At 30.4% G+C, this 57,671-nt stretch carries 49 protein-coding genes, 1 riboswitch and 1 other annotated feature (1 of these 51 only partly in view); of the genes, 43 read left to right on the top strand and 6 right to left on the bottom strand.

Going from position 1 to position 57,671, the window contains the following annotated elements; translation table 11 throughout:
* From BR69_RS0101725 to BR69_RS0101700, 6 genes are all read left to right on the top strand, one after another.
* Window positions 1-1,423: the 3' portion of a peptide-binding protein gene (locus tag BR69_RS0101725; protein ID WP_034849065.1), read on the top strand. It extends 254 nt beyond the left edge of the window; 1,423 of the gene's 1,677 nt are visible here — the last part of the coding sequence; its start codon lies off the left edge, out of view; it ends in the stop codon at window positions 1,421-1,423.
* Window positions 1,424-1,526: 103 nt separating this feature from the next.
* Complete coding sequence (locus BR69_RS0101720) at window positions 1,527-2,504, top strand: ABC transporter permease subunit (RefSeq protein WP_034849062.1); 978 nt, start codon at window positions 1,527-1,529, stop codon at window positions 2,502-2,504.
* Between the two features lie 6 nt (window positions 2,505-2,510).
* A complete protein-coding gene (gene opp4C, locus BR69_RS0101715; RefSeq protein ID WP_034849060.1) occupies window positions 2,511-3,365 on the top strand; it encodes an oligopeptide ABC transporter permease in 855 nt (284 codons plus the stop codon).
* Between the two features lie 11 nt (window positions 3,366-3,376).
* Entirely contained in the window at window positions 3,377-4,351 is a 975-nt protein-coding gene (locus tag BR69_RS0101710; protein ID WP_027631629.1) for an ABC transporter ATP-binding protein, read from the top strand.
* A gap of 2 nt (window positions 4,352-4,353) precedes the next feature.
* A complete protein-coding gene (locus tag BR69_RS0101705) occupies window positions 4,354-5,343 on the top strand; it encodes an ABC transporter ATP-binding protein (protein ID WP_027631628.1) in 990 nt (329 codons plus the stop codon).
* 79 nt (window positions 5,344-5,422) lie between these two features.
* Window positions 5,423-6,460 (top strand): nucleoid-associated protein, encoded by a 1,038-nt coding sequence (locus tag BR69_RS0101700; RefSeq protein ID WP_027631627.1) that lies wholly within the window; start codon window positions 5,423-5,425, stop codon window positions 6,458-6,460.
* A 39-nt stretch (window positions 6,461-6,499) separates the two neighbouring features.
* Here the strand turns inward: BR69_RS0101700 and fba are convergent, their stop codons facing one another.
* The 3 genes from fba to BR69_RS0101685 all read right to left on the bottom strand — a co-directional run bounded on the left by fba (window position 6,500) and on the right by BR69_RS0101685 (window position 8,597).
* Window positions 6,500-7,435 (bottom strand): class II fructose-1,6-bisphosphate aldolase, encoded by a 936-nt coding sequence (gene fba / locus BR69_RS0101695; RefSeq protein ID WP_027631626.1) that lies wholly within the window; start codon window positions 7,433-7,435, stop codon window positions 6,500-6,502.
* A 137-nt stretch (window positions 7,436-7,572) separates the two neighbouring features.
* Entirely contained in the window at window positions 7,573-7,953 is a 381-nt protein-coding gene (locus BR69_RS0101690) for a DUF4363 family protein (protein WP_051623444.1), read from the bottom strand.
* On the bottom strand, window positions 7,950-8,597 hold the full coding sequence (locus BR69_RS0101685; protein ID WP_027631624.1) for a DUF421 domain-containing protein: 648 nt from the start codon (window positions 8,595-8,597) through the stop codon (window positions 7,950-7,952). The genes BR69_RS0101690 and BR69_RS0101685 overlap by 4 nt, the downstream gene beginning before the upstream one ends.
* A 490-nt stretch (window positions 8,598-9,087) precedes the next feature.
* Between BR69_RS0101685 and BR69_RS0101675 the strand changes: the two genes are divergently transcribed.
* The 6 genes from BR69_RS0101675 (at window position 9,088) to BR69_RS0101650 (ending at window position 14,158) form a co-directional block, all read left to right on the top strand.
* Window positions 9,088-10,746, top strand: a complete 1,659-nt coding sequence (locus BR69_RS0101675; RefSeq protein ID WP_027631623.1) for a nucleoside kinase — start codon at window positions 9,088-9,090, stop codon at window positions 10,744-10,746.
* Window positions 10,747-11,129: 383 nt separating this feature from the next.
* Window positions 11,130-11,810 (top strand): L-serine ammonia-lyase, iron-sulfur-dependent subunit beta, encoded by a 681-nt coding sequence (gene sdaAB / locus BR69_RS0101670; protein ID WP_027631622.1) that lies wholly within the window; start codon window positions 11,130-11,132, stop codon window positions 11,808-11,810.
* 4 nt (window positions 11,811-11,814) lie between these two features.
* Window positions 11,815-12,696 carry an L-serine ammonia-lyase, iron-sulfur-dependent, subunit alpha gene (gene sdaAA / locus BR69_RS0101665; protein WP_027631621.1) on the top strand — a complete coding sequence of 294 codons (882 nt, stop codon included), beginning with the start codon at window positions 11,815-11,817 and terminating at the stop codon, window positions 12,694-12,696.
* A 305-nt stretch (window positions 12,697-13,001) separates the two neighbouring features.
* Complete coding sequence (locus BR69_RS0101660) at window positions 13,002-13,544, top strand: rubrerythrin family protein (RefSeq protein ID WP_027631620.1); 543 nt, start codon at window positions 13,002-13,004, stop codon at window positions 13,542-13,544.
* Window positions 13,545-13,558: 14 nt separating this feature from the next.
* Window positions 13,559-13,741, top strand: coding sequence for a hypothetical protein (locus BR69_RS0101655; protein WP_027631619.1), 183 nt, complete (start codon window positions 13,559-13,561; stop codon window positions 13,739-13,741).
* 78 nt (window positions 13,742-13,819) lie between these two features.
* Window positions 13,820-14,158, top strand: a complete 339-nt coding sequence (locus tag BR69_RS0101650; RefSeq protein WP_027631618.1) for a hypothetical protein — start codon at window positions 13,820-13,822, stop codon at window positions 14,156-14,158.
* A gap of 30 nt (window positions 14,159-14,188) precedes the next feature.
* Here the strand turns inward: BR69_RS0101650 and pssA are convergent, their stop codons facing one another.
* Window positions 14,189-14,710 carry a CDP-diacylglycerol--serine O-phosphatidyltransferase gene (pssA, locus tag BR69_RS0101645; protein ID WP_027631617.1) on the bottom strand — a complete coding sequence of 174 codons (522 nt, stop codon included), beginning with the start codon at window positions 14,708-14,710 and terminating at the stop codon, window positions 14,189-14,191.
* Window positions 14,711-14,934: 224 nt separating this feature from the next.
* Here pssA and BR69_RS0101640 point away from each other — a divergent pair, with 224 nt between their 5' ends.
* Entirely contained in the window at window positions 14,935-15,816 is an 882-nt protein-coding gene (locus BR69_RS0101640) for a YegS/Rv2252/BmrU family lipid kinase (protein ID WP_027631616.1), read from the top strand.
* 45 nt (window positions 15,817-15,861) lie between these two features.
* The gene (locus BR69_RS0101635) at window positions 15,862-16,512 is read left to right on the top strand and encodes a hypothetical protein (protein WP_027631615.1); all 651 of its coding nucleotides are present in this window, start codon (window positions 15,862-15,864) and stop codon (window positions 16,510-16,512) included.
* Between the two features lie 20 nt (window positions 16,513-16,532).
* On the opposite strand, the gene BR69_RS0101630 is transcribed toward BR69_RS0101635, so the two are convergent.
* Entirely contained in the window at window positions 16,533-18,461 is a 1,929-nt protein-coding gene (locus BR69_RS0101630) for a YgiQ family radical SAM protein (RefSeq protein ID WP_027631614.1), read from the bottom strand.
* A gap of 493 nt (window positions 18,462-18,954) precedes the next feature.
* Window positions 18,955-19,189: a binding site (T-box leader), on the top strand.
* 133 nt (window positions 19,190-19,322) lie between these two features.
* Between BR69_RS0101630 and cysK the strand changes: the two genes are divergently transcribed.
* The 7 genes from cysK to BR69_RS0101595 all read left to right on the top strand — a co-directional run bounded on the left by cysK (window position 19,323) and on the right by BR69_RS0101595 (window position 28,491).
* Entirely contained in the window at window positions 19,323-20,228 is a 906-nt protein-coding gene (cysK, locus tag BR69_RS0101625; protein ID WP_027631613.1) for a cysteine synthase A, read from the top strand.
* 34 nt (window positions 20,229-20,262) lie between these two features.
* Window positions 20,263-20,841, top strand: coding sequence for a serine O-acetyltransferase EpsC (gene epsC, locus BR69_RS0101620; RefSeq protein ID WP_027631612.1), 579 nt, complete (start codon window positions 20,263-20,265; stop codon window positions 20,839-20,841).
* A 549-nt stretch (window positions 20,842-21,390) separates the two neighbouring features.
* Window positions 21,391-22,383, top strand: a complete 993-nt coding sequence (queG, locus tag BR69_RS0101615; RefSeq protein ID WP_027631611.1) for a tRNA epoxyqueuosine(34) reductase QueG — start codon at window positions 21,391-21,393, stop codon at window positions 22,381-22,383.
* A 339-nt stretch (window positions 22,384-22,722) separates the two neighbouring features.
* Window positions 22,723-23,427 (top strand): lysophospholipid acyltransferase family protein, encoded by a 705-nt coding sequence (locus BR69_RS0101610; RefSeq protein ID WP_034849054.1) that lies wholly within the window; start codon window positions 22,723-22,725, stop codon window positions 23,425-23,427.
* Window positions 23,428-23,592: 165 nt separating this feature from the next.
* Window positions 23,593-24,225: an endonuclease III gene (nth, locus tag BR69_RS0101605; RefSeq protein ID WP_027631609.1), complete on the top strand. Its 633-nt coding sequence runs from the start codon at window positions 23,593-23,595 to the stop codon at window positions 24,223-24,225.
* A gap of 257 nt (window positions 24,226-24,482) precedes the next feature.
* Complete coding sequence (locus BR69_RS20990) at window positions 24,483-27,266, top strand: sensor histidine kinase (RefSeq protein ID WP_051623443.1); 2,784 nt, start codon at window positions 24,483-24,485, stop codon at window positions 27,264-27,266.
* A gap of 325 nt (window positions 27,267-27,591) precedes the next feature.
* Window positions 27,592-28,491: a D-alanine--D-alanine ligase gene (locus BR69_RS0101595; RefSeq protein ID WP_027631608.1), complete on the top strand. Its 900-nt coding sequence runs from the start codon at window positions 27,592-27,594 to the stop codon at window positions 28,489-28,491.
* A 345-nt stretch (window positions 28,492-28,836) separates the two neighbouring features.
* Here the strand turns inward: BR69_RS0101595 and BR69_RS0101590 are convergent, their stop codons facing one another.
* The gene (locus BR69_RS0101590) at window positions 28,837-29,880 is read right to left on the bottom strand and encodes a M42 family metallopeptidase (protein WP_027631607.1); all 1,044 of its coding nucleotides are present in this window, start codon (window positions 29,878-29,880) and stop codon (window positions 28,837-28,839) included.
* A 391-nt stretch (window positions 29,881-30,271) separates the two neighbouring features.
* Here BR69_RS0101590 and BR69_RS0101585 point away from each other — a divergent pair, with 391 nt between their 5' ends.
* From BR69_RS0101585 to gap, 22 genes are all read left to right on the top strand, one after another.
* A complete protein-coding gene (locus BR69_RS0101585) occupies window positions 30,272-31,648 on the top strand; it encodes a VanW family protein (RefSeq protein WP_027631606.1) in 1,377 nt (458 codons plus the stop codon).
* 350 nt (window positions 31,649-31,998) lie between these two features.
* A complete protein-coding gene (locus BR69_RS0101580; RefSeq protein ID WP_027631605.1) occupies window positions 31,999-32,946 on the top strand; it encodes an AAA family ATPase in 948 nt (315 codons plus the stop codon).
* The gene (locus BR69_RS0101575; RefSeq protein ID WP_027631604.1) at window positions 32,939-34,111 is read left to right on the top strand and encodes a DUF58 domain-containing protein; all 1,173 of its coding nucleotides are present in this window, start codon (window positions 32,939-32,941) and stop codon (window positions 34,109-34,111) included. The genes BR69_RS0101580 and BR69_RS0101575 overlap by 8 nt, the downstream gene beginning before the upstream one ends.
* Entirely contained in the window at window positions 34,098-36,272 is a 2,175-nt protein-coding gene (locus BR69_RS0101570; RefSeq protein WP_027631603.1) for a transglutaminase-like domain-containing protein, read from the top strand. The genes BR69_RS0101575 and BR69_RS0101570 overlap by 14 nt, the downstream gene beginning before the upstream one ends.
* A 284-nt stretch (window positions 36,273-36,556) precedes the next feature.
* Window positions 36,557-37,399: a Cof-type HAD-IIB family hydrolase gene (locus BR69_RS0101560; protein ID WP_027631602.1), complete on the top strand. Its 843-nt coding sequence runs from the start codon at window positions 36,557-36,559 to the stop codon at window positions 37,397-37,399.
* 327 nt (window positions 37,400-37,726) lie between these two features.
* Window positions 37,727-38,194: a tRNA (uridine(34)/cytosine(34)/5-carboxymethylaminomethyluridine(34)-2'-O)-methyltransferase TrmL gene (gene trmL, locus BR69_RS0101555; protein WP_027631601.1), complete on the top strand. Its 468-nt coding sequence runs from the start codon at window positions 37,727-37,729 to the stop codon at window positions 38,192-38,194.
* A gap of 15 nt (window positions 38,195-38,209) precedes the next feature.
* Window positions 38,210-39,049: a DegV family protein gene (locus BR69_RS0101550; protein ID WP_027631600.1), complete on the top strand. Its 840-nt coding sequence runs from the start codon at window positions 38,210-38,212 to the stop codon at window positions 39,047-39,049.
* A gap of 172 nt (window positions 39,050-39,221) precedes the next feature.
* Window positions 39,222-39,325: riboswitch (glycine riboswitch) on the top strand.
* Between the two features lie 163 nt (window positions 39,326-39,488).
* Entirely contained in the window at window positions 39,489-39,863 is a 375-nt protein-coding gene (locus BR69_RS0101545; RefSeq protein ID WP_027631599.1) for a GrdX family protein, read from the top strand.
* A 74-nt stretch (window positions 39,864-39,937) separates the two neighbouring features.
* On the top strand, window positions 39,938-40,867 hold the full coding sequence (gene trxB / locus BR69_RS0101540) for a thioredoxin-disulfide reductase (RefSeq protein ID WP_027631598.1): 930 nt from the start codon (window positions 39,938-39,940) through the stop codon (window positions 40,865-40,867).
* A 115-nt stretch (window positions 40,868-40,982) separates the two neighbouring features.
* Window positions 40,983-41,312 carry a thioredoxin TrxA gene (gene trxA, locus BR69_RS0101535; protein WP_027631597.1) on the top strand — a complete coding sequence of 110 codons (330 nt, stop codon included), beginning with the start codon at window positions 40,983-40,985 and terminating at the stop codon, window positions 41,310-41,312.
* A gap of 187 nt (window positions 41,313-41,499) precedes the next feature.
* Window positions 41,500-42,786 carry a glycine/sarcosine/betaine reductase component B subunit gene (locus BR69_RS0101530; RefSeq protein ID WP_027631596.1) on the top strand — a complete coding sequence of 429 codons (1,287 nt, stop codon included), beginning with the start codon at window positions 41,500-41,502 and terminating at the stop codon, window positions 42,784-42,786.
* 98 nt (window positions 42,787-42,884) lie between these two features.
* On the top strand, window positions 42,885-43,343 hold the full coding sequence (gene grdA, locus BR69_RS0101520) for a glycine/sarcosine/betaine reductase complex selenoprotein A (protein ID WP_084315175.1): 459 nt from the start codon (window positions 42,885-42,887) through the stop codon (window positions 43,341-43,343).
* A gap of 37 nt (window positions 43,344-43,380) precedes the next feature.
* A complete protein-coding gene (gene grdB, locus BR69_RS0101515; protein ID WP_084315173.1) occupies window positions 43,381-44,682 on the top strand; it encodes a glycine reductase complex selenoprotein B in 1,302 nt (433 codons plus the stop codon).
* 488 nt (window positions 44,683-45,170) lie between these two features.
* Window positions 45,171-46,706 (top strand): glycine/sarcosine/betaine reductase complex component C subunit beta, encoded by a 1,536-nt coding sequence (gene grdC, locus BR69_RS0101505; protein ID WP_027631591.1) that lies wholly within the window; start codon window positions 45,171-45,173, stop codon window positions 46,704-46,706.
* Window positions 46,707-46,720: 14 nt separating this feature from the next.
* Window positions 46,721-47,872 carry a glycine/sarcosine/betaine reductase complex component C subunit alpha gene (grdD, locus tag BR69_RS0101500; protein WP_027631590.1) on the top strand — a complete coding sequence of 384 codons (1,152 nt, stop codon included), beginning with the start codon at window positions 46,721-46,723 and terminating at the stop codon, window positions 47,870-47,872.
* Between the two features lie 898 nt (window positions 47,873-48,770).
* A complete protein-coding gene (locus BR69_RS0101495; RefSeq protein ID WP_027631589.1) occupies window positions 48,771-49,865 on the top strand; it encodes a BMP family lipoprotein in 1,095 nt (364 codons plus the stop codon).
* Between the two features lie 66 nt (window positions 49,866-49,931).
* Complete coding sequence (locus BR69_RS0101490; RefSeq protein WP_027631588.1) at window positions 49,932-51,476, top strand: ABC transporter ATP-binding protein; 1,545 nt, start codon at window positions 49,932-49,934, stop codon at window positions 51,474-51,476.
* Window positions 51,466-52,536, top strand: a complete 1,071-nt coding sequence (locus tag BR69_RS0101485; protein WP_034849048.1) for an ABC transporter permease — start codon at window positions 51,466-51,468, stop codon at window positions 52,534-52,536. Before BR69_RS0101490 ends, BR69_RS0101485 begins: the two co-directional genes overlap by 11 nt.
* Window positions 52,529-53,467, top strand: a complete 939-nt coding sequence (locus BR69_RS0101480; protein WP_027631586.1) for an ABC transporter permease — start codon at window positions 52,529-52,531, stop codon at window positions 53,465-53,467. Before BR69_RS0101485 ends, BR69_RS0101480 begins: the two co-directional genes overlap by 8 nt.
* A 146-nt stretch (window positions 53,468-53,613) precedes the next feature.
* The gene (gene rpoN, locus BR69_RS0101475) at window positions 53,614-54,969 is read left to right on the top strand and encodes an RNA polymerase factor sigma-54 (RefSeq protein ID WP_207640750.1); all 1,356 of its coding nucleotides are present in this window, start codon (window positions 53,614-53,616) and stop codon (window positions 54,967-54,969) included.
* A gap of 428 nt (window positions 54,970-55,397) precedes the next feature.
* On the top strand, window positions 55,398-56,420 hold the full coding sequence (locus tag BR69_RS0101470; RefSeq protein ID WP_027631584.1) for a sugar-binding transcriptional regulator: 1,023 nt from the start codon (window positions 55,398-55,400) through the stop codon (window positions 56,418-56,420).
* A 136-nt stretch (window positions 56,421-56,556) separates the two neighbouring features.
* A complete protein-coding gene (gap, locus tag BR69_RS0101465; protein ID WP_027631583.1) occupies window positions 56,557-57,561 on the top strand; it encodes a type I glyceraldehyde-3-phosphate dehydrogenase in 1,005 nt (334 codons plus the stop codon).
* Window positions 57,562-57,671 lie beyond the last annotated feature (110 nt).

Raw genomic sequence — 57,671 nt, 5'->3', positions numbered from 1 at the left:
AAATGAACTTGCAGAGGAATATAAGGTATCTGATGATGAACTTACATATACATTTAAGTTGAAGAAGGATTTAAAATGGCAAGATGGAAAACCATTAACTACTAAAGATGTGGAATATACATTTAAAACTTTAGCAGATAAAAAATATGATGGTCCAAATAAAAATATTGTAGAAGGTATAAAAGGTGTAAAGGAATACACAGAAGGGAAAGCAGATAAAATCGAAGGAATAAAAGTTATAGATGATAGAACAATAGAATTTAGCTTTAATGAAGTTTATTCTGTTGCATTAGGCAATATAGGAACCTTAGGAATTATACCAGAACATGTATGGGGTAGTGTAAGCCCAGAAAAATGGAAGGAAAGTAGTGACTTATTAACAAAGCCTGTGGGTTCAGGTCCTTATAAATTAGTAAAGTTTGAAAATGGTCAAAGTGTTGAGTTTGAAAAAAATAATGACTTCTATGGAGATAAGGCCAAAACTAATAAGTTTATATTTAAAGTTACAAATCCAGATACAGTGCAAGGAGAGATTGCTAATGGTACTATAGATGTAGCGGATGTATCTGACTTAAAAGCTAAAGATAGAGATGGATTAAAGAATCAAGGGTTTAATTTAGTTTCATATCCTAAAAATAGTATACTTTACATGGGAATGAATTTAAGAGAAGATAAATTTAAAGATGTTAAAGTTAGACAGGCAATAATGTATGGTATTAATAGACAGGAGGCCTTAGATAAACTTGCAGAAGGAAATGGAACCATAGTAAATGTTCCAATGCTACCATCTAGCTGGGCTTACCCTAAAAATGCTAATCTAGAAGAATACAAATACAATGTAGAAAAGTCTAAAGAATTATTAAAGGAAGCAGGTTGGGAAGATAGGGACAATGATGGAATAGTTGAAAATAATAAAAATGAAAAGTTTGAAGTTAAGCTTCATACTCCATCAAATCAAAAACCTCAAGAGCAAAGAGCTCTATTAATACAATCTAACCTAAAAGAAATAGGAATAAAAGTGGATATTTTAACTATGGAATTTACAGCCTTAATGGATGAAGTAGTTGGAAATCATAAATTTGATATGTATATGATGAATAATATGCTACCAATAGAACCAGATCCAAAACCTTATTGGCATTCAACAGCAGCTTCAGATAAGCCAAAAACTTTTGCTTGGAATATTTCTAGCTACAAAAATCCAGAAGCAGATAAACTTATGGATGAAGCTTTAAAAGTAGTAGACATGGAAAAGAGAAAAGAAATATATAAAGGTTATGGAGAGATAATGAATAGAGATGTACCTTGGGTATATTTATTCTCCCCAAATATAGTTAAAGCTACAAATTCTAAACTTAAAAACTTTACTCCAAATACTAATTTAGATTTCTTAAATGTTGAAAATTGGTATATAGAAGAGTAGATATTGATTTAATTATGATCACATAGATGCAGAGGGGTGAGAAAGATTTTTTCTTTTTACACCCCTCTTTTAAAATCTTTAAGTAACAATTATTTAAAAGTAGGTGAGAATTTTGCAAAGACGTATAATTAAAAGATTTATAATTTCTCTTATAGTACTCTTTGGGATATCTATAATAGTTTTTATTTTTGTACATAGTCAACCAGGAAACCCCTATATTAATATGATAAATCCTAATGTGGCTCCAGAACAAACTGAAGCTATGCTTAAGGATCTTGGCTATTATGATCCTATGCCAGTGAAATATATAAAGTGGGTTTCAAGAGCTATTAAAGGTGATTTTGGATATTCAATACAATATAAAGAATCAGTGATATCAGTGATAAATAAAAGAATAGGAAATACCCTTATTCTTTCTATTGTTGCTACGTTTATAAGTATACTTATAGCTATACCTTTAGGGGTTTTATCTGCTATAAAAAGGAATTCAGTTTATGACTATATAATAACAATTTTATCATTTATAGGCATATCTATACCTTCATTTTTCTTTGGTATGCTTCTTATAAAGTGGCTAGCTTTCGATCTTAGAATACTTCCTATATCAGGTATGAAAACCCCAGGAGAAAATTATGAGGGAGTACAGGCTTTTTTAGATACCATGAAGCATATGATAATGCCAACTATAGTCTTAGCGTTAATGAATACTGCATCATTAATGAGATATACAAGATCGTCTATGATAGATAACATAAGCAAGGATTTTATACAAACTGCTAGGGCAAAAGGTCTTGTTGAGAGAAAAGCTATGATAAAACATGGTTTTAAAAATTCCTTAATACCAATAATTACAATCCTTTGTATGCAGATACCTACTATATTTTCAGGGGCTCTTATAACTGAGACTATATTTGTATGGCCAGGAATAGGAAGATTAAATTATGAAGCAGTTTTAAATAGAGATTATCCTCTTATAATGGGGATACTTATGATAATGGCAGTTATTATATTATTATCTAATATATTAGCTGATATATTATATTCTTTGGTAGATCCAAGGGTAAGATACGGAAAGGAATAGTTAATAATGGATATTAAAATAAAAAGTAACATTGCATTTAAGAAGTTTAAAAATAATAAGCTTGCATCTATTGGAGTAATAATATTAGTTACATTACTTTTTCTATCTATTTTAGCTCCTTTAATAACTAGCATAGATATGAATAAAGTGGATTTATCAAATATTTCATCAAGTCCTTCTAAGGAACATATACTTGGCACCGATGAAATGGGAAGAGATATATTTTCAAGGCTTATATATGGAGGAAGAGTATCTCTTTTAGTTGGAGTAGTAGGAACTATTATGCAAATGCTTATAGGTGTAACTTTAGGAGCCTTAGCTGGATATTTTGGTGGAGCTATTGATTTTATAATAATGAGAATAGTTGATATTTTCATGTGTTTCCCATTCTTTGTAATAGCTATAACCATGGCAGCAATTTTAGGACCTAGTGTTTTAAATGTAATTATAATAATAGGAGTTCTTTCATGGACATCCATAGCTAGAATAGTAAGGGCAGAAGTTTTAACTCTTAAGAATATGGAGTATATAGAAGCATCTAAAGCTATGGGTTTAAATTCTATAGAAATAATATTAAGCCACATACTTCCTAATATTTTACCGTCAATATTAGTTGCAGCTACCCTTTCTATAGCTAATGGAATATTAACAGAGGCAGCCTTAAGCTTCTTAGGTATGGGAGTAAAATTACCACAGCCAAGCTGGGGAAATATGTTAGCTGCTGCTCAAAATATGTCCATCCTTCAAAATGAATGGTGGCAATGGCTACCACCAGGATTATGTGTTCTTTTAACAGTTTTATCAATAAACTTTTTAGGCGATGGATTAAGGGATGCACTAGATCCTAAAACAAAGAATTAGGAGAGCAGATTATGGAGAATTATATATTAGAGGTTAATAATTTAAATGTTAAAGCAAATACATTAAATGGAATAGTTGAGATTTTGGATAATGTAAGTTTTAAAGTAGAAAAATCTAAGATATTTGGAATAGTAGGAGAATCAGGAAGTGGAAAAAGTATAACAGCTTTATCCATAATGAATTTATTAAATAAAGATACATTTAATATAAGTGGAGATATTATTTTTAACAATAATAATATCTTAAGCTTTAATGATAAGGAAATGAGCCATATAAGAGGAAAGGATATTGCTATTATCTTTCAAGAACCAATGACAGCCTTAAATCCTATAATGACAGTTAGGGAGCAAATAGAAGAAATTTTAATTATACATAATAGCTGCAAAAGAGATGAGCTTAAAAATAGGGTAGAAGAAGTCTTAAAAAAGGTTAGAGTACCTAATCCTAAGGAGATTATGGAGAGATATCCATTTCAATTAAGTGGGGGGCTTAGACAAAGAGTGATGATAGCTATGGCTATAGTTTTAAAACCAAAGCTTATAATAGCAGATGAGCCTACTACAGCTCTAGATGTTACAATACAAATGGAGATACTTAATCTTTTAAAGGATCTAAGCAATGAACTTCAGTGTACAGTTATTATAATAACCCATGATCTTTCGGTGGTGGCAGAAATTTGTGATGAAGTTATGGTTATGTATTTAGGAAGGGTATTAGAACAATGTAGTGTAATAGAGTTTTTTGATAATAAACTTCATCCTTATTCCATAGGTCTTATAGATTCAACTCCAGATAATATGAAGGACAATAGATTTTTTAATATAGAGGGATATATACCTAAAGTCTATGAAAAACCAATAGGGTGTAAGTTTAATACAAGGTGTAATAAAGTAATGGAAAGATGTATAAAGCTAGAGCCAGAACTTATAACCTTAAAAGAAAATCATAGGGTAAGATGTTTTCTATACTCTAAAGAGGAGGCGTAGAATTGGATAATATATTGGAGGTTAAGAATTTAAAGAAAAATTTTATTCAAAATCAGGGGTTTTTCACCTCTAATAAAAAAGTATTTAAGGCAGTGGATAATGTTAGCTTTAATATAAAAAGAGGAACTATAATGGGACTTGTAGGAGAGTCAGGATGCGGAAAATCAACTACGGGAAAACTTATTTTAAATTTAATAAATCCTAGTGGTGGAGAAGTTATATTTAATAATAAAACCCTTTATAATGTGGAGAATAAAATTCAATTAAGCGGTAAAAATTTAAGAGATTTAAGAAAAGATATGCAAATAATATTTCAAGATCCTTATTCAAGCTTAGATCCAAGAAAGAGTGTAGAGAGTATAGTTGGGGAAGGGGTAAAGAAGCATAATCTTTTAAAAAAATCAGAATTAAGAGAGTATATAATTAGTTATTTGAATCAATGTGGGTTAGATGAAGATGCTCTTAAAAAATATCCTCATGAGTTTAGTGGAGGACAAAGACAAAGAATAGGTATAGCTAGGGCATTAGCCTTAAAACCTAAGTTTATAGTTTGTGATGAACCAACAGCAGCCTTAGATGTATCAATACAATCTCAAATACTTAATCTTATGTTAGATTTAAAGGAGAAACATGGATTAACTTATTTATTTATATCTCATAATTTAAATGTAGTTAAGAACTTTTGTGATGAAATAGGGGTTATGTATTTAGGAACTATTGTTGAAAAAGGGGAGGCAAAAGAAATTTTTAGAGAGCCTCTACATCCTTATACTAAGGCACTAATAGCATCTGTACCTAAATCTCATCCCTTAGAAAAAAGAGAAAGAATACTTTTAAAGGGAGAGATTGAAAGTGCAAGTAATATACCAGAAGGATGTAGATTTAATACTAGATGTCCTTTTGCTAAGGAAAGGTGTTATAAAGAAGAACCAAAACTTCTAGAGGTAAAGAAGGACCATTTTGTCTCTTGTCATTTGTATAATGAACTTTAAAACATAAACTACAATAATTATGGTATAATAGAAATGTTTTTGTGTTATTACACTAAAAAAGAAAGTAGAGGTGTAGTACTTGGAATACATAAAGGATATAACCATAATAGACGCAGTACTTCATATATTAGATAGTAACGGAATAGACCCTATACTTAATGAATCATATTTAGAATTAGATGAGGATACTTATACCTTTTTATTTAAGCATGTGGAAAGATGCTTAAAGGATGAAGAGTTAAAGTATGCCTTATTTAATGAAGAGAGAAGTATTGTAAAGGAAGTAAGCCAAGAATATCTAAATGGAGAAAATAATCTTTTAGAGGTGTCAAAGGAGCTTGCAAGACAGCTTTTTGTTCAAATGAAGGCAAATGTTAATATACCTTCTTGTGATATTTTAGTTATAGGAATTACCACAGAATATGGTCCCATGCTTTGTATGCTTAAAATGGATTATGTAAAGAATTTTACCCATAAAATTGATTTTATAGAAGATAGAATGAATATAAACATAGTTCCTCATACTGCAGGACTTCCAAGTAGTAGCCAAAGAATTCAAAAGGGAGCCTTTATAAAACCTGTAAGGGAAGGGCAAGAATTTAATTTAATGGTTATAGATAAACAAAAGAAGTCAAAGGATAATGAGGAATATGGATCTAACTACTTCCTTAATAATTACCTAGGATGTAGTATAGTTACCAATGAAAGAGATATGACAAAGACCTTTTTAAAAGCTGCAGAGACTTTTACAAGGAATCACATAAAGGAAGATGCAGATAAGGCTGAGATTATAAGAACAGAGGTAAAAAGAAACCTAAAGGAAGAAGAAATAATAGATGTACATGAGCTAAGTGAAAATTTATTTAAGGAAGAACCTGATAAAAAAGCTAAGTTTGTGGAATTTGTAGCAGCTCAAGGCCTTGAAAAGGAAGTTAAGGTAGATAAGGAATGGGTAGAAAAGAAGTTAAAGAGAGTGAGGCTTAAAATAGATAAGGATATAGATCTTTATATAGACGAAGAAGCCTATCATGATAATAGTAAGTTTGAAATACAAAGAAATGGAGACGGAAGCATTAATATAGTTATAAAGCATGTTATGAATTATATGGAGAAATAAGAAAACCCACCTAATTTTAGGTGGGTTTTAGTAATAGAATTACTTGCTTATAGAATCCTTAGATCCTAGAACATTGTCTATTTTTCCTTCAACAGTATTCTGTACAGCAGCTCTTCCAGCTCCTAAGTATTTTCTTGGGTCGAATTCCTTTGGATCATCTCCAAAAGTCTTTCTTATAGCAGCTGTCATAGCAAGTCTTAAGTCTGTATCCATGTTTATCTTACATACAGCCATAGAAGATGCCTTTCTTAGCATATCTACAGGGATTCCTTTAGCTCCTGCTATGTTTCCACCATACTCATTACAAGTTGCAACAGCTTCAGGATCAACGGCAGATGCTCCGTGAAGAACTATTGGGAAACCAGGTAACATTTCTTGAATTTTTTCTAATATATCAAATCTAAGTTCTGGTTTGAAGTCTAGAGGAAACTTAAATGCTCCGTGGCTTGTTCCTATAGCTATTGCTAAAGAGTCACATCCAGTTCTCTTAACGAAATCAACTGCTTGATTAGGATCAGTGTATATATGCTCAGCAGCAACTACATCATCCTCAACTCCTGCTAAAACTCCAAGCTCAGCTTCAACAACAACGCCTCTAGCGTGAGCATATTCAACAACTTCTTTAGTTAATCTTACATTCTCTTCATAGTCATAATGAGAACCATCAAACATTACAGAAGTGAATCCTGCATCTATAACTGATTTAACAGTTTCTAAGTTTGGACCGTGATCAAGATGTAGAGCAACATCTACTCCAGTATCAGCTATTGCAGCATCAACCATTGCCTTTAAGTATTTAGGACCAGCGTATTTTATTGCTCCTGTTGAACATTGAAGTATTACAGCAGAATTTCTAGATTTTGCTGCGTTTATAACTCCTTGAATTATTTCCATATTATTAATATTGAATGCTCCTATAGCGTACTTACCTTCGTAAGCTTTTTTGAACATTTCTTTAGTTGTAACTAATGCCATTAGATAAACCACCTTTCATAAATTTTCTATGGCCTATAGGGACTAAAATAGTCCCAGTGGGACTTTTTCTAATTGTTTTCTATCTTTATTATAAAGGAAAAGAAAAAGATTTTCTACCTTTATATAAATATTTTTTATTAAAAAATATTTTTTATGTTTACTTTTTGAAGTTTTTTTACACTATCTACAGAAAACTTTATAAAATGTAAGGAGGATAATGTCTCATCTAAGTTCTTATTTTTAACAAATTGAGTTAATCTATAAATTTCACTTTCAATTAAGTCCATTTCTTGATGATTTATAAATATAGACATTTTAGTAGAATTTTCATTTATAAAATCTAAAAGGGATAGAACCTCTTCATAGCTTTCTTCCCATTTGTTTTCATTAACTAAATCTTCAATTACATCATTTTTCTGTTCTATTTCTAAAGTAATCTTATTTAAATAATTTAAAGACCAGGTCATAAATATTAATAATGATATAAATATGCAAAAAGAAGTTACAATATTTTTCATTTTTTACTCCCTGCCTTTCTTTGAAAAGAAAATTTACCCTTGCAATTTATAATTGCAAAATCAATTTCTTCTCTAGTAACTTTATTTTTTATTAGTTCATTATTAAACCAATCCTCGTCCTTATTTATAGCTTGTAAGATATCTCCATAGAGCTTACCATTATTAAATAAGATTCTTGGTATGTACACTGGGGTTTGGTCAATATTTTTTTCAATTATAGATAGTTGACCATTAGTTTCCCAGATGGCAAAAGCTATTTTAGTAAGATCAGTATAACCTTTAATCCTAAGTTCCTCCATTAGTTCAGGAAGGCTTAGTCTTTGATTCCTTAGTTGATTAGTATCTATTATTCCATTTTTAATTAGTACACAAGGGGTTCCATCCAATATATTTTTAAATTTTTTACTTCTTATTTGAACCTCTGATAATACTACTTGAATAATAAGCAATGTTACTATAGGAATAACTCCGTTAATAAGAGGAAGCCTATTATCCTGCATAGGAAGGGAGGCTAAGTCCGAAATCATTATGGTTACAACTAGTTCAAAGGGTTCAAGCTCTCCAATTTGTCTTTTTCCCATAAGTCTAATTATTAGAACTACAAGTGCATATAATATTGCGGTTCTAATTAAAAAAATAAACATAAAAATACCTCCTCTAAGATATATTATGTAATAAATGAAGGGTTTTTATTACTGAAAATAATTACATTCTAAATTTACTAAAGTATAATATAGATAAGGGATTAGTTTATAAAAAATGTAAAGAGAAGTTTAAGTTATATGTGTGAAACTTATTATATTTATAGATATCCTCAACCTAAAATCAAATTATTCCTTAAATTTTTATTTAGTAACTTTAGAAATGGTGGTAAAAAATTTTGGATAAGTTTAGATGTCCCTTTGGATATCTATATGAAAACTAAAGTTTAGTTATTAATTAATTTAATAAAATTATTTTAAAATCTTAATGATTAATTATACGTAGAAATTTTGAAAGTTTTGTGTAATAGATTCTCTTAAATTAAATGGGTTTAGTTTAAAATTCATAAAATATGGTAGTAAATAACCAATAATAAGTACATTAGTTATTTAGTTATTCTTAAATTCTAATAAATATAGAAGGGGGATTTATATGGCTAAAATACATTTATATACACCAAATGAAAAAAACTTAAGGGTGGAGGAAGGGATCACCTTTGAAGAAGTGGTAAAGGAACATTTTTCCAATAGAGATATTCCTATCACCTTAGGAAAAATAGATGGACGTTATTATGAGCTTAGGGATAAGGTGCCCCATGGGGGAGAATTTTATCCAGTAACCATAGAAGAAACCATAGGGTTAAAAACCTATGCAAGAACACTTCATTTTATTTTAATAAAAGCAGTATATGATTTATTTAAGGGATCTAAAATAACCATAGAACATTCTATAAGTAAGGGAATCTATGGAGAAATTCATAAGGAGCATTCCTTAGATGAAAAGGATATAGAGGATATAAGAAATAGAATGAAAGAAATTATAACGGCTGATGAAAGAATAAATAAAATATCTGTAACTAGGGAAGAGGCCATTAATATATTTCAAGACTATGGGTTTGAAGATAAGGTAAGGCTCTTAAAACATGTAAAAAATAATAAATTAAAGCTTTATGAACTCCAAGGAAGATATGACTACTTTTATGGTCCTTTAGCCCCAAGCACAGGAGTTATGGAAACCTTTGATCTAATATTTCATGATCCAGGGTTTATTTTAAGGTATCCAGAAGAAAATGATCCTAAGGGATTACCTAAATTTATAAATTATGAAAAGTTAGATAATATATTTAAGGAAACAGAGGAATGGCTTAATATTTTAGAAGTAGCAGATGTAGGGGCTATAAATAATAAAATAGAAAATAAAGAAATTCAAGAGCTTATTATGGTGGCAGAAGCCCTTCATGAAAAGAAAATAGCTTATATTGCAGACACTATAAGTGAGAAAAAGGATGTAAAAGTAATACTTATATCTGGTCCATCTTCATCAGGGAAGACTACTTTTGCAAGAAGGCTTGGGATTCAATTAAGAGTTAATGGAATAACTCCGATACCAATATCCTTGGATGATTATTTTGTAAATAGAGAGGATACACCTTTAGATGAAAATGGAAAATATGATTTTGAGTCCATAGATGCCTTAGATTTACCTTTATTTAATGAGGATTTAAAAAAAATACTAAAGGGGGATACTGTTGAAATTCCAAGTTATAATTTTAAGCTTGGAGCTAGAGAGTGGAATGGACATAAAATAAGGCTACCAGACAATGGGGTTTTAATAGTTGAGGGAATTCATGGATTAAATGATAAGTTAACTAGGGCAATAGATAGTAAAAATAAGTTTAAGATATATATAAGTGCTTTAACTCAGCTTAATATAGATAGCCACAATAGAATAACAACAACAGATGTTAGGAAGGTAAGAAGAATAGTAAGAGATTTTTTATCTAGAGGTTATATGGGGGAAGATACTCTTAAAATGTGGCCTTCTATTAAAAGAGGGGAAGAAAAAAATATATTTATATTCCAAGAAGAAGCTGATGTTATGTTTAATTCAACCCTTGTATATGAGTTATGTGTACTAAAAAAATATGCATTGGAGGAACTAGAAAAGATAGGAGAAGAAAGCGAAGTTTATTATGAAGTTTTACGTCTTAAAAACTTTCTAAGGCTATTTAAAGATGTGGATATAGATACTATTCCAACAAATTCTATTCTAAGAGAATTTATAGGAGGAAGTGTTTTCTATAAATATTAATATATAATATGGATAAAGTTTTACAGCTATAATTAAAAGATTAAATAAAGTTCATTTAAGGGGTAACTATTTTAGACAGGTAATTTTTACCCTTAGGATGAACTTTATTCAATTTAGGGGAATTAAGGAGATATAACTACAATATTACATAAGATAATGTGGAAAACATTTTTATAATTATCTTATATAAGGGGTTTATTTTCACATATAAATTAATTTTTAAAACAAAAATTATTAAACTCTTATTTTAATATATACATATAAATTTTCATGGAACTAATAAGAAAAAATACTTATAATTAAATAGGATAAATTATATATAACTAAAGTTTAATAATAGAAAACCAAAAGAAATATAAGCTTAGAAAAAGGGGATTTTTATAATGAAAAGATATGGAGTTTTTGATATTATAGGTCCTATAATGATAGGACCATCTAGTTCTCATACAGCTGGGGCAGCCAGACTCTCAAAGATTGCTGGAATTATTGCAGGAGAAAATATAAAAAAGGTTACATTTCTTCTTCATGGATCCTTTGCAAAAACTTATAAAGGTCATGGAACAGATAGGGCCTTAGTAGCTGGTATTCTTGGAATGAATCCATGGGATGAAGGCCTTAGAGACTCTCTAGTGATAGCTAAGGACAAGGGAATAGAAATAGTTTTTAAAGAGGCTGATTTAGGAGAAGTACACCCTAATACAGTAAAATTTGTCATTGAAAAAGAAGATGGATATGAGGCAGAAGTAATGGGATCCTCTATTGGGGGAGGAAGCATAATAATAACAGAAGTAGATGGCCAAAAGGTTGAATTTACAGGAGAATATCCAACTCTTATTATAGATCATAGGGATGCTCCAGGAGTTGTATCAAAGGTAACTGCAATTCTTTATGATAATGATATTAATATAGCCTTTATGAAGGTATTTAGAAGCAGTAGAGGACGTGGTGCTGCTATGATTTTTGAAACAGATCATAATATAACTAAAGAAATAAAAGAGGAAATTTTATCTATAAAAGAAATAAATCACATAAAAATAATAAATCCTATGAAGGAAGGAGAATAATAAGGTGTATATAAAAAGCGGAAGAGAACTAATAGAAATATGTACTAAAGAAAACATATCCCTTGGAGAGTTTGCTTTAAGAAATGAAATGGAAGAAAGCGGACAGTCAAGAGAAGTTATTATAGAAAAAATGAGAAAAAATTTAAATGCAATGAAAGAAGCTGCATCGAGAGCCTTAGATGAGAAGGTTATTTCAGTAAGTGGACTTATTGGAGGAGATGCATATAGAATAAATCAATATGTTAAAGGTGGAAATACTTTAAGTGGAGATTATATAGTAAAGGCAATGGCAAGGGCTATCTCTTGTTCAGAGGTTAATGCTTCTATGGGGAGAATAGTTGCATGTCCTACGGCTGGATCTTGTGGAATACTCCCAGCAGTTATAACCACAGCAGGAGAAAGGCTTAATAAAAGTGATGATGAACTTATAATGGCACTTTTTGCATCTTCTATTGTAGGGGTTGTTATTGCACAGAATGCATCCATATCTGGAGCAGAAGGTGGATGCCAGGCAGAATGTGGTTCAGCAGCTGCTATGGGATGTGCTGCTATTGTAGATCTTATGGGAGGAACACCAGCTATGTGCCTTCATGGTGCGGCAATAGTTATAAAAAATATATTAGGTCTTGTTTGTGATCCAATAGCAGGACTTGTAGAAGTACCATGTGCTAAAAGAAATGCAGCAGGAGCGGTTAGTGCGCTTACCACAGTGGATTTAGTTATGGCAGGAGTTGAGAGTAAGATACCTTTTGATGAGGTTGTTATGGCCATGAATAAAATTGGTCGTAGTCTGCCAAGTGAACTTAGAGAAACTGCCATGGGAGGCCTTGCAGTAACACCTACAGGACTTATGCTTAAAAAACAAATCTTAGGAGGAGATAAGTAAAACTTATATTCTTTAGAAATAGTTTATTTTAAGTGTTAAAACTTATAATTATCATAAGACAATAATAAATTAAAAAATCCACCTAGAAATTAAATTCTAGGTGGATTCTTTAAGTTTTATTTAAATTGATAACTTATTCATTAAAAATATTTCTGATTTATTTTGCTTTAGGCAGATGTGTAAATTGCCTTTTGAATTTAGAACTCTAGGAGGCATTATAAAGAGATAATTAGAAATTAGTAACATTTTGGAGAATATAGAATATTTTATATATAAGAGCAATAATAGAGTAAGGAGCTATAAAAATGAAAAATGTAAAAGGCTCAAAAACAGAAAGGAATCTTTTGATGACCTTTGCTGGGGAGTCTAGAGCTAGGAATAAATACGATTTATACGCAGAAAAAGCAATAGGTGAAGGACAACACTGGATAGCTAATGTTTTTATGGAGACTGCTAAAAATGAATTTGCTCATGGCAGGGAGGTTTTTAATAAGTACTTAGGAAAGATGGAAACTACGGAAAAGAACTTAATGAAGGCTGCAATGGGAGAAGCAGAAGAGGCTGATAAGATATATAAAGAATTTGAGGAAATCGCTAGATGTGAAGGATACTTAGAAATAGCAGATTTTTTTAAGGAATTAAGAGAAGTTGAAGAAAATCACGAAAAAAGGTTTATGGAGTTATACGAAAGACTAAAGAATGGAACCTTATATAAAAGAGATAAAGAAGAAAAATGGGAATGTTTAAATTGTGGATATATACATTTAGGAAAAGAAGCACCTATGGTGTGCCCATTATGTAAATATCCAAGAGGTTATTTTAAAATTCACTGTGAAAATTATAAATAAGGAGGAGTGGGGATATGATAATAGCTTATCCTAAATATTTTGTAATGCCAGTTATAATGGAAGAGGATTTTGAATTTAATCATAAGGAGTCCTTATTTAGAGGAAATTTAGCTGAAGAAGAAGTTCCAAGTGGGAATAATGAGGATGAGTTTAAACATATTGATGGAGAATATGTTGAGGAAGAATTAAAAAATTAATATAAAAAAACTAAGTAATATTTTAAGTACTCTATTAATATATTAGTTTTGAAGTATGTATCATAGGTGGAATAGAATATGAGTCATAGAGATTTAATGGAGTGCCAGCAAAGAGAAATAATAGCAATGCAAGAAATGCTTACAAGACTTATTAACTCATATAGACTCTTAATTGGAGGGGCTAATGAGCTTAATGGAATAGCTCTAGCTAAAAAAAGTCAAGTTAAAGATGCACTTAAAAGAGCAGAAGCTCTTGGAAGTTTAATAGATGATGTAGCGGATGCCTTAAAAAGATGTCAATGTAGGTATCTTGATTATTGTGTTATGTATTCCGAGGAGATTAAGGGATGTATAAGTCCAGAATTTGTATATGAAGATATTCAATGTGAGTTATCTAAGACAACAGATAAGAAATAAAAAAAAGTCTCTGGTGTTAAACCAGGGACTTTATACCTTTTTAAGTTTAAATTTACTTACCATTAAATAGGATAGTACAATTAAAAATATTATAGGTAATATTGGATTTAAGGTTTTTTCAAAAATTATTACTTGAAGTAAACAAAATAATGCCATAAATGTTCCAGCTATTGTTATAGGAACTCCTGTAAATGTTCCATCAAAACTTGATATATTATACCTAGCTAGTCTATAAGCTCCACATATAGGGAATATTAAAACTAGAAAATATCCTAGAATTCCAAAGCTCATAAAGCCGTATAGTTTATAAACAAGAATTGAAGGAGCAACTCCAAAAGAAACTAAATCAGCTAATGAGTCTAATTCCTTACCTATTTCACTATCAACATTTAATAATCTAGCAACCCTTCCATCATATCTATCAGCAATAGCTGCACATATGATAAATATAGCTGCTAACTTGTAATCCGCATGAAAAGTTGCAAGTATTGCTAAAACTCCAAAGGCTAAGTTACCAAGGGTAAATGCATTTGGTATTGCACTTTTTTTCATTGTTACATCACTCCCATTATAATTAGTGCTATTGCCATTATACCTTATATTATAAATTTATATAAGAGGGTATGGGGGTATTTAAGAAGTATTTAAGAAAAAGATTAAGGATAGAGGGTTTAATTGGAAGGATATTGCATATATGTTTCTGAGGTAACTCGACACCTTTAATATAAAATGATATAATCACTCTGTACTTTTAATGAAATTGGGAGGAGTTAACAATGAAGAAGGTCAAGTTCATATATAATCCTTTTTCAGGGGAGAATGCCATTTTAAATGACATTGATACTGTTATAAGACTTCATCAAAAAAAGGGATATATAGTTGTTCCTCATAGAATAAGCTTTGATATAGAGATTGAAAAAGCTTTTGCAGACATTGATAATACTTATGAATATGTAATTGTGGCTGGAGGCGATGGTACCGTTGATACTATTGTAAACCTTATGAAGTCTATGGGGATAGATTTACCACTAGCTATATTACCAGTTGGAACCGCTAATGATTTTGCTAAGTTTATAGGAATGTCTCCTAATGTAGAGAAGGCTTGTGAACAGATATTAAATTCTACACCAGTACCTGTAGATATTGGTAGAATAAATGAAAAATACTTTATAAATGTTGCAAGTGCAGGTCTTTTTACTGATGTTTCTCAAAAGACAGATGTTAATCTTAAAAACACTATAGGAAAGCTTGCTTATTACATAAAAGGTTTAGAGCAACTTCCGAACTTTAGAAAGTTAAAGGTTGAAGTTGAAAGTGATGAGTTTAATTTTGACGGAGATATGTACTTAATATTAGTGTTTAATGGGCAAACTGCAGGGAATTTTAAACTTGCCTATAAGGCTAATGCCGAAGATGGTCAATTAGATATCTTAATAATAAAGGCATGTTCAATAAGAGAATTAATACCTTTATTTATAAGAATATTTAAGGGCGAGCATTTAGAGGATCCTAATGTTATTTATTTTAAAACAAATAAACTAAGAGTAGAGTGTAATGAGGACATAGTAACAGATATTGATGGAGAGAAGGGACCAGATTTTCCACTAAACATAGAATGTATTAAGGGTGGACTTAAAATATTAGGAATAAATAACTAATATTTTTAATAATATTAAGTAGCAATAAAGTAGAGGAATGATGAAATGAATTTAGTTTATGTTTATCTAACCTTATTGTTACTTAATATTTTTTTTGTAATAAACATTATTTTTTCAAGCTATAATAATGGACCTAAAAAGATAAAAACTTTTTGCACTATTGTATCCCTAGGGTTGATACTTAGATATTTAGGACTATTATTTACATTTATAATGCAGAACATAGAGCATATATATAATATAAGATACTTAATATCCTTAAATATTATAGGGATTCCAGGAGTTTTATTATTAAGTTACTATATTTTTTTAAGGAAAGATGGGCTGAAAATAAATTTTATTTTTATAATTCTAGGTTTTTTAATTATTATATATATAGGAATTATAAAATTTGTTCAGGTATCCTTTGAAATACACCCTATATATGGATATGCTATGAAATATATAGAGCAAGGGTGGATTAATATAGGATATATATTTATTTTAAGTCTTATATTATTTATGTGCATAATAAGCTATGGAGTTAAGAATAGCATAGAGAGTGGAATCATAATGGTAATGGTTTCTGTTATGATAATAATAGGAGAAAACATACTTATTCTTTTAGGTTTTAATTTGGATTATAACACTTTAATAGGGGAATTAGTTTCTCTTATAACCTTGTATTATGGAATAAAAAGCTTGAAAAAGAGATAGGCCTGGAGTAAAATCCAAGCCTAATTTTTTTTACCTTTATTATTCTTATGTTTTCTATTAAAACTTTTTTTATCCATAGAAGACTTTGAAGTCTTAGATTTTTCTGTAGTTTTATGTGAAGGTTTATTCTTTTTCACAGGTTTTCTTATTGGATTATAGGAGATTAAACAATTTTTATCATTTCCTATTAAATCTTCTCTTCCAGCTTTAGTTAGTGCTTCTTTAACTAAGCTGTGATTTTCAGGAACTGTAAACTGCATAAGAGCTCTTTGCATATTTTTTTCTTTAGAGGTTTTAGGAACATAAACCTTCTCAGAAGTTAAGGGATTAATTCCTGTATAGTATATAGTAGTGGATAAACTTCCAGGAGTTGGGTAAAAATCTTGAACCTGCTCTGGAGTATATCCCATATCCTTTATGTATAAAGAAAGTTCTATAGAAGATTTTAAATCACTTCCAGGATGACTGGACATTAAATAAGGTACAAGAAACTGATTTTTGTCTATTTTTTTATTTATTTCAAAATACTTTTTAACAAATCTATTATAAACTTCTTTTGTAGGTTTTCCCATTTGATGAAGCACCTTATCAGACACATGTTCAGGTGCAACCTTTAATTGGCCACTAATATGATGTTTACATAAATCATTAAAGAATTCAGTGTCTTTATCATGGATTAAATAATCGTATCTAATACCAGAACGTATAAATACTTTTTTTATTCCAGGTAATTTACGTACTTTTCTTAAAAGGCTTAAATATTCTTTATGATCAATTTTAAGATTTTTACATGGAGTAGGATGCATACATTGTCTATGCCTACAAGCACCATGAGTCTCTTGCTTTTTACAAGCCTTATGTCTAAAGTTAGCTGTAGGGCCTCCTATATCATGAATATATCCCTTAAAGTCATCTAAGGTAGTTAGAAGCTTAGCTTCATCTATAATGCTTTCTTGGCTTCTATTTTGTATTATTCTCCCTTGGTGGAAGGTTAAAGCGCAGAAAGAACAGGAACCAAAACATCCTCTATGACTTGTAATAGAAAATTTAACTTCGTTTATAGCAGGTATTCCACCCTTGGCTTCATATATAGGATGATAAGTTCTCATATAAGGAAGATTATAGGATATATCCATATCTTCCACAGTTAAAGGTTCTTGAGGAGGATTTTGTACTAGATATCTATCTCCATGTTTTTGTATTATAGTATTTCCGTTTATAGGATCCTGCTCATAGAATTCTAACTTATAACTTTCATTATAGGCATTTTTATCTGTGCTTGCCTCTTCATAGCTTGGAACAATAACAGCATCTTTAATATTCTCCATGTCCTTTGATAAGTAACAGGTACCTCTAAGACTTGTTATGTTATTTATATTCATACCATAATTTAAAAGGTTAGCAAGCTGAACTATAGTTTTTTCACCCATACCATAGATTAAAAGATCTGCCTTAGAATCAACTAGTATACTTCGTCTAACTTTATCATCCCAGTAGTCATAGTGAGTAAAACGTCTTAGAGAGGCTTCAATACCACCAATTATTATTGGAACATCTTTAAAGGCCTCTCTTATCCTATTACAATAGACTATAACTGCTCTATCAGGTCTATGGCCGCCTTCTCCGCCTGGAGAATAAAGATCATCTCTTCTTTTCTTTTTTGAAGAAGTATAGTGGTTAACCATAGAATCTATATTTCCAGAGTTAACTAAGAATCCTAATCTAGGTTTTCCTAGCTTTTTAAAGTCATCAGTGTTTTTCCAGTCAGGTTGAGGAATTATACCTACAGTAAATCCATTGTATTCTAAAGTTCTTCCAATTATACTAGAACCAAAGGAAGGGTGGTCCACATAGGCATCCCCTGTAACTATTATAAAATCAAGTTCTTCTATACCCATAGAGCTCATATCAGCTTTACTTATAGGTAAAAAGTTCTTTCCAATTTTCATATGATTTTTATCTCCAATCTTATTATACTTAAGGTATTTCAATAATCTATTTAGCTGTGATATAAAAAGTAGATTAATTCTTTCATGTTATTTTTTTAACTAAACTAAAATATTAATCATTATATATTAACATAAAGCCTTATAAATATAAAGTTAATATTAATTTAAAGCATAGGGGGCTAAAAAATTAATTATTTACTTAGAGAGAAGTTTTTAACTATAATTAGATAATATAATTATCTATATAGAAATAGGATTTTATATTTATAAGATTATTTTGTAGTTTAGATTATTGTTTAGTAAGTTATAATGTATAATCAGAAGTTATAGCATATAATTAAATAGAATAGAAAATAAAAAATTGTATATAAATATAACTATTGATATAATTAATATTACCTATAGAAAATATTTAAAAAATAAATACAAAATTCTATTAACATATTAAGAAAAACAGTATATAATGTATAATATAAATCGTATCATATTACTCGGAAATACATTGAAGAAGGAAAGTACCTTAATGAAAGGTTTCAGCGAGAGGATGGTGGTGAAAGATCCTCACTGGAAGTTAAGAGAAGTGCCCTTTGGAGTATGCGCCTGAAAATTAGTAGGGTTGTACGGTATCCCCCGTTACAGGGATAAGGCATAGTTTTGTGCCAGAATTTTGAGTTGGGGTACATATACCCAATTAGAGTGGAACCGCGAAGTCAAGCTTCGTCTCTAAAGTTTTAGAGACGGGGCTTTTTTATATACTTACAAAACTGTTGGCCACGGTTTAGATTTAGAAATATGATTTATTAAATGTGATAATATAATCTATTAATTTTAGAAAGATAATTTATTAAGGAGGAAAAGTTTATGATTTTTAATTCAGCTATAGATATGATAGGAAATACACCTATAATTAAACTAAATACTAAAGAAGGTAAGGCAAGGGTATATGTAAAACTTGAAAGATATAACCCAGGTGGAAGCGTAAAAGATAGGGCAGCTCTTGGAATGATTGAAGAAGCAGAGAGAATAGGCTATTTAAAAGAAGGAAATACAATAGTTGAACCAACTAGTGGTAATACTGGTATAGCCCTTGCTATGATAGGAAGACTTAAGGGGTATAGAGTTATTATAGTAATGCCAGAAACTATGAGTATAGAAAGAAGAAATATAATAAAGGCTTATGGAGCAGAACTTATATTAACAGAAGGAGCAAAGGGAATGAAGGGAGCTATATCAAAGGCTAAAGAGCTCTCAGAAGAAAATGAAGGTTATTTTGTTCCTCAACAGTTTGTAAATATAGCTAATCCAAACAAACATTATAAAACAACAGCAGAAGAAATCTTAAAAGATGTTCCTAATATAGATGTATTTATGACAGGTGTTGGAACAGGAGGAACTATATCAGGAGTAGGAAAACTTTTAAAAGAAAGCAAAAGTAATGTGGAAGTTATAGCTATAGAGCCAGAGAAATCACCTGTAATAAGTGGAGGAGAACCAGGACCACACAAGATTCAAGGTATAGGTGCAGGTTTTATTCCAGATATATATAATAAGGATGTAGTAGATAAAGTACTAACAATAAGTGATGAAGATGCTTTTGAAGGGGCAAGAATTATGGCAAGGGATTATGGTATACTTGTTGGAATATCCTCAGGAGCTAATATTATAGCTGCTTTAAGAAAGGCTGAAACTTTAGGAGAAGATAAGACTATTGTAACAGTGGCTCCAGATGGAGGAGAAAAATATTTATCCATGGGATTATATGAGTAAATTTTAAAATAGAAAGGATGAAGGGGGTTATACTATGATAAAATTTCTAAAAGATGAAGTAAGAAATATAATGAGCAAAGATCCAGCAGCAAGAAGTATATATGAAGTATTACTATATCCATCCCTTCATGCCATAATAAACCATAGAATATCTAGATTCTTTTATAAAAAAAGACTTTATTTTCTAGCAAGATTAATATCTCAAATAGGAAGATTTATAACAGGGATAGAAATACATCCGGGTGCTACTATAGGAAGACGATTATTTATAGATCATGGTATGGGAGTTGTTATTGGAGAAACTGCAGAAATAGGGGATGATGTTACCATATATCATGGAGTTACCCTGGGGGGGACTGGAAAAGATAAAGGTAAAAGACATCCCACTGTTGAAAGTGGTGCAATAATAGGAGCAGGGGCAAAGGTACTGGGACCTATAGTTATAGGAGAAAATTCTAAAATAGGATCAAATTCAGTTGTACTAAGAGATGTACCAAGTTATACAACAGCTGTAGGAATACCTGCAAAAATAATATATAAATCAAGAAAAATTATAGATATTATGAATCATAAAGGAGAAGATAAATATATATATAATGATATGGTAATATAAATAGGGATAGTTAAAAATCTTAGCTTTAGAAATGAGAAAGTGATTTTCATTTCTAAAGCTTTTTTACTTTAAAGTATATGGAATAAAAAAGAAGTGAGTCTAGAGGACAATATAATTGATGGTAATTATAGATATATGATATTATTAAATATAAAATATTATTTTATATTTAATAATGAATAGATACTGCTTTATTTAAAGGCTATATACTTTTTATTGGAATTAAAGAAGTATTACTTAAGATACGGTAGGGTTAGTTATTTCCTAGGAAATATATAGGGGTTTTAACTTAACTTATATATAGCCATAAATGCTGATTGATCAAAAGGAAAGTTCATGGATAAGTTAAGAATTAAGGTAAGAACCATATATAGGGATTTAAGAATAAAAATTAACTTATTCATTAAAGTTTTATTGATTTATATTGATTCATCAAGATGTATAAATTAAAAGTCTTCTAATTAGCAAATTAAGAGTGTATATTAAAGTCTTATAGAAAGCTTAGAATAGCTTGGTTTATTATTTTTAACCAAAGGTAAGGGAGAGAAAATGAAGGATAAGATAGTTAATTTTTGTAATGGAATAGGTATTGATACCATAGGGTTTACTAAATGTAGAGTGTTTCATGAACTTCATGATTTTTATATATACAGAAAAGAAAATAGTTTAGAAAATGAATTTGAGGAAAAGGATATAGAAAAGAGGATAAATCCATTTATATATATGGAAGATGGAAAAACCATAATCTCTGTAGCATTTCCATATGTTCATAACTTTAATAATCATAAAGATGTTTATTTTTCTAAATATACCCAAGGCAAGGATTATCATAGAGTAGTTAAGGATTATCTAGGACAAATATGTGAATTTATAGAGAGCATAGGAGGAAAAGCAGTTCCATTAGTTGATAGTAATGCACTTCCAGAAAGATATATTGCAGCTCTTTCAGGTGTAGGATTTATAGGGAAAAATAATATGGTCATAACTAAAAAATATGGCTCCTATGTATTTTTAGGAGAAATAATAACAAATTTGGACTTAGAGGCAAGTAGCAATGAAAACCTAGTAAATGAAATAAAGAATTTTACACAGTGTGGAGAGTGTGAGCTTTGTTATAAGGAGTGTCCAACTAAATCCATAAATAAGGTTAAGAAAAACTCTAATATATGTATGTCATATATTACTCAAAAGAAAGACTTGGAGAAAAAGTGGATAAAGCTAATGAATGGAAGACTTTTTGGGTGCGATACATGTCAAAGCTGTTGCCCCTATAATAATCATATAGAATTATCTCCAATTAAAGATTTTCAGGTTATAGATTTTATGGAGAATGTGGATTTAGAGGAAATGATTTATATGGAAAAAAAGACCTTTAAGGAGAAGTATTTAAATACATCCTGTGGATGGAGAGGAAAGCCTGTTCTTCAGAGAAATGCTTTAATAGCTTTTATGGTTAAAATGGAAAATGGAGAGATAAGTGAAAAGGATATAAAAAGTCCCTATGTAAGGGAGTATTATAATATTATTAAAAATATAGTATAATAAATATAGGGATTATAGAAATAATATAGGGTTTCTAAGTGGTGATTTATTTTATAAAATGTTTGAAGTCTATGATTTGAGGAAGTTAATACATGTATAAGATAAGTTTCAATATGAGAAACCTATATAGATTTTAAGTTTAAAGATTACTAAATACATTTACTTAAAGTCCTATAAGTCAAAGATATTTTAATGAATAAGTTAAGTGTTTATGTAAAAACCCTATAATTAATTTTAACTGAAAAAATTATTATACCTAGGAAAAATATAATTTTATTATAGAAGCTAATTTTAATTTATATAGGATTTACTTATTAAGTTATGGAAGGTTGATAGATTATGAGGAAAGCTAGGGTGTTATCTGGTATATTAAATGTGTTACCTAAAAGGCTAGGAGATTATATATGTAATAAATTACTTTATGGATATATAAATAAGTATGCAAAGGTGGAAGTTATAAATAAAGATAATCTATCGTCAGTAAAATCACCTTGTATATTTCTTTGTAATCATCTAAGTAATGCAGACGGAATGATATTAAATGATCTTTTAAAGGACTATGATCCAAGCTTTGTGGCAGGAGTGAAGTTATCCAATGATCCAGTTACAAACATTGGAATTAGAATTGTAAAGACCATACCTATAAATCCAGGAAGTGCAGATAAGGAAGCCCTAACAAGGGTTATAAAAACGCTAAAGGATGGAGAAAATATAATGATATTTCCAGAAGGAACCCGTAGTAGAGAAGGGTCAATGATAGAAGCTAAGAAAGGTATTTTGCTTATTGCAAGATTAAGCAAGGCACAAATTGTACCCTTAGGTATGTGGGGAACAGAGAAGCTTTTACCTATAAATAAGAGTGGAGATATGAGTCATGAGAATTTTAACCATGCAGAAGTTAAGGTTAATATAGGAAAGCCTATAGAGCTTCCTAAAAAGGGAAAAGATGAAGATAGGCATGAATATGATGATAGGGCGTTAAAATTTATTATGGGGAATATAGCAAAGCTTATCCCAGAGGAATATAGGGGTGTATATAAGTAAATTATTTTAATAAAGTATAAGTTGTAGAATTTTAGATTAAATATAAATTAAATAGGTATTTTTATACTTTTATATTATAAATGTTAGAGCGGTTAAAATAAATATAGAAAGACATATTTTAAATTTATAGAATTTATTATGTAATCTTACTGAGGTGATAAACTTATGGAAGAAAAGGTAGAGAAGGTAATAGAGTTATTAAAAAAAGAATATCCTGATGCTCATTGTGAGCTTAATCATGAGAGCCCTTTCCAGCTTCTTGTGGCGACTATTCTTTCAGCTCAAACTACAGATGTTAAGGTAAATCAGGTTACAGAAACTTTATTTAAGGATTATGGGACAGTAGATGAGTTTTTAACTCTTAGCCAAGAGGAGTTAGAAACTAGAATAAAAACCATAGGATTATATAGAAATAAAGCAAAGAACATACTCCTTATGTGTAGACAGTTAAAAGAAAATTTTAATGGAGAAGTACCAAATACAATGGAAGGCATAACATCCCTAGCAGGAGCTGGGAGAAAGACCGCTAATGTGGTTTTATCTAATGCCTTTGGAGTACCAGCTATTGCAGTAGATACTCATGTTTTTAGGGTTTCAAATAGAATAGGTATTGCTAAAGGAAAAGATGTACTAATTGTAGAAAAGCAGCTTCAAAGAAATATACCAATGGATCAATGGTCAGATGCACACCACCTTATTATATTTCATGGAAGAAGATGTTGCACTGCAAGAAAACCACATTGTGAAGACTGTGTAATAGCACCATATTGTGACTATTATAGTTCCTTAGTAAAATAAAGGGATACTTAATTCAAATAGGATTTTATTCTAGGTGAATTTTAGTTAAGCAGAGTCTAGTGACTGTGTAAGACTTATCTCTAGATAGGGATTAGAATTATATAGTCTCTAGATAAAAAATACTATAGAACTCCCTGAAAATAATGTAATATTTTGGGGTGTTTTATTTTTTTATAGAATAATTTTTGGATTTTTTAAAAAAGGAAATATGGGAAAAAAGAAGAAATATATTCTTAGGAAAGGAATGATGTTACTATATGAATGAAAATATTAATAAGCTTACAGGAGATAGGCATTTTCATGGAGGAATTAAACCTTCCAAGGTTCTTAATATTATAGGAATTATATTTATATTCATAAGTATAATTATTTCTTCTTGTCTTGATGATATATCTATCCCCATAGAAATATTTCATTGGATTAAATCTATAACTGTTTTTATGTTATTTAATGTAGGCATTGCTTATATATATTTAGTGAAAAAAAAGTATGGGGAAATACCTAGGTGGATAGGAATAGTAACTTTCTTCCTTTTAGGTCAAGAAATCCTTGGGATTATATATTCTATGAACGTACATATAAAAAGTATAAGTTTTTATAATTTAAGAATAGGATATATGTGGGTGAAAATTTTTACTTTTATATATATGGCTATTATATATAAAGTTATAGGAATAAATAGAAAAGTTAAATTAGGACAAGAGGTTGGAGAGAGCTTATTTAATCTATTATTAGGCGCTTTTCTTATGGTTTCAGTGAGAAGGGTATTAAGGTATGCAAGCTATGGCAATGAATTAGATTTCATATACATTATATATATAATGGTTTTATTTTTATGTTTATATTTAGGAATAATAAGGTTTTTAAAAGATAAAAATATCTTCCATCATATGGTTAGTATAGTATTATTTCTTCAGATAATAAATTTTAATGATTTTATGGTTAGTAATGAAAGTTTAAAAAATATACTCTTTACAAGTACTATGATTAATTTTTTCTCTTATATAATTTGTTTTTATTGTTTTATTATAGAGATTTATATACTTAAAGGAAAAGAGTCTTTATTTGAGGAAAAGGACTACATAAGGGTAGAAAACATAAAAATCTTTAAAAACTTAATAGACAGAGTACCAAGAGGGGTGCTTATAAGTAATAATAATGGAGATATACTTTATAATAATAATAGTTTACTTAGAATATTAAGATGTAAAAAGGAAGATGTTCTAGGGAATAATCTATTTTCTTTAATGAAAAACTATAATAGTGACTTGGATATGGAGAAACTCAGTGAAAACTTTAAAAGTCACTCCATATGGGAAGGGGAAGTAAATTATATAGTAAATCTTCAAAATAAAATTTTTAGGTGTGAAATACTTAAGCTAGAGTATTATAACGATGAAAGTGCTGTTGTTACCATATTTGATGATGTGACTTATAAGAAAAAAATGAATGAGAAAATTGTAAAAAATGAAAAGAAACTTAGAGATCTTACAGATAATATGCTTGACTTTATGATAAATGCTGATAATAATGGGAAAATTCAATATGTAAGTACGTCACTTTGTAATGTATATGGGGTGAACTACAAAGAAATTAGAGGAAGAAATATATATGATTTAATTTATTATAAAGATAGGGATGAGGTTAAAAGTTTTATAAAAAAGAGATTAAATGGAGAATCAAAAGAAAAACAATTGGAATATAGATTAAAAACCAATGGGGATAAGCATATCTGGGTTGAATCTATTATGAATCCATTAATGAATAATAAGGGAAATGTAGAAGGGATTCTTATAATCTCAAGGGACATAGATAGAAAGAAGTATTTTCAAAGGGCTCTAATTGAAAGTGAGAAAAAATATAGGGACTTTTTTAATTTAGTTAGAAATTATATATATGTAATAGATATAACTAAAAATATAATTGTTGATATGAATGAATACATGAGGCAGGATTTCTTTATAGAAAATGATGAAGTAAGTATAAGTGAAATTTTCGGAAAAGATGTATCTAAATTACACTTTAGATATTTTTATCAAATACTTAAAGGAAATAAAAATCTAGACTTTGAATTTACAACTAAAAATTATATGGGAGAAGATATTGACTTAGAGGTTTCCCTAACCCCTATATATGATAATGAAGAAATAACAAGGGTAGTATGTATGGCAAAGGATATAACCCATAAGGAGAAAATGAAGCAGCTTCAAGAGCTTCATGAGGAGGATAGAAGAAAACTTTCAGAGGCTATAGAGTATGATAGAATAAAAACAGAATTTTTAGCTAATATATCTCATGAGCTTAGGACTCCTATAAATGTAATATTCTCTGCTCTTCAATTAGAGGAGCTTAGAAGTAAAAGTAATTATGGAGAAAATGGAAGATATTTAAGACTTATGAAGCAAAATTGTTATAGACTATTAAGACTTATAAATAATCTTATAGATGTTACAAAAATTGAAGCTGGCTATTTACCTATAGAGTATGTGAATACTGATATAGTAAATGTGGTAGAGAATATAACTATGTCCATTGTTGATTATGCAGAAAACAAAGATATAGAGGTAATATTTGATACTGATATGGAAGAAAGGGTAATATCCATAGATTTAGATAAAACAGAAAGAGTTGTTATGAATATTTTATCTAATGCCATAAAGTTTACATCTAAGAAGGGAATTATTAATGTAAATCTTTCAGAGGAAGAGGAATATGTAAAATTATCCATAAAAGATACGGGACGTGGAATACCAAAGGAAAAACTTAAAACAGTATTTGAAAGGTTCACTCAAGTAGACAAGTCCCTCACAAGAGACCATGAAGGAAGTGGAATAGGCTTATATTTAGTAAAATCTTTAATGGAAATGCAGGGGGGAACCATAGAGGTTAATAGTGATATTGGAGTTGGAAGTGAGTTTATAGTTAAATTTCCTATAGTAAAGATGGATAGTTATAAAGAGGTTGCGGCTACATCAGACCTTGGAAATTCTTATGTGGAGAGAATAAGTATAGAATTTTCAGATATATATGACATAAATTAATTAATAATTAATTAATTTTTATAATATACTTCTAAATTTAATATTAAAGTGCTATAATATTATAGAAACTATACTTTAGTAAAATGATTGCAAAGAGAAAATACATTGAATGAAGGCTTGTGTATCACAAGTCTTCATTTATTTTATCTAAGGACCTTAGGGAAAAACTTTAATAAATTAAAGTTATCTTCTGTCAATTAGATTTTAGATAAAATAAACCACTATAAGATAAAATTACCCTTATGGTGGTTCTTTTATTTTAGTCCTAGTTTTTTATATAATAATAATATAAATAAAATAATATTGTGTCTTGGAGGATAAACAAATGAGAGTTGGAGTATTGATGGGAGGAATTTCCTCAGAAAGAGAAATATCCCTTAGAAGTGGAAAAGAAATAGTAGAAAATTTAGATAAAAGTAAATATGAGGTTGTAGAAATAGTTTTAAATAGTAAGGAAGAATTAATAAGTAAAGTGAAAGATATTGATTTTGCTTTACTTGCATTACATGGACAGTTTGGGGAAGATGGTAAGGTTCAAGCTGTACTTGAGAATCTTAACATACCTTATTCAGGTTGTGATACCTTAAGTAGTTCCATATGTATGGATAAGGATATAACAAAAAAGGTTTTAAAAGCATCTAATATAAGAACAGCAAGATGGCTCTGTGTAAGGAATATAGATGAGATAGACTATAATGCTATAGAGGAGTTTGGATATCCTGTATTTGTAAAGCCTAACAGTGGAGGGTCTTCAGTTGCTACCACAAGAATAGACAAAAAAGAAGGAATAGAAGAGGCTGTAAAAGAAGCATTAAAATATGATAGAGAAGTAATGATTGAAGAATATATAAAAGGGGATGAAATAACTTGTCCTGTCCTAAATGGAGTGATGCTTCCTGTTCTTGTAATAAAACCAAAATCAGAGTTTTTTGACTATACCTCAAAATATGAAGATGGTGGTGCTGATGAATTTATAATAGAGCTTGAAGAAAATCTTCATAAAGAGGTTGAAGAAATGGCTCTAAAAAGTTACAGGGAAACTAAATGTAGTGTATATGCTAGGGTTGATATGATAATTAGAGAAGGGGTCCCTTATGTCCTTGAACTTAATACCCTTCCAGGAATGACTAAAAATAGTTTATTTCCAAAGAGTGCTAAAGGTGTAGATATAAGCTTTTCTAAACTTTTAGATTTAATAATAGAGCATTCATTAAGAGAAAGATAAAAATAAGGAGTTGTATCAAGTGATTTTTAATTATTTGATACAGCTCCTTTATTTTAATTAAATTATCTTTTTTATTAATAAATTTTAACTATATTAAAGTACATCCTTTTAATATTTCTGATATAAGATTTTAAGGAGTTAAGCTTCTTAACTTATTCATTAAAAATATCTTTGATTTATAGTGCTTTATCAGATGTGTAAATTAAAACTTAAGTTTAAAAACCTATAATAAGTATTAAGAATATCTCTTAATTTAGGTACAACCTATCTACAATAAAAATGTATTTGCATTAATATTTAAGAGAAATTTAAGGAACAATATAGATAACAGTTGTATCTAATATATTAGGCCATAGAAATATATTTTATTATTAGATCTAATGTGTTTACCATAGAATCCATATGAGTTCTTTCATAACCATGGGAAGCAAATATTCCAGGACCTATTAAAGCACATTTTATATCATAACCAGCCCTCATAGCAGCAGAGGCATCAGAACCATAATAAGGATAAATATCTACCTTATAATCTATATTGTGACTAGTGCAAAGTTCTATAAGTTTTTTTCTAAGGTCATAATCATAAGGTCCAGAAGAGTCTTTAGCACATATGCAAACAGCGTATTCAGAAGAATTTTGACTAAGCCCCGGAGCTCCCATATCCACAGCTATAAATTCCTTTGTTTTTTCTGGAATAGAAGAGGATGCACCATGGCCTACTTCTTCATAGTTACTTATAAATATATTAGTTGTATAAGGTAAGGTTATATTGTTATCTAAGATATATTTTACAGTATATAAAAGTATAGCAGCGCTAGCTTTATCATCTAAGTATCTGCTTTTTATAAAACCAGTTTCAGTAATGGTAGTTCTAGTATCTATAAGGATAAAGTCTCCTACGGAAATAGATAGTTTTTCAGTATCTTCCTTAGAAAATACCTTTTCATCTAAAACAACTTCCATATTTTCAGGAGTTCTTTTAAGTTCACGAGCCTCATCACCACTTATATGAACTGAAGGTTTTATGGTTTGGATTGTTCCAGTATATCTTTTTCCATTAAGGGTTTCTACTATACAGTTTTCCCCTTCTATACTAGACATCATATAACCACCTACAGTTGTAAGACCTAAAGTACCATTAGATTTTATATTTTTTACCATGGCACCTAGGGTATCTACGTGAGCAGAAAGGGTTCTTTCGTATTCTTCATTTTCTCCTTTAAGGGTTATAATCAAAGCACCCTTATTGGTTCTTTTATATACAGCCCCTAATTCATCTAATTCCTTTTCTAAATAAGTAATTACATCATTAGTGTAACCAGATGGGCTATGGATAGATAGAATATTTGTTAAGTAATTTTTTAAATTTTCTAAATTATAATTTGACAATTATAACTCCCCCTTTTTAAATTCTTAAATTTATTATAAATTTAATCTTTATGTAACACAATAGATTATACAACAACTATAATAAGTTTAGGATGGTATAATTTTTCAGAGATCTTATAATTAATCAATTATTTCTTTATGTTTTTAATACTAATTAAGATAATATTTATAAAATCCCTAGTTTTCTTTAATTAGTATTTAAATATGATAGAAGTTATATGTGAATTAAGTTATACTTTAATGTAGTAATTCTTATTATTTAAAAGTAAATCTTAGATAAATGAAAAGATATATCAAAAAATGTAAAAATATAGCCTATATAGGATTTATAAAAAACTTATATTTTATATTATAATATTATTAAGACTTAAAGAAAGGGGATTTTTTTCATATGACAAAACACAATAAAACTTTTAAATTTAATACTAAAACAGCAATTATTTCAATTCTTTTATTAATCATAATAGCTGGTTCTAGTGTGTTTGCATACTATAAGCATATGGAATCCGAAGTTAACAAGTGGAATGATAGGATTTATCCAGGAGTTTCTGTACAAGGAGTTAACTTAGATGGTAAAACAAAAGAAGAAGCTATAACAAAGCTAAAAGAAGAGTTTGGAGATGCCATAATCAATAAGAAAATAAAGGTTAAGGCTAAGGATAAGGAATATACAATGGATTATTCAAAGCTTAATGCTAAATATGACATTGAAGAAGTGGTAGATGAGGCTTTTAACTTTGGAAAAGATGATACTTTAAGAAACAAATATAAGAAAGTTAATAGCTCTAGTAATAAGGAACTTGGACTTAAATTTGACTATGATCCTAAATATGTAAAAGAATTTGTAGGGAACATAGGAAAAGAAGTAGATAAGGCACCTAAGAATGCTAAACTTAACTTTAATGGAGGCTTTTCAGTAACTAACGAAGTTATAGGATATAAGACTAATCAAGAAGATCTAGAAAAACAAATACTAGATAGCATAAATGGAAATGTTAATGAAGAGACTAATCTACAAGCTAAAATAGAGGAAGACAAGCCATCTGTAACAGGGGATGCATTAAGAAGGATAAATGGTAAAATATCAACACATTCTACAAATTATAGTTCATCCTCAGCGGAAAGATCCTTTAATATAGAATTATCAACTAAGGCAATAAATGGGGTTGTATTAATGCCAGGAGAGGTTTTTAGTTATAATGATGTAGTAGGAGAAAGAAGTGCAGCAAGAGGATATAAGGATGCACCAGTGATTATAGGAAATAAGGTGGAGTCGGGTGTTGGAGGAGGAATATGTCAGGTATCCTCTACATTATACCAATCAATTATAAGATCAGGGTTAAGCTCAGTGGAAAGATTGAATCATTCCATTCCTGTAGGATATATGACTAAAGGATTTGATGCTACAGTAGCTTGGGGAAGTATAGATTATAAGTTTAAAAATACTTTTGATTTTCCAATTTATATACAAGGGGATAACTCAGGTAAGAATGTAACCTTTAATATATATGGAGATACATCCTCAATGAAGAGAAGATATGAGATATATAGTGAAGTGGTAGAAACCCTTAATCCAACTACAAAAACTGTTCAGGATTCAACACTTCCAGAAGGTCAAACTGTAATGGAGAGAAATCCAGCACCAGGATATAGAGTTAAAACCTATAGGAAAGTATTTGAAAATGAAAAACTTATAAATACAGAACTATTATCTACAGACACTTATGCTGTGGTTAATGGAGTACAAAAGGTAGGAACTAAAAAGTAGTTATAATTTTAAATTATATAATTAAGATAATAATAGAAAAGAACTATCTCATTTTTATTTTGAGGTAGTTCTTTTCTTGTTTTAAGTATAAGTAGTATGAGGATTAAGGAAAATGTATCTAATGAAAAATAAATTTTGGCTAGATTATATTAGGGGCTTAGAGTTAAATTTTTTTAGAGATAGTTTTATAGTGCTTATTGTAATTTTTGGGTATTTCAAATAAAATAGAGTTACATGTAAATATTGACATAAATATTACAAAATTATCCTATTAATTAATTGTAAGAGTTATTGAATAAGGATATATTAAAAATAGAGAGGGGGAGCTACAATTTAGTAGCTATAATGGTTTGAAGGAGAAAGAATTAATAAATAAGGTTATTTTAAATATTAGTAGTATAATTATTGGAAAGGATAGGGAGGTAAAGAATCTTTTAAAGGCAATAATATCTAATGGACATGTTCTTATAGAGGATGTTCCAGGAGTGGGAAAGACTACTCTAGTTAAGTCATTAGCAAAATCCTTAGATTTAACTTTTGGAAGAATACAATTTACTCCAGATGTACTTCCATCAGATGTAACAGGAGTATCTATATATAATCAAAGAGAAATGGACTTTGAATTTAAAAAGGGACCAGTTTTTTCTAATATTCTTTTAGGAGATGAAATAAATAGAACCTCACCTAAAACTCAATCCTCCCTTTTAGAGGTTATGGAGGAGTACCAGGTAACAGAGGGGAATACAACCTATAAGTTAGAAAGGCCATTCTTTGTTTTAGCAACCCAAAACCCTATAGAATATCATGGAACCTATGAGCTTCCAGAGGCTCAGTTAGACAGATTTATGATAAAAATAAATCTTGGATATCCATCCATAGAGGATGAGATAAGTATATTGGAGATTTATAAGGATAAAAACCCCTTAGAAAATGCTACTAGTGTTTTAAGTAAAGAAGAGCTGATATGGGTACAAGAAAGCTGTAGAAAAGTTAATGTGCATAAATCTATAAGAGAATATATTGCAAGCATAGCTTATGAAACTAGGAATAATGAGTATCTGTCTATTGGAATAAGTACTAGAGCTTCATTAAGTTTATTGAAAATATCCCAGGCTACTGCACTTATGGAGGGAAGAGACTATGTTATTCCAGATGATGTGAAAAACAATTTAAACCTTGTTTTAGAACATAGATTAGTATTGAGTCCTTTAGCTAAGGCTGGAAAGTATTCTAAGGATAAAGTGCTAAGACATATTTTAGAAAAGGTTAAAATACCAGTGGTGAGTGACCATGGCTAAAATAAATATAAGCAAAAGGTTTTTAGTACTTTTCGTAATAGTCACCTGTTTTTCTTATCTTCAAGGAGACCATATAGCAAATAGTATATTCTATGGTATTTTAATATTGTTTATAATGGCTATTTTATACAATTGTCTGTTATATAAGAGCATAGAGATAAATATAACCTCTTATAAAAAAGTTATATGCGCAGGGGAGAGTATGAGAATAAAATTTTTTATATTTGGCAGTAACTTTTTTGCTATGAATTATATATTTCTACATAATAAGGGGATAGCTTCTTTAAAAAAAGATTTTAAAGGACAATTTGTAAGTCTTAATATAGGTGATAGTAAAATATTAGAACATGATGTGAATTTCATCCAAAGAGGAGTATACCCTATAGGTGACTTTAATATAACCTTGAAGGATATATTTTCTATTGTAGATATAACATTCTCTATAAAAAAAGAAGAGCAGATTTTGGTGTATCCTAAGTTATATGATATAGGAAGAGAAATAAATTTAGGAAATACATTAGTAGAAGGAGTAGTAAACAAATACAGCCTTAAAGAAGACTTATATTCTATAAAAGATTTAAGGGAATATGTTGGTGGAGATAGGTTAAAAGATATAAATTGGAAGGTTAGTGCTAAAAAGGGGGACCTTTATGTAAAAACCTTTGATAATATTTTGGGAGAAGATGTAGCCTTATTTGTAAATATGCATAAGGAAAATTACTTCTTAGATTCTAATGGGGGGTTAGAGGAAAAGCTTATAGATTTTTCTCTTTCTTTAATTAAAACAATTGTAGAAAAAGATTTAGAAGTTATTGTGAATTTAAATAACAGGGAATGTCATAAGGAAATAATAAATAAGGATAATTTTAAGAACTTTTATAATAATATGATATTTAAACCTAGTGATGGAGAAGAAAATTTTAAGGATTTTATTAACTTATCTATAGGAAGAGATCTTAAAGAAAGAATTCTGATTTTCATCATATTAAACGTAGAGGAAACTTTTTTAGAGGTGTTAGGAAGACTTAATGAAGATAAACATAAGATTATAATTTTTTATAATAAGTGTGAGGAGAAAACTAAAAGATATATAGATAATCTAAGTATAAGAGCCATAAACTTTAATGAAATTTTAGTAGGAGGGAATGAGAGTGACATGGATTAAGGAGAAAATCATAGACTTACTCCTATGTTTTTTTTCATTAGGTTTTATATTTTTAATATTTAAGAAAAGTTACATGATAGAAAATATTGATTATATAAATTTAATGATAATCTTTTTTCTAGGGGCAGTTATTTTTTATTTTTACAGTAGTTTAAATAAAAATCATAAGCTGAATTTCTTAATAGTATTAGTAGTGCTTTTAATTATAATAATATTATTATTTAGAGTAGTGTTAGATGATTTTTTACTAGAGAGGATAATACTTAAGGTAAGGAAAATAAATGAAAGTGTAGGTAGGGGAGAGCGGACCTATTATGAGGATTATAAATATATCCTAACCTTTATAGGACCAATACTAGTAATTTTTATTCTTGCCTTAATTAGATATTCATTAATCTATATTATTATATATATAAATTTATTTCTTATGATGTTTTTATATTATATAGGGTATTCAGAGGTATTAAGGAGTGTAATAATACAGTTTATTATTATAAACCTATGCGCTCTTGGAGTAGATGGATTTAGAACCAATATAAGAGTATTAAAGGAAAAAAACATTAAAACAAGTGTAAATAGAATAGGGATAACATTAAATATAACGATTTTTTCTTTAATAATTGCTCTTATAGTAAATCTTATGCCTCTACAAAAAAAAGGGAAGTATCAAAATGAAATTACAAAAAGCATGAATAAAGTTTTAAGAGGTATAGAGGTAGATGATGAAGGAGTTAATGAGGAGATTTATGGTCTTTCTTATTCAGGATACTCTAATGGATTAAAAAAATTAGGAGGACCTATTAAGATATCAGATGAAGAGGTTTTAGACATAGAAAGTGAAGTTGGGGGATTATACTTAAGGGGAAGCGTTAAGGATGTATATTTAGGGGATAAGTGGGGGATTAGTTTTAAAACCTTAAGAAGTATAGATGGAAGTAAGTTTAGTTCCCAGAATAATTATTTTAATTACAATGAGGGTTTAAATAAAAGATCTTTAAAAATATATCCTAAGAATAATGAAAATAACACTTTATTTTCTCCACTATATTATTTAGGAGGAGATTTACCTAAGAATACTTACCATATTAGTAGATATGATATTTTTTATAATAAAAATATAAAAGAGTACTCTTTTGACTATTATGAAGAGGAAAAGATAAAGTCTAATATTAAAAATGCTGCTAATAATATGTCATTAAGTGATCTGAATATGGCGTATTTGGATATAGCGAATCTTCCAAGTTCTGTTATTGACCTCACTAAGGAGATAACAAAAGAAAGTAGCAATAACTATGAGAAGGTTGAGAAGATAAAAAATTATTTGGAGAAGAATTATCCTTATTCCTTAGAAGTTTCAAATATACCAGAGGGAGTAGATTTTACCGAATATTTCTTATTTCAAGAGAAAAAGGGGTATTGTGTGTATTTCGCTACAGCCTTAACTATGATGAGTAGAGCAGCCGGAGTTCCAGCTAGATATGTGGAAGGATTTAAAATGCCCTATACCTCTTTAGGCGGAAATAAGTTTAAGGTTACAAACGAGGATGCCCATGGATGGGTTGAGGTACTCCTAGATCCTAGGGGAGAGTTATGGACAACCATGGATGCAAGTCCAACACTTAGAGAGGTTAGGGAAAAGGAAGGGGTAAAAAAACCAGAACAAATAAATAAGGATAATAAAGAAAATATTGAAAATAAAGAGGGGAAAAATTTAGGTAGTGAAGAAAAACAAGAGAAGAATAAGGAAGAGGAAATAGAGAAGGTAGAAAAAAAGAGAAATATAAATTATAAACTTATTTCTATAGTATTATTAATAGTAATTTTATTTTATGTATCTCTTAAATCATTTATAACTTTATATAAAATAAGACTTCTAAAAATAAAAGGGAGTGGGAAAAACTTATATAAATATGCAGAAAAGAGGATGAAGACCATAGGGGTAGTCAGAAAATCTTATGAAACAGATATTGAATTTGTAAATAGCATTAATGATAAGGTTCTTAGAGAAGAGCTTATGAAAATGCTTATAATATGTCATAAGGAAATCTATGGTGGAGTTACTTCTAATATAAAAGGAGAAGATTTTATAAAATTTATAGAAAGTTATATTAGGAGTAATATGAAGTTTTTAAGATATATAGTATATAAGTATTTGATTTAGATCCTATAACTAATTTATAAAATATTATTAACTATTAGCTAGGGACATCTTATCTAGGAAACTTATTAATAAGTTTCCTGGATAGATGTTTATATTTTTATATAGCCTCAATATAGTAGAGGTATTTATCTCATGGCTACCCATTGTAACACCACCTAAAAGAAGAGTCGTTCAATGCCATAAGTATAAAGGAAAGATAAATACTACATAGGTTTATATATTTGTTATAATAATAAGGATATGAATTTTAATAACATGAGATAAAGAGAGGAGAATTTACAATTATGATATATAAGTTATTATGCACAGATATGGATGGAACTCTTTTAAGTAAACATCATGAAATATCTAAGGAAAACATTGAGGCTGTTAAGAAAGCTAGTGCTAAGGGAGTAAAAATTGCAGTTTGTACAGGAAGATTACATAGTTCAGCTTTTTACTATGCTAGTCTTTTAGAAGTTAAAACTCCAGTTATTTCTTCTAATGGAGCTTTTATAAGAGAGAAGGATGAAGATAAAATCATATATAAATCTATACTTAAAAAGGAACATTGCAGTAAAATATTAGAGGTATGTAGAAACCATGGTTTAAATGTAAGTTTCCATACTCCTAATACAGTATTTGCAGAAACAGAACTTTTTTCTGCTAAAAATTATAAGGATTTTAATAAGAAACTACCTAAAGAAGGAAGAATAAAGATTGAAATACTTCCAAAGGGAACATTAAAAGAAATCTTTGATAAATATGAGGATGATATTGTAAAGGCAATAGTAATAGAGGATGAAAAATTAATAGAGCTTAAAAAGGCTAAGGAAGAGCTTAAGAACCTTGGAGGATTAGAGGTAGTTAGTTCTTTCCCAAATAATTTTGAAATTATGTCTGAAGGGGTATCAAAGGGAAGGGCAGTAGAAATTCTTGCAAAGGTGTATGGTATAAAAAGGGAAGAGATAATTTGTATTGGAGACAATGAAAATGATATATCAATGCTCCAATATGCAGGCCTTGGAATAGCCATGGGAAATGCATCAGAAGAAGCAAAGAAGGCTGCAGATTATGTAACAGATACTAATCTTAATAATGGAGTAGCAAAGGCCATAGAAAAATTTATTTTAAATGAAGAGAAATAATTGTAGAATAAATAAAAAAGTAACTATAAAAAGGATTTAATTTAAAATTAAACATAAATACTATAGGTTTACTAAACTTAAGAAAGATAATATACTATCTATATATCTAAAATATCCACTACTAATTAGATTATTTTTAGGAATTATATTTACACATTTTAAATATATTAAGTAAAGCTTAATTCAGAAGGAGTTTTTGTTCTAGATGAATTATGATTAAGTTAGGATAAGGTTTTATATACTTACTTAAGAGGATATTTATTTATAAAGTTTTAGGTAAAAACTTTTTGAAGAAACATTATTTATATAATGGGTTGGAGGAGAAATATGAATTTAAACATAGTATTATTTGAGCCAGAGATACCTCAAAATACAGGTAACATAGCAAGGACTTGTGTCCTTACAAATTCAAAGTTACACTTAATTAAGCCTTTAGGATTTAGTTTAGATGAAAAACATTTAAAAAGAGCAGGCCTTGATTATTGGCAGTACTTGGATTTAGAAATACATGAAAGTTTTGAGGATTTTAAGAATAAGTATAAAGAAGGAACATTTTACTTTGCAACTACTAAGGGAGAAAAGTTTTATAGTGAGGTTTCTTTTAACAAAGGAGATTTTATTATATTTGGAAGAGAGTCCAGTGGGCTACCAGACTATATAAGAAATAGTAGAAGAGAAGGATGCATAAGGATACCTATGCTTGAAAGTAGCACAAGATCTTTAAATCTATCTAATACGGTAGCTATCTTTGCCTATGAGGCCATAAGACAGTTTGGATTTCCAAATATGAAATAATTAAGGGGGATAGGCATGGGGAAAATAAAAATAATAACGGACAGCACATGTGATTTAAACCTAGAAATTATAAGAAAATATGACATAGAGGTTATTCCTTTGATTGTTAACTTTGGAGAGGAAAGTTACTTAGATGGAGTAGATATGAATTTTCACTCCTTACTACATAAGATAAATAAAGATGGAAGCTTTCCGACTACATCTCAAATTAATCCTCAAAGATTTTTTGAATGCTACAAAAAGTACTTAGAAGAAGGATATAAGATAATATCACTACATCTTTCTTCTAAAATGAGTGGTACTTATCAATCAGCATGTATAGCTAAAGAAATGCTTGAGAGCGAAGATATAGAAATAATTGATACACAAAATGTAACATCTGGTCTTGGCATTTTAGTAATCCTTGCTTCATTATTAAAAGAGCAAGGCAAGAATCTTGATGAAATAGTAGATACAGTTAAGTCAGGGAAGGAACATGTTAAGAGTATGTTATCCTTTAACTCTCTAGACCATTTAGTTAAGGGCGGAAGACTTTCAAAGACTGCAGGATTTCTTGGCAATATGCTTGGTATAAAGCTTATGCTTTGTGTTAAAGATGGAGAAATGGCGGTAGTGGAAAAGATTAGAGGGAATAAGAAGGCATTAAAATATACAATGGATTACTTAGAAGAGATAAATGTAAAACCAGGAACTCCAGTTATACTTTTAAATGCTTCTAGTGAGGATATGTATGATGCCCTAAAGGAAAGATTAAATGAGAAAAACATAGAGTTCGTCGAATGTGAGGTTGGATGTGTAGTTGGTACACATTCAGGTCCTAATGCAGCAGGGATTTTCTTTATAGAGAATTATTAATCTTAATAAGGAATATCTATAATAGCTATTTGAAAAACTAATAGGGTTGCTAAGTACTATTAAGTATGGTAATATTAGATAAATTTAAATAATACTAAATGTTCTGAAAAATGTAGAATTTACGTCAATATTAGTATATAATAAAATTAAAGAAAGAACTTAATATATGTGGATGAGATTCTCGGGAGATGATTACTTAAGAGTAATAGCCGAAGGAACAAGTAATATGTGCCGACATATTATGAAATTTTCAGGCAAAGGTATCGGGAATTGACACAACTCTGAAAAGCGTTAAGCACCGAAGGAGTAAAGCTCTCAGGTTATATGACAGAGTCTAAGGCTAAGGCTTTAGACTCTGTTTTTTTGTAGTAATATATTGTGTATTATTTAACAATGTTATGGTGTAATTTTTAAAACTATCTTTAGAAAGGACAAAGCTATGAGAGAATCTTGCATAATTATAACCAATAATCCTTTAAGTAAAGAAAAATTTAATTCATTTTATAAGGTTGAATATATAGATGAAGATGTGGTTACATTATTAAATAAAGTAAGGGATTATATTCACTTAGGGCATAAACTCTTAACTCATCCTTTAATGAGTAGTATAAAGCCTAATGAAACACCTTATAGAACTGTAGTTATTTCTAAGGAAAATAAAGACATGGACGTGGATTCATTAATGATAATTGAAAATTCTATTGCTACTACATTAAAGTTTATTAAGGATTTCAATATTCCTAGCTGGCCACAGAACATTCTAGATGATTTTCAATTAATTGATTATGATTTGATTCAAAATGCTATTAACTAATAATGATTTTCTGTTATAATATATATATATCTATATAGAATATAACAGAATAAAACATAGATAGGAGGAATATAATGTCAAAGGTATATGATACTATTATAATTGGGGGAGGTCCAGCGGGTTTATCTGCAGGATTATATGCATCAAGAGGAAAAATGTCTACATTATTACTAGAAAAAGGAAAGTTTGGTGGACAAACTGCTACAACTGATGAGCTTGAGAACTATCCAGGATCGATGGAAGACTGCACAGGTCCAGCGCTTGTAGAAAGAATGAGAAAGCAAGCAGAGGATTTTGGAGTTGAATTTGTAAAGGATGAAGTTCTTGAAGTAGAGATTGAAGGAAAGATAAAGAAGATCAAATGTAAAAATAAAGAATTTGAAGCTAAAACTATAATAATAGCTACAGGTGCATACCCAAGACTTGCAGGATTTAAGAATGAATTAGAACTTAGAGGAAAAGGAGTTTCTTACTGTGCAACTTGTGATGCAGACTTCTTTACTGATTTAGAAGTTGCTGTTGTAGGTGGAGGAGATTCAGCCTTAACAGAAGCTTTATATTTAACAAAGTTTGCAGAGAAGATAACAATAATCCATAGAAGAGATGAGTTTAGAGGAGCTAAATACTTGGTTGAAAAGGTAGAAAAGCATCCTAAAATAAACATAATATTTGATACAGTAGTAGAAGAAGCTAAGGGCGATGGTATAGTAGAAGGATTAGTTATTAAAAATGTAAAAACAGGTGAGCTATCAGACCTTACAGTAGATGGATGTTTTGTATTTGCAGGATATCTTCCAATATCTGATTTATTTAAAGGTAAGATAAAGATGAATGATAGGGGAGACATCATAACAGATGAAGATATGAGATGTGATGTTCCAGGAATATTTGCTGCTGGAGATGTGAGAGAAAAGACTTTAAGACAAGTAGTTACAGCTACTGCTGATGGAGCTATAGCAGCTACAATAGCTGAAAAGTATATTGAAGAAGCTTTTGAAGAATAAAAAAATATTATTACCCGCATTTTATTGTGGGTAATAGCAAGGAAAAAGTTCGCAATATTTTTAAATAAATATTTACTATAAAAATTCAAAATATTATGAATCGGGGGTTTTGCAAATGTTAGAATTAAATAAAGACAATTTTGAGGCAGAGGTGCTTCAAAGTGAAAAGCCTGTATTTGTTGATTTCTGGGGAGATAAATGTGAAATATGTAAAGATTTAATGCCTGGAGTTCATGATCTTGAGGAAAAGTATGCAGATAAAATAAAGTTTGCTTCTTTAAATATAGGAGGATCAAGAAGACTTGCTATATCTCAAAAGGTTTTAGGATTACCAACAATGATTATCTATAAAAATGGAGAAAAAGCTGAAACTATAACTCCAGATAAAATAAATACAATAGATGATGTTGAAAATTTTATAAAGGGATTTTATGACACTCTTTAATTAAGATTTAAATCTAGAAAGGTACTATTCCTTTCTAGATTAAATATAGCTCTTAGGCATCTTAAAATAATTACTCAAGATGTAAGATCTTTTGTGTAATTATGATTTTATAAAACCCACAAAATATTTTTCATAATTGATTAATTATTTGATTTTAGTTGCCTTATTATTATAGGAGGTGAACGCTTTGCGTCTAGAAATTGGTAATATATTCATAAAAGATATCCAATTTGGAGAAGATACTAAGGTTTTAAATGGTGTTCTTTATGTAAATAAGGAAGAACTATTAAAAGAAGTTGGAGGCGATGAAAGAATTCAAAGCATAGACTTTGACATCGCAAGACCAGGAGAAGAGGTTAGAATAATACCTGTAAAAGATGTAATAGAGCCAAGAGTTAAGGTAGAAGGAAATGGGGGTATATTCCCAGGATTCATAAGTAAGGTAGATACTGTTGGATCAGGAAGAACTCATGTTTTAAAAGGAGCTGCTGTTGTTACTACAGGTAAGATAGTTGGTTTCCAAGAAGGTATTGTGGACATGTCTGGAGAGGGAGCTAAATATACACCTTTCTCAAAGACTAACAATTTAGTTATTATAGCAGAGCCTAAGGAAGGTATACTTCAACATGACCATGAAGAGGCTGTTAGAATTATAGGATTTAAGGCTGCTGTATATCTTGGAAAAGCTGGACAAAATGTAGAGCCAGATGAAGTTAAGACTTTTGAAACTCTTCCATTACTTCAGCAAGTAAATCAGTATCCAGAGCTTCCAAAGGTAGTATATGTTTATATGTTACAAACTCAAGGATTACTTCATGATACCTATGTATATGGAGTGGATGCTAAGAAGATAATACCAACATTTATATATCCAACAGAAGTGTTTGATGGAGCTGTAGTTTCAGGAAACTGTGTTTCAGCTTGTGATAAGAATCCAAGCTATGTTCATATGAATCATCCTATAATAGAAGATTTATATGAAAGACACGGTAAAGACTATAATTTCCTAGGATGTATAATAACTAATGAAAACGTATACCTAGCAGATAAGGAAAGAAGTTCTAATATGACAGCTAAGCTTGTAGAATTCCTAGGAGCAGATGCAGTTATAATATCTGAGGAAGGCTTCGGAAATCCTGATGCAGACCTTGTAATGAACTGTAATAAAATATCTGCAAAGGGAATAAAAACTGTTCTTGTAACAGATGAATATGCTGGACAAGATGGTGCTTCCCAATCCTTAGCAGACTCAACACCAAAGGGTGATGCAGTTGTTACAGGAGGTAATGCAAATGAGGTTATTACATTACCACCAATGAAAAAGGTTATAGGACATCCAGAAGTAGCTAATGTAATAGCTGGAGGATACCTTGGTTCTTTAAGAGAAGATGGCTCAATAAATGCAGAGATACAAGTTATAACTGGAGCTACTTCAGAGGTTGGATTTAACTATTTAACTGCAAAAGGATATTAAAAATTACTAATAAATACAAACTTTCCCCATGATTTATTCAAAAGATATTAATCAAAACTTTAAGAAAAATTAGCTTTTTAGAAAGGAAGGTAGAGTTTATGTTACAAGGAAAAAAAGTTATTGCAATTGGAGATAGAGATGGAATACCAGGACCAGCTATAGAAGCTTGTGTAAAAAGTGCAGGAGCAGAGGTTATATTTGCCTCAACAGAATGCTTTGTTTGAACAGCCGCAGGTGCTATGGATCTGGAGATCCAACAAAGAGTAAAAGATCTTGCTGAGAAACATGGAGCTGAAAATGTAGTTGTTGTTTTAGGTGGAGCAGAGGCAGAGGCTTCTGGCTTATCAGCAGAGACTGTAGTTTTAGGAGACCCAACCTATGCAGGCCCATTAGCTGGTGTTGCATTAAACTTAGCTGTTTATCATGTGGTAGAGCCAGAAATAAAAGATGAGTGTGATGCAACTATCTATGATGAGCAATGTGGAATGATGGAAATGGTTTTAGAAGTTGATAGCATAATCGAAGAGGTTAAAGCTATAAGAGATCAAAAAGAGTAATTTAGAGTTATTACTCCAAAATAGGGGGGGACATTAAGTGATAAAAATAGTTCATTATATAAATCAGTTCTTTGCTAACATTGGTGGAGAAGAAATGGCCCATGTTAAGCCAGAAGTAAGAGAAGGTTTTGTAGGACCAGGAATGGGACTTGAAAAGCTTTTTAAAGGTGAAGCGCAAATTGTTGCTACTATTATATGTGGAGACTCATATTTTAATGAAAACTTAGAGGAAGCTAAGGCTGAAGTCCTTGAGATGGTAAAAAAGTATGAGCCAGACCTATTTATAGCAGGACCAGCATTTAATGCAGGAAGATATGGAGTTGCTTGTGGAACCATAGCTAAGGAAGTTGAGGATAAGCTTAATATACCAGTACTTACAGCTATGTATCAAGAGAATCCAGGAGCAGATATGTATAAAAAGCACTTATATATTGTAGAGACAAGAAATAGTGCAGCGGGTATGAGAACTGCTCTTCCAGCTATCGCAAATCTTGCATTAAAGCTTGCAAAAGGAGAAACCATAGGATTACCATCTGAAGAAGGATATATAGAAAGAGGAATAAGAAAGAATTACTTTGCAGAGCAAAGAGGATCTAAGAGAGCAGTAGATATGCTTGTTAAAAAGCTTAAGGGAGAGGAATTCATAACTGAATTTAAAATGCCTGTTTTTGATAGAGTTGATCCTCATCCAGCAGTAAAGGATATAACAAAGTGTAAGGTTGCCATAGTTACATCAGGAGGTACTGTTCCAAAAGGAAATCCTGACCATATAGAATCATCTTCAGCATCTAAATATGGTGAATATGATATAGAAGGTGTTATGGATTTAACAGCAGAAACCTATGAGACTGCACATGGTGGTTATGACCCAACTTATGCAAATACTGACTCAGATAGAGTAATACCAGTTGACGTTTTAAGACAAATGGAAAAGGAAGGCAAGATAGGATCTCTTCATAGATATTTCTATTCTACAGTAGGTAATGGAACAGCAGTTGCATCATCTAAAAAGTTTGGAGAAGAAATAGCTAATAAGCTTGTGGCTGATGGAGTAGATGCAGTTATCTTAACTTCTACATGAGGAACTTGTACGCGTTGCGGTGCAACGCTTGTTAAAGAAATAGAAAGAGTACTTCCAGTTGTACACATGTGTACAGTAGTACCAATATCTTTGACTGTTGGAGCAAATAGAATAATTCCAACAGTAGCAATTCCTCACCCACTTGGAAATCCAGCTCTAGACGCTAAGGACGAATATGAATTAAGATATAACTTAACTTTAAAAGCATTAAAAGCTTTAGAGACAGAAGTTGAAGGACAAACTGTATTTGATAAGTAATAAATAAATTAACTAGGCTCCTGTAAAGGGAGCCTAGTTAAAAAACAAAGTCTTAAATTGAATATTTGTTTTATTTACTTTACATTACTTTAATTATTAGTTTTTGGAAGTGTGATTTTTGTAATTAAGAATTTAAAGTATCTGTTATTATTCTCTTAAATTTATATATAGGGTTTTAAGTTTTAAAGTTAATTTATGAATATACTTAAAGCAGTGTAAATTAAATATCTTTTCAATGAATAAGTTAATAAATTATATTGAAATCCTATAGAAGGTTAAGTTGAAAAATTAATGAGTTTATTTAACATATAAGAATACTCAAGGAATAAAAAAATATAATTTAAGATAAAAGAAGTTTTTTTATCTTATTAAAGTAACTTATAAAAGAGCAGGGAGAAAGATAAAAGTTAAAAAATACGAGGTAGAGGTATTATGCTTTTAGTTTTTAGCTTTTAGTTAAGAATTTTATAAAAATGGGGGTTAGAACAATGGATTTTCCAGTAATAAAAAAATCATCCTATATTTTAGTTAATACTCCAGACATGATAATACATGATGGAACAACTCAAACTGTAGAAAGAGAAAGCCATCCAGAATCAGAGTATTTAAAGAAACTTCCTGAGTATATAAGAGGTTTTGAAGAGGTAGTTGCTTATGCACCTAATCAAACATATATAGGAAACATGACTCCAGATGAATTAGGGGAAAGAAAGAGACCTTGGCATAATGAAAAGGTAGAGAGTGCAAATAGATTTGGTAAGTTTGGAGAAATAATGCCTCAAGATGAGTTCTATGGTATTATGAAGCTATCAGATGCCTTTGACTTAGTACTTCTTGAAGAAAGTTTTACAGAGATGGTTAGAGAAAAGATAAGTAATCATCCACTTCTAAAGGGTAAGGCAGAAGAGATAAAAAAAGGAGTAGCTTTAGATGAAATAGAAAAGCTAATAAATTCTCATATAGCTGTACCATTATATGACATGGGTAAATTAGTGGGCTGTGTTAAAAGAGCTCATGAATATGATAAGAACCTCTCAGCTCATGTACTTCTTGAAAACTTAGCAGTTAAAGCTTCAGGGGTTGTAGCTACATTAAATTTATTAAAAGATAATGATATAAACATTGAAGATATAGAGTATATAGTTGAATGTTCAGAAGAAGCTGTTGGAGATATGAATCAAAGAGGCGGAGGAAATATAGCTAAGTCTATAGGAGAGATTGCAGGACTTAAGAATGCTACTGGAGCTGATATAAGAGGCTTCTGTGCAGCACCTACTCACGCTTTAATAACTGCAGCATCCTTAGTTAAATCAGGTATATATAAGAATGTACTAGTTGTTGCTGGAGGAGCTACTGCAAAACTTGGAATGAATGGTAAGAGCCATGTAGAAAAGAATATACCAGTTCTTGAAGACTGTTTAGGAGGCTTTGCTTTATTAATAAGTGAGAATGATGGAGTAAATCCAGTTCTTAGAACTGATATAATCGGAAGACATACAATAGGTCATGGAGCTTCTCCACAGGCTGTTCTTGAGGCTTTAGTTTTAGATCCTTTAGATAAAGCAGGACTTAAGATAACAGATATAAATAAATTTGCACCAGAGATGCAAACTCCAGATATCACAGAGCCAGCTGGAGCTGGAGATGTTCCAACTCAAAACTATAAGATGATAGGAGCATTAGCAGTTAAGAAGGGACAACTTGACAGAAAAGAACTTCCAAACTTTGTTAAGGAACATGGATATCCAGGATATGCACCAACTCAAGGTCATATACCATCAGGAGTTCCAATAGTTGGACATGGAAGAGAAAGTATTTTAAATGGGGATCTTGAAAACTTTATGATAGTTGGTAAGGGAAGCTTATTCCTTGGAAGAATGACTAATCTATTTGATGGAGTATCCATAGTTGTTGAAAAGAATAGAGGCTTAAATAATGAAGAGACTGGAGTTTCTAAAGAAGAAGTTAAGTCTATGGTTGCAGATGCAATGAAGGATTTTGCAGCTTACTTAATGAAAAATTAAGGAGGTGCGTTGATATGAAAGAAAACAATGTAAAGGATATTATTGCAGAGGTCTTTAATGACATAGCAAAGGGAATTGAATCTGGAAGCTTTAAAAAGGCAGTGAGAATAGGATTAACTACCTTAGGTTCTGAGCATGGACAAGAGGAAATGATAAGAGCAGCAGAACTTTGCAAAAATAAATATGGAGATTTTCATATAGTTCTTATAGGGGAAGATAATGATAGTGACTTTGAAAAGGTAGTGGTTTCTACTCCAGAAGAGGGTCATAAAAAGATGGTAGAAATGATAGAGAGTGGAGAATTAGATGGTTGTGTAACTCAGCATTTTGATTTTCCAATAGGAGTTTCTACTGTAGGTAAGGTAACCACACCAGGAAAAGGAAAAGATATGATTCTTGCAACTACCACAGGAACTACTTCTACTAATAGGGTAGAGGGTATGGTTATAAATACTATTTCAGGAATAGCAACAGCAAAGGCTATGGGGATAAAAAACCCTAAGGTTGGTATTTTGAATATAGAGGGAGCAAGAAAGGTAGAGAATATACTAAAAGAATTAAAAGAAAATGGTTATGATATATCATTTACTGAATCCTTAAGAGCTGATGGGGGCTTTGTTATGAGGGGAAATGACCTTTTAGCAGGTACTCCAGATGTAATGGTTTGTGACTCTTTAACAGGAAACCTTATTGTTAAGATAATGTCTTCCTTTACTACAGGAGGAAGTTATGAAACCTTAGGTGCTGGTTATGGCCCAGGGGTTGGAGAAAATTATGATAAACTTATAAATATAGTATCTAGAGCATCAGGGGCGCCTTTAATATGTGAAGCCCTAAGATTCTGTGCAACCTGTGCAGAAAATAAGGTTTTAGAAATAGCTAATAAAGAATTTAAGAAGGCTAATAAGGCAGGAATTAAGGATATTATAGGAAAGAGTGTTAAGGAAAAAGTAGTTGAAGATGTAAAGGTTCCTCCTAAGAAGGTAGTAACTTATTCCATTGGGGGAATAGATATATTAGAGTTAGAGGATGCTTGTAGAAGTCTTTGGAAAGAAGGCATATATTCAGAAAGTGGAATGGGATGTACAGGACCTATAATTCTAGTTGGGGAAGATGATGCTAAAAAATCAGAAGAAGTCCTTATAAAGTGTGGATATAAATCTTAGATTAATATAATTTTAGAGTAAGCCATTGCTGGAAGGTAATGGCTTACTTGTTTTTTACACTTTAAATATAAATGTTAGGTAATTTATACATTTGCTAAAGAAATATAAATCAAGGATATTTTTAAGGAATAAGTTAAATATTTATGTGAAAATCTATAGCTTTGTTTAAGGATAAAAATTTAAACTTAGTGTTAAAGGTAATAGATATGCTTATTTTAAATTTTATCTACAAATATATAGATAACTATCCTCTAAATAAGAAAAACTTCCAATAAAGAAATATTTTTTTTATATAAAAAGTTAAAAACCTATTCACATTTTTCGACTTTATGATATAATTTATATGAGAAAATCACTATGAAAATGTTTAGTAACAGGAGGAAATAGGGATAAATACAAACTATTAAGCTTAATAAAGGTAAAATGTTCGTATTTTCTATTTCCAATTTTGATTTTATTAAAATTTTTATTCATTTTAAAATAAGATTAAAATGAATAAAAGGATGTAAATATATGTGAAAGCACTAGAAATAGGGTGTGTAAAGAAAACACATATATTTCTTCAAATAAGGCTTTTGTAAAAGTTTACATAGAGACGAAAGATAGACTTATTTATGGATAAGCTATTAAATTAAATTTATTAACAATTATTTAAGAATATAGTTATATACCATAAACAGAGAGTATATAATGTGATATAAGTTCTATGTAAAGAATTACATAAGATGAAAAAGGTTACATAAAAGCAAGGGGAATAGTATGTTAGCTAAGTTTTTATAAATAACTTAGCTAAGAGGAAATTAAAACCTAGTTACTACGTAACCTGAATTTCAAAACCTTAAACTATGTTTATTCATTAAAACTTTAAAATATATAAATTACTATGGGAGGTATCTTTATGAATAGAAAAAGGTTAATAGCGGCTTTATCAGCAGTTGCAGTTGTTGCTACAATTTTTGCAGGCTGTGGAAGCAAGGACAAGGATAAGGGAGGGGCTACTACTACTGGAGCAAAAGTAAAATCAGGCCTTGTAACTGACCAAGGAGGAGTAAATGATGGATCCTTCAACGAATCAGCAAACAGAGGAATAGAAAAGGCAGCAAAAGATTTAGGCATAGAAAAATTAAATGCTATTGAATCTAAGACTGTTGATGCTTATGAGCCAAACCTAAAGACAATGTCAGGAACTGCAGACCTAACTGTTGGAGCAGGTTTCATGATGATTCAGGCTATGGAAAATGTATCAAAGCAACTTCCAGATAAGAAGTTCTTATTAATAGATGCAGAAGTTAAAAATCCAAACGTTCTATCAATATTATTCCAGGAGCATGAAGGTTCTTTCCTAGCTGGAGTTATGGCTGGTAAACTTACAAAGACTAATAAAGTAGGATTTATCGGTGGAAAAGAAGGAGAAGTAATAAATAAGTTTGAAGTTGGATTTATAGCTGGAGTTATGTCAGTAAACCCAGAGGCTGGTAAAGCTTTAATGCCAAAGGATGAGAAGACACCAGGACAATTCGTAAAATATGTTGACTCTTTTGATGACCAACAAAAGGGAGTAGAAGCAGCTAAGATGCTTTATAACCAAGGAGCAGATATAGTTTACCATGCAGCAGGTGGAGTTGGTCTTGGAGTATTCAAGGCAGCTAAGGAAATGGGTAAATTTGCTATAGGAGTTGACTCAGACCAAGCAGTTACACCAAGTGCAAAGTCTTATAGTGATATAATATTATTCTCTATGGAAAAGAAAGTAGATGTTAGTGTATTTAACACTTTAAAAGAATTAAAAGATGGAAAATTTGATGGTGGTAAGCTTCATAAGTTAGGAGTAAAAGAAGGAGCAGTAGGAATAGCTCCAACTCTTCATAAGGAAGTAACTAAGGAAGCTCAAGATTTAGCTAAGAAGGCTGAAGAAATGATAAAGAGTGATAAGGTTGTTGTTCCAGCTACAAGAGCTGAATTATTAAAGTTTAAGGCAGTAGAAATAAAATAGTATTTTAGTTTATAGGCTAGATGGGTCTCATCTAGCCTATATTTAAAATTTGGAAGGAGAAAATCTATGGAAAAAGTTATTGAAATGAAGGGTGTTACTAAGGTTTTTCCAGGAATTATAGCAAATGATAACGTAGATTTTGACCTTAATAAAGGGGAGATCCATGTTCTCCTTGGAGAAAATGGAGCTGGAAAGACAACCCTTATGAATATATTATATGGGTTATATCAACAAGAATCTGGGGATATTTTTGTAAACGGGAAAAAAGCCAATATGAAAAATCCTAAAGAAGCCATAGCACTAGGTATAGGAATGGTTCACCAACACTTTATGCTTGTGCATAATTTTACCGTAGCACAAAATATGATTCTTGGATATGAGCCTAAGGTAGGCATTAAGGTAGACATAAAAAAGGCTATAAAGGATACTGAGGAATTATCAAAGAGATATGGATTTAATATAGATCCTAAAGCTGTTATAGAGGACATGACTGTTGGACAACAGCAAAAGGTTGAAATATTAAAGGCTCTTTATAGAGGGGCAGATATACTTATACTAGATGAGCCAACAGCAGTTTTAACTCCTCAAGAAATTGAAGAGCTTAGAAAAATACTAAGAAACTTAGTTAAAGAAGGTAAATCTATTATACTAATAACTCATAAACTTAAAGAGGTTATGAGTATGAGTGATAGGGTTACCATAATTAGAAGAGGTAAAAAAATAGATGTAGTTAATACAAAGGATACTACTATAGATAGCCTAGCAGAAATGATGGTAGGTAGAAAAGTAAACTTAGTGGTAGATAAAAAGGAAAGTAAAGCAGGGGAAACTGTTTTAAAAATAGAAAATCTAAAAGTCTTAGATAATAGAGGACTTCCAGCAGTAAAAGGAGTGGACCTAGAGATAAAAAGAGGGGAAATCATTGCCTTAGCTGGAGTTGATGGAAATGGACAAACAGAGTTTATAGAGGCAGTTACGGGACTTCGTAAATCTCAAGAAGGAAAGATAACTTTAAATGGAAAAGATGTTACAGGAAAGACTCCAAGAGAAATAACAGAAGGTGGACTTTCTCATGTTGCTGAGGATAGACACAGAAGAGGCTTAGTACTTAAGTATTCTTTATTAGAGAATTCAGTGCTGGGTAATCATTATAAGAGTCCTTTTGCTAAAGGTATAATAATGAATTATAACAAAATAAGAGAATATGCAAAGAAGCTTATAAAAGATTATGATGTTAGAACTCCTAATGAAGATGTAATGGCGTCAGCTCTATCTGGAGGAAATCAACAAAAGATGATTATAGCAAGAGAGATAGAGAAAAATCCAGAAGTGATTTTAGCTGCTCAACCAACTAGAGGAATAGATGTTGGAGCTATTGAGTATATTCATAAAAGATTAGTAGAAGAAAGAGATAAAGGACGTGGAATTCTTTTAGTATCTTTAGAGCTGGATGAGGTTTTAGCCTTAGCAGATAAAATAGCAGTAATATATGATGGAAAAATAGTTGATGTCTTAGATAGAAAGGATGCCACAGAGCAAAAGCTTGGAATACTTATGGCTGGTGGAAATCTAAAGAAAGAAGATAAAGGAGGAGCACAGAATGAAGAATAAGAAAGCTTTAAATATATTAAAAGAGTTTTCAATGTCTATTGGTGCAGTTATTATGGGACTGTTAGTTTCAGTTATCTTTGTAACTATATCCAGTGGAAATGGCATTGGAGACTCCATATCTCTTTTATTTTCTTCTATTTGGAAAGGAAGCTTTGGAGATCCAGCCCAGCGTATTGAGACCTTTGTTTTTGCCACACCTTTAATATTTACAGGGCTTGCTCACGCAGTTGCTTTTAGAACAGGTCTTTTTAATATAGGGGTTGAGGGTCAATTTATAATAGGTATGCTTATGGCTGCCTTAGTGGGAATGATACCAGGAATTCCTTCATTTATACACATACCTTTAATAATCTTAGGAGGAGCCCTAGGTGGAGCAGTATGGGCTGGAATACCAGGATATTTAAAAGCTAAGTTTGGAACCAATGAAGTTGTTAATACCATAATGATGAATTTTATAGCAATGCATTTCTCTAACTATTTTGTATATCAAAAGTTTAAGGTAGAAGGAACTGTTGCTACCCCTATAATAGAAAAAAGCGGACAACTTACTAGATTTTTAGGAGAAGAATATAGATTAAGTACTGGAATATTTATAGCTATTATATTAGTTATATTAATTTACATACTTTTATGGAAAACAACCATAGGGTATGAGCTTAGAGCAGTAGGGTTAAGTCCAGATGCAGCAGAATATGGTGGAGTAAATATAAAGAAAAATATAATCCTTGCCATGGCTATATCAGGAACTATTGCTGGTATTGGTGGAGCTATACATGTAGCTGGAGTTCAACATCAAGCTATGCAGTTATTTGGCTTCCCGAATTTTGGAATGGACGGAATAGCAGTAGCCTTAGTTGCTAAGAGTAATCCAATAGGAGTTATATTCTCAGCAATATTATTTGGTGCTTTAAATTTAAGTGCAGGTACATTAATGCTATTTGGAATACCAAAGACCATATCCTACCTAATACAAGGGGTTGTTATACTATTTATAGCAGCAGGATATATATTTAAATGGATTGCAGAGAAGAAGAAAAAGGAGGCTACCATAAATGAATGATACAGCTGTAACAAGTTCAGTAATTTTAATAATCGCAGCAACCTTAAGACTTGCTACTCCTTTAATATTTGCTAGCCTTGGAGGTATTTTTTCAGAGAGATCAGGAGTTGTAAATATAGCCTTAGAAGGTATTATGACTGCAGGAGCTTTCTTTGCAGTTCTTGGATCATATATAACAGGGAATCCATGGATAGCAGTTTTATTTGCTATAGCTGGTGGAGTAGCCTTTGCAGCACTACATGCTTATTTAAGTATACATCTACAGGCTGATCAAGTAATATCAGGGGTGGGAATTAACGTGTTCTCAGCGGCTTTAGTTGGATTCTTTGTATTTAAAGTATTCGGAACTCCATCTCAAAGTGCTTCTGTAGCATCTATGTCTTACCCTAAAGAGTTCTTTAGCAAGATACCTTTAATAGGATCTTTACTTGCAGAACTAAACTGGTTTGTATGGATGGCTATAATCTTAGTATTTGTTACTAATTATATATTATTTAAAACACCTTTTGGTATGAGATTAAGAGCTGTGGGAGAACATCCAAAGGCAGCTGATACCTTAGGAGTAAGTGTATATAAAATAAGATATGCAGCAGTTATTTTATCTGGAGTTCTAGGAGGACTTGGAGGAGCAACTTTATCCATAGGTATAATGGACCTTTTTAGAGAAGGTATGGTAAGTGGACGTGGATTTATTGCCTTAGCCGCTGTGATATTTGGTAACTGGAAACCTAAGAATGCCATGTTTGCGTGTTTACTATTTGGTTTTGCAGAAACTCTTCAACTTTATGCTAAAGGATGGGGGCTTGGAATTCCTCAAGAATTCTTTGCAGCATTTCCTTATATATTAACTATGCTTGTAATGGCAGGGTTTGTTGGGAAAACTAAAGGACCAGCAGCAAATGGAGTTCCTTATAAAAAAGGACAAAGATAGTAGAACTAATAACCCTAGGATAATCCTAGGGTTTATTTTATAATTATAGTATTGGATTTATAATTGAGTTTTTTAGGGTTATAATATAAACTATTAATTAAAGATAATGAAAAATTCATTTGCAAAGAGGGGTGACAGTTATGAACATGGATTTTATGCTTAATTTGACCCAAGAACAAAAGCTAATAATGACTCAGCAGATGCAACTTTCTGTAAAATTATTACAAATGTCAGGTATGGAACTTCAAGAATTTATAGATAAAGAAGTTCAAGAAAATCCAGTGTTAGAGGCTAAATATGAAGAAAAAGACCTTAATGATAAAATAGACTATAAAGACCTTATAAAATACTTAGAATTTGATAACTATGGTTCTCAGAGCTTAGGTAGTTACGATAATGATGAAGTATCACCCTTCACTTTTATAGGAAATAAAACCTCTCTTAAAGAGTATTTAGAGGAACAAATAATAGAAACTAATGAAAATGATTACTTTAAAACCTTATGTAAATACATAATAGAAAATATAGATCATAAAGGGTATTTATATATTTCTATAGAAGCTATGGCTAAAGAGATTTCAGTAAGCTTAGAAGACTTAGAAAGGGCTTTAGATATAGTTCAAAGTTTAGAACCATCAGGGATAGGAGCCAGAGATATTAAGGAATGTCTTAAAATTCAAGTTAAAAATAAGGGAATTGAGGATACTAAAGTTTTTGATATAATAGATAAGCATTTAGAGAATATAGCTGATAATAGATATGCTGTTATTGCAAAGGATCTAAAGATAACTCCAAAGGAAGCCCAAAGTTATGGTGATACCATAAAAACTTTAGAGCCAAAGCCATCAAGAGGCTTCTATACAGGAGAAGAGGTTAAATACATAGTCCCAGATGCGTATATAAGAAAGATAGATAATAAATATATAATAATAATGAATGATGAATTAAGTCCAAGGTTATCCATTAACAATATGTATAAAGAAATACTTATGAAAGATTCAGATAAAAATGCTGTAAGCTATGTAAAAGAGAAGATGAATAGTGCTATGTTTCTTATGAAAAGTGTAGATCAGAGGAAAAGCACTATATATAGGGTTCTCGAAAAAATCATAGAGAGACAAGAAGAGTTTTTGGACAAGGGAGAAAGTTTTTTAAGACCTATGACCTTAAGGGAAATTGCAGAGGAATTATCTATGCATGAATCCACAATAAGTAGGGCTATTAGGGATAAATATGTATACATACCAAGAGGGACTAGTAGAATAAAGGACTTCTTTACTCAAGGAATATCTAAGGGAAATAATGATGAGGATGTTTCTGTTGTAAATATAAAAAATATTATAAAAAAACTTATAGATGAAGAGGATAAGAAAAAACCAATATCTGACCAAATAATTTGTGATAATTTAAATGAAAAGGATATGAACATATCAAGAAGAACTGTTGCAAAGTATAGGGAAGAGATGGGAATAAAATCCTCCAGTAAAAGAAAAAGATTGTAGTATATAACCCATACCTTTTATACAAAATATATATAAGGTGTGGGTTATTTTTATGTTATATGACTTGGGATTTCACTATATATCCTACTAAGTATAAAGAGAGATAAGATTTTAATTATAGTTTAGATTATAGGATTTATAAGAGAGTTACTAACAGGTACTAATACTTTTAAGTTTATTCTAGTATAGCTTGAAGCCTTGATAGAATAGGAATTCTATAGGGTTTATATGAAAAAAGCAATTCTTATAAATTATTTCTCACTTTATATAAAAAACATTAAAAAAATAAGATAGAAAGAGATAATTTATGAAATCAAAGAAATTTTTTCAAAAAAACTATTTAAAAAATTTATAAAATACTTTATAATAATAGATGTGGGACACAAAAGTTTTTGCTGGGACGCAAAAAGACCAAAGGAGTGTTTAAGTTGAATGATATATTAAAATTACAACAGAAATTAGTTCCAGAGTTAGTAGAACTTTTGGAGAAAAGATATAATATACTAAAAACCATATATTATAATCAGCCAATAGGTAGAAGAATACTAGCTAATAGGCTTGATATAGGGGAAAGAATAGTAAGAAGTGAGGTTAACTTTTTAAAATCTCAGAACCTTATAGAAATAAACACTCCAGGAATGAATGTTACCCTAGAAGGAGAAGAAGTTTTAGAAAAGCTTAAAAACTTTATCCATGAAATAAAAGGACTTACAACGGTGGAAAAAGACTTAAAAGACTTATTAGGTTTAGAGGAAGTCATTGTTGTACCTGGAAACATGGATGAAGATGAATCTTCTATTAAAGAGCTAGGGAGAGCAGCAGGAAACTATATTAAGTCTCTTATAAAGGAAAATAGCATAATTGCTTTAGCTGGAGGAACAACTGTGAAGGAGATGGTGGACAACTTACCTAAGCTACACAGTATGCCTGGAGTTTTAGTAGTTCCTGCAAGAGGTGGTATGGGAAGAAATGTTGAAACCCAAGCTAATACTTTAGCAGCATCCCTTGCAAAGAAAATTAATGCTCAGTATAAAATGCTTCATGTACCAGATAATCTAAGTGAGAAAGCCTTAAGTACCATATTAAATGAAGATGAAATAAAGGAAGTAGCTTCTAATATAAAGAAAGCAGATATTCTTATATATGGTATAGGTAGGGCAGAGCATATGGGATATAAAAGAGGTTTATCAGAAGATAAGATTTCTTCCATCACTAATAGTGGAGCAGTAGGAGAAGCTTACGGGTGTTATTTTGACATAAAAGGAAATATGGTATTTTCAACCTCTTCAGTAGGCATTTCCCTAGAAGATGCTGATAAGATAAAGCACATAATAGCAGTAGCAGGTGGGGAAAATAAAGCAGAGGCCATCCTTGCAGCTCAAATAGGAAAATCCAAGGGTGTTCTTATAACTGACGAGGGAGCAGCAAGAAAGATACTGGAGAATGTTTAAGAATAAGAATCATGTTTAAGAATAAGAAAAATGCATAAAAAGCTATCTTATCTTAAATATTAAATATGTATATAGATATTTATTATAAATATTTATTATAAATAAATTTATATAAAAGTTTTAGGAGGTATTTGTAATGGTAAAAGTTGCAATTAACGGATTTGGTAGAATAGGAAGATTAGCATTAAGATTAATGATTGAAAACCCTGAGTTTCAAGTTGTTGCTATAAACGACTTAACAGACGCACAAACATTAGCACACTTATTTAAGTATGACTCAGCTCAAGGAAGATTCAATGGAGATATAGAAGTTAAAGAAGGAGCTTTCGTAGTTAATGGAAAAGAAATAAAAGTTACTGCTGAAAGAAACCCAGCTGACTTACCTTGGGGAGAACTTGGAGTAGACGTAGTTCTAGAATGTACAGGTTTCTTCGCATCAAAGGAAAAGGCAGAAGGACACATCCAAGCTGGAGCTAAGAAGGTTGTTATATCTGCACCAGCAACAGGAGATTTAAAAACAGTTGTATTTAACGTAAACCAAAATGTATTAGATGGATCAGAAACAGTTATATCTGGAGCATCTTGTACAACAAACTGTTTAGCACCAATGGCTAAGGTATTAAATGATAAGTTTGGTATGACAAAAGGATTTATGACAACAATCCACGCTTACACAAACGACCAAAATACTTTAGATGCACCTCACTCTAAGAAGGACTTAAGAAGAGCAAGAGCAGCAGCTGCAAACATAGTTCCAAACTCAACTGGAGCAGCTAAGGCTATAGGATTAGTTATACCAGAACTTGCTGGAAAGCTTGATGGAGGAGCTCAAAGAGTTCCAGTTATAACTGGTTCTTTAACAGAGCTTGTATGTACTTTAGGTAAGAAGGTTACAGTTGAAGAAATAAACGCTGAAATGAAGGCTGCAAGTAATGAATCATTTGGATATACTGAAGAGCCATTAGTATCTTCTGATATCATAGGAATAAACTTCGGTTCATTATTTGATGGAACTCAAACTAAGGTTATGGAAGTTAATGGAGAGCAATTAGTTAAGGTTGCTTCTTGGTATGACAATGAAATGTCTTACACTTCTCAATTAATAAGAACTTTAAAGTATTTTGTTAATGCTGCAAAATAATTAAAACTTTAAATAGAGCAAATTAAAGGCATATATAGGTCTGGTTTTGTAGTTATCTTAGGCTATAAGGCCAGACCTTTTGTATAACACATAATATGATATAAGTTTTT

The sequence above is a fragment of the Clostridium hydrogeniformans DSM 21757 genome (assembly GCF_000686705.1).
Classification (GTDB): Bacteria; Bacillota; Clostridia; order Clostridiales; family Clostridiaceae; genus Clostridium_Z; species Clostridium_Z hydrogeniformans.
The sequence above is the reverse complement of the archived record's forward strand: the minus strand, read 5'-3'. Positions and strand labels throughout refer to the sequence as shown.

What these genes read in the sequence shown, in the direction of transcription:
- fba (WP_027631626.1), bottom strand. Translation starts at nt 7,435, where the DNA reads ATGGCATTAGTTACAACTAAAGAAATGTTCAAAAAAGCTTACGAAGGT.
- cysK (WP_027631613.1), top strand. Translation starts at nt 19,323, where the DNA reads ATGATTTTTAATTCAGCTATAGATATGATAGGAAATACACCTATAATT.
- BR69_RS0101685 (WP_027631624.1), bottom strand. Translation starts at nt 8,597, where the DNA reads ATGTTTATTTTTTTAATTAGAACCGCAATATTATATGCACTTGTAGTT.
- BR69_RS0101675 (WP_027631623.1), top strand. Translation starts at nt 9,088, where the DNA reads ATGGCTAAAATACATTTATATACACCAAATGAAAAAAACTTAAGGGTG.
- BR69_RS0101545 (WP_027631599.1), top strand. Translation starts at nt 39,489, where the DNA reads ATGAGAGAATCTTGCATAATTATAACCAATAATCCTTTAAGTAAAGAA.
- BR69_RS0101655 (WP_027631619.1), top strand. Translation starts at nt 13,559, where the DNA reads ATGATAATAGCTTATCCTAAATATTTTGTAATGCCAGTTATAATGGAA.
- BR69_RS20990 (WP_051623443.1), top strand. Translation starts at nt 24,483, where the DNA reads ATGAATGAAAATATTAATAAGCTTACAGGAGATAGGCATTTTCATGGA.
- BR69_RS0101490 (WP_027631588.1), top strand. Translation starts at nt 49,932, where the DNA reads ATGGAAAAAGTTATTGAAATGAAGGGTGTTACTAAGGTTTTTCCAGGA.
- epsC (WP_027631612.1), top strand. Translation starts at nt 20,263, where the DNA reads ATGATAAAATTTCTAAAAGATGAAGTAAGAAATATAATGAGCAAAGAT.
- BR69_RS0101630 (WP_027631614.1), bottom strand. Translation starts at nt 18,461, where the DNA reads ATGAAAATTGGAAAGAACTTTTTACCTATAAGTAAAGCTGATATGAGC.
- BR69_RS0101650 (WP_027631618.1), top strand. Translation starts at nt 13,820, where the DNA reads ATGAGTCATAGAGATTTAATGGAGTGCCAGCAAAGAGAAATAATAGCA.
- nth (WP_027631609.1), top strand. Translation starts at nt 23,593, where the DNA reads ATGGAAGAAAAGGTAGAGAAGGTAATAGAGTTATTAAAAAAAGAATAT.
- BR69_RS0101660 (WP_027631620.1), top strand. Translation starts at nt 13,002, where the DNA reads ATGAAAAATGTAAAAGGCTCAAAAACAGAAAGGAATCTTTTGATGACC.
- BR69_RS0101595 (WP_027631608.1), top strand. Translation starts at nt 27,592, where the DNA reads ATGAGAGTTGGAGTATTGATGGGAGGAATTTCCTCAGAAAGAGAAATA.
- trxA (WP_027631597.1), top strand. Translation starts at nt 40,983, where the DNA reads ATGTTAGAATTAAATAAAGACAATTTTGAGGCAGAGGTGCTTCAAAGT.
- BR69_RS0101575 (WP_027631604.1), top strand. Translation starts at nt 32,939, where the DNA reads ATGGCTAAAATAAATATAAGCAAAAGGTTTTTAGTACTTTTCGTAATA.
- BR69_RS0101710 (WP_027631629.1), top strand. Translation starts at nt 3,377, where the DNA reads ATGGAGAATTATATATTAGAGGTTAATAATTTAAATGTTAAAGCAAAT.
- gap (WP_027631583.1), top strand. Translation starts at nt 56,557, where the DNA reads ATGGTAAAAGTTGCAATTAACGGATTTGGTAGAATAGGAAGATTAGCA.
- pssA (WP_027631617.1), bottom strand. Translation starts at nt 14,710, where the DNA reads ATGAAAAAAAGTGCAATACCAAATGCATTTACCCTTGGTAACTTAGCC.
- BR69_RS0101485 (WP_034849048.1), top strand. Translation starts at nt 51,466, where the DNA reads ATGAAGAATAAGAAAGCTTTAAATATATTAAAAGAGTTTTCAATGTCT.
- grdC (WP_027631591.1), top strand. Translation starts at nt 45,171, where the DNA reads ATGGATTTTCCAGTAATAAAAAAATCATCCTATATTTTAGTTAATACT.
- opp4C (WP_034849060.1), top strand. Translation starts at nt 2,511, where the DNA reads ATGGATATTAAAATAAAAAGTAACATTGCATTTAAGAAGTTTAAAAAT.
- BR69_RS0101560 (WP_027631602.1), top strand. Translation starts at nt 36,557, where the DNA reads ATGATATATAAGTTATTATGCACAGATATGGATGGAACTCTTTTAAGT.
- BR69_RS0101495 (WP_027631589.1), top strand. Translation starts at nt 48,771, where the DNA reads ATGAATAGAAAAAGGTTAATAGCGGCTTTATCAGCAGTTGCAGTTGTT.
- grdD (WP_027631590.1), top strand. Translation starts at nt 46,721, where the DNA reads ATGAAAGAAAACAATGTAAAGGATATTATTGCAGAGGTCTTTAATGAC.
- BR69_RS0101480 (WP_027631586.1), top strand. Translation starts at nt 52,529, where the DNA reads ATGAATGATACAGCTGTAACAAGTTCAGTAATTTTAATAATCGCAGCA.
- trmL (WP_027631601.1), top strand. Translation starts at nt 37,727, where the DNA reads ATGAATTTAAACATAGTATTATTTGAGCCAGAGATACCTCAAAATACA.
- BR69_RS0101550 (WP_027631600.1), top strand. Translation starts at nt 38,210, where the DNA reads ATGGGGAAAATAAAAATAATAACGGACAGCACATGTGATTTAAACCTA.
- BR69_RS0101690 (WP_051623444.1), bottom strand. Translation starts at nt 7,953, where the DNA reads ATGAAAAATATTGTAACTTCTTTTTGCATATTTATATCATTATTAATA.
- rpoN (WP_207640750.1), top strand. Translation starts at nt 53,614, where the DNA reads ATGGATTTTATGCTTAATTTGACCCAAGAACAAAAGCTAATAATGACT.
- queG (WP_027631611.1), top strand. Translation starts at nt 21,391, where the DNA reads ATGAAGGATAAGATAGTTAATTTTTGTAATGGAATAGGTATTGATACC.
- BR69_RS0101635 (WP_027631615.1), top strand. Translation starts at nt 15,862, where the DNA reads ATGAATTTAGTTTATGTTTATCTAACCTTATTGTTACTTAATATTTTT.
- BR69_RS0101610 (WP_034849054.1), top strand. Translation starts at nt 22,723, where the DNA reads ATGAGGAAAGCTAGGGTGTTATCTGGTATATTAAATGTGTTACCTAAA.
- sdaAB (WP_027631622.1), top strand. Translation starts at nt 11,130, where the DNA reads ATGAAAAGATATGGAGTTTTTGATATTATAGGTCCTATAATGATAGGA.
- BR69_RS0101640 (WP_027631616.1), top strand. Translation starts at nt 14,935, where the DNA reads ATGAAGAAGGTCAAGTTCATATATAATCCTTTTTCAGGGGAGAATGCC.
- trxB (WP_027631598.1), top strand. Translation starts at nt 39,938, where the DNA reads ATGTCAAAGGTATATGATACTATTATAATTGGGGGAGGTCCAGCGGGT.
- BR69_RS0101585 (WP_027631606.1), top strand. Translation starts at nt 30,272, where the DNA reads ATGACAAAACACAATAAAACTTTTAAATTTAATACTAAAACAGCAATT.